The organism is Demequina pilifera (genome assembly GCF_048814985.1).
Taxonomy (GTDB): Bacteria; Actinomycetota; Actinomycetes; order Actinomycetales; family Demequinaceae; genus Demequina.
The window spans coordinates 57,202-114,872 of record NZ_JBMDTW010000006.1 but is presented as its reverse complement, the minus strand read 5'-3'; the positions used below and the strand labels follow the sequence as shown (position 1 = coordinate 114,872).

Genomic DNA, 57,671 nt, shown 5'->3' with positions numbered 1-57,671 from the left:
TGTCAATCGAGCCGGTCTCGAGGTACTTCTGCGACTGCGAGGGAATCGACGTCCCCATGACGCACACCTCGTCCTCGAGTCCTGCCTCTTCGATGGCCCGCGCGATTCCGGGAACGTCGTTTCCGGCTGAGCCCTGGAAGCCCTTGATGTTCGGGTACTTGGCAAGGATCTCGCGTGCTCGGTCGTAGGCAACCGCCTCGTTGTCCGTGCTCTCGATCGGCTCCTCAACGCGAGTCATGCCCGCGAAGGACTCCGTCTGGAGGTCGTGAGCGGCGCCCACCCACTCCATGTGGGTCTTGGCAGTGAGCCCACCGACGAACTGGACGTACTCGCCTTCCTCAGCCATGCACTGAGCGAGGTTGGTCATGATGTCCTCGCCATACGACGCATTGTCGAAGGCTTCGATGTTGATGTCGACGTTCTCGATGCCGCTGGCCTCGTGGGAGACGACGATGATGCCCTGGTCCTGAGCCTGCTTGAGGACGGACGACAGCGATGCCGGGTCATTGGGAACCACCGTGATGGCGGTGGGCTGCTGTGCGATCAGGTCCTGGACGATGGCGATCTGCTTCTCAGCGCTGTTGTCGTCTCCACCTTCCTGGCGGGCGTCCACGCCCGTGCGCTCCGCAAAGCTGTCGACACCCTGCGACATCCGGTCGAACCACCCGATGCCCTGCACCTTCACGACGGTCACCATGGTCATGTCCTCAGCAGCGAGTCCGCCCGCAGCGCCGCTCGTGGTCGGCTCCGAAGCCTCGGCCGCGCCGTCCTCTGAGTCTCCGACCGTGCTGCAACCGGCGAGCACCAGCGAGAGCCCCGCTGCCGCAAACGCGGCTTGTACCTTGCGATTCATGGGTTCTACTCCTTCGTAGTTTGCCGACCATCACCCTGAGAGGGTCTCGCCCTGGACGTTCTTCGTCTCGAGCACGGCCGACCCTACGCACGCTTACGCGACCATGTCAAGCGCTATCGCGCACAGTCTGCGCGATATCGCGCACTCGGCTATGATCTGGAGGTACTGAGTGCGCGGAATCGTGCATGCTAATCTTCGTTTCGGAAACCGACCAAGGAGGGCCCGTGACACGTCATTTGGACGTCGCTGAATCTGTCCGGACCCACGGATTCCAGTCGGTGAACACTCTCGCCGCCATGTTTGGCGTGGACATATCCACGATTAGGCGCGATTTGGAGCGCCTGGAGACCATGGGGCTGATCGAGCGAACCCATGGCGGTGCCATTCCCGTCACTCACCCGGAAACCCCCACTCAAGTGCGCGCATCGCTCCATCGCGAGGAGAAGATCGCCATTGGCAAGGCGATGGCTGAGCGGGTTCTAGACGGCCAGACCATCATTCTGGCTGCGGGAACCACCACCCTTGAGGTGGCCAGGCACCTCAACCAGGAGGGCGTGACCGTCGTCACCAATGACCTGCGAATTGGCATGGAAGTGGCCGACCGCCAGAAGATGCACCTCGTCTTCATTGGCGGGGATCTCCTGCCCAATGACTACCGAATGTGGGGCCCGACGGCAGTTCAGCAACTGTCCAACCTGAGGGTCGATGTCGCGATCTTCGGGGCCGACACCGTTTCGGAGGAGGGCATCTTCAGCGTCTCCAGCTACGGCATCGAACTCAACCGCGTCATGATGTCGATTGCGCGCGAGGCATTCTTCGTGGCGGACAGCAGCAAGTTCGGCAGGGAGGCCCTGTTCAAGGTGTTCGGGTTCGAGGAGTTCACAGCGGGGATCACGGACAGCCTGCTCGATCCCCTCCGGGCGTCGAGGTTCCCGGTGCCCGTCATCCAGGTGTCACCGGAACCGACTCGTCGATAGCGACGCGCCAGCCCCGCTCTCGCCCCCGCCGCCCGGATCATCGCCGGGAGCCGTAGAAGCGACCGCGCGTCAGAATCCCATGCGGCCCAGCTGCTTGGGGTCGCGCTGCCATTCCTTCGCGACCTTCACGTGCAGGTCGAGGTACACGCGCCGGCCGAGGAGTCGCTCGATGCCCGCGCGGGCCGTCGCCCCCACGTCGCGCAGGCGTTCGCCGCGGTGGCCGATGATGATGCCCTTCTGGGAGTCGCGCTCCACGAACAGCTGGGCGCGGATCTCGAGCACGTCTCGCGAGGCCTCCGGAGAATCGGGCTCGAGCATCTCCTCGATCATCACGGCGATCGAGTGCGGCAGCTCGTCATGGACGCCCTCGAGGGCGGCCTCGCGGATCAGCTCCGCGACACGCACGTCCTCGGGCTCGTCGGTGATCTCACCGTCGATATAGAGCGGAGGGCCCTTGGGCAGGTACTTGATGAGCAGGTTCGCGAGCACGTCCACCTGGATGTCCTCGACCGAGCTCACCGGGATCACCTCGGCCCAGTCGGCGAGTTCGGACACCGCCATGAGGTGCTCGGCCACCCGGTGCTTGGGCACGGCGTCGACCTTGGTGACGATCGCGATCACGGGAGCGCGGGCCTCGCCCAGCTCGCGAGCGATCCACTTGTCGCCGGGGCCGATCTTCTCGTCGGCCGGAAGGCAGAATCCGATCACGTCGACCTCGTTGAAGGTCTCACGGACCACGTCGTTGAGTCGCTCGCCCAGCAGCGTGCGGGGGCGGTGCAGCCCGGGAGTGTCCACCAGGATCAGTTGAGCATCCTCGCGCGTCAGCACCCCGCGGATCGCACGCCGGGTGGTCTGCGGGCGCGAGGACATGATCGCGACCTTCTCCCCCACGAGGGCGTTCGTGAGGGTCGACTTGCCCACGTTCGGTCGCCCCACGAAGCAGGCGAAGCCGCTGCGATGCTCGGGAGGGACGGCGCCGCCGCCGGCCGCGTCAGCCACGGGCGGCCAGGAACGTCAGCAGGAGGCGACGCTGAAGGGCGAACATCTCCTTCTCCTCGTCGGGTTCGGCATGGTCGTAGCCCAGCAGGTGCAGAATGCCGTGGGTGGTCAACAGGAGCATCTCCTCTTCGGGGGTGTGGCCGGCCGTGGCGGCCTGGCGCGCGGCCACTGCGGGGCACACGACGATGTCGCCGAGCAGTCCCGGGGGCGTAGGGGCGTCGGCCGTGCCTGGACGCAACTCGTCCATGGGGAAGCTGAGCACGTCCGTGGGGCCAGGCTCGTCCATCCACTGCACGTGAAGCTGTTCCATCGCCGGCTCGTCGACGAACAGGATCGCGAGCTCCGCGCCGTCAGCGACGTGCATCTCGGCCAGCACGTACCCGGCGAGCTCCGCGAACTCGACCTCATCGACGTTCACGTCGGTCTCGTTGTTGACCTCGATCACGCGGAGTCTCCCTGGTGGCCGAAGCGGCGATGCTGGCCGCCGCCACGCGGGGCGGTGCGCTCGTCCAGCTTGGCGTAGGCCGTGATGATGTCGCTCACCAGGCGGTGGCGCACCACGTCGTCGGCGTCGAGCTCGCAGAACGCGATGTCGTCGATCCCCGCGAGGATCTCCCGCGACGCGCGCAGGCCCGACTGGGTGCCGCCCGGCAGGTCCACCTGCGTGACGTCTCCCGTCACCACCATGGTCGAGCCGAAACCGAGCCGCGTGAGGAACATCTTCATCTGCTCGCGGGTGGTGTTCTGCGCCTCGTCGAGGATCACGAACGCGTCGTTGAGCGTGCGCCCGCGCATGTACGCCAGCGGGGCCACCTCGATCGACCCCGCCTCCATGAGACGCGGGATCGACTCGGGGTCCACCATGTCGTGCAGTGCGTCGTACAACGGACGCAGGTAGGGGTCGATCTTCTCGTTGAGACCGCCCGGCAGGAAGCCCAGCCGCTCCCCTGCCTCGACGGCGGGGCGGGTGAGGACGATCCGGTTGACCTTCTTCGACTGCAGCGCCGCGACCGCCTGCGCCATCGCGAGGTACGTCTTGCCGGTGCCAGCGGGGCCGATCCCGAACGTCACGGTGTGGGTCTCGATCGCGCGCACGTACTCGGCCTGACCGTGGGTCTTGGGCCGGATGGTGCGGCCCCTGCTCGACAGGATCGACCGCGACAGCACCTCGACGGGACGGCTCACGACGGCCGCGCCGGCGTCGCCGGCCCCGGCCGCGGCGGCAGCCACTCCGCGGGCCGCGCTCAGCATGCGCACGGATTCGCGGGCGACCTCGGGCGTCAGCGGCACCCCAGCGGCCCTCACGGAGCGCAGCTCCTCGATGGCCGTGGCGGCCGCAGCGATCTGAGCGTCGTCTCCCGTGAGGGTGATCTCATTGCCTCGCACGTGAACATCAACGGTGTCGAATCCGCGCTCGATCTCCTTCATCACTGCGTCGCCGCTGCCCATGAGCGCGGTCATCTCAGCGGAGTCGTCAATGATCATCACGCGACTCGGGCTCACGCGGGATTCCACTCGAGCTCGCCGCCGCCGATGACGTGGCCGTGCACGTGGAACACGCTCTGACCTGCCCGCGAGCCCGTGTTGAAGATCCATCGGTACTGGCCGCCGCACTCCGCGTCCGCGACCTGCTGCGCGACCTGCGCCATCTCCGCGAGGTCCTCGGGTATCTCGCGCGCCGCTGCGGCGACATCCTTGACATGGGCGCGTGGCACCACGAGCACGTGCACCGGGGCCTTGGGAGCGATATCGCGGAAGGCCACCACGCGCTCGGTCTCCAGCACCATGTCGCCGGGGATGTCACCGACGATGATCTTGCAGAACAGGCAGTCGTCACTCATATGGCTAGCGTATGCCCCCGTCGGCAGGGTCGTCAGCCGCGCCGGTGGTGGACCAGTGCCCGCGCGCCACCGCGAGCGCCGCCATCGCCGCCGGACCGGCGGTGGATGCGCGCAGCACGTGCGGTCCGAGCACCACCACTTCGGCGCCCGAGTCGGCGAGCGCCGCGAGCTCGTCGTCCGAGATGCCGCCCTCGGGGCCCACGACGAGCCACACCGCACCCGGCGACTCGTCCCACGTCAGCGTCGCAAGGCCCCTGGTCGCGGACTCGTGCAGCACCAGCACCCGGTCCCCGTCCGCCACCGCCTCTCGCACGCGGCGCACGAGCTCCGCCGTCGTCACCAAGGGATCGACGGCGGGGAGCAGGGCGCGGCGGGACTGCTTGGTCGCAGCGGCTGCGAGAGACTGCCACTTGGCGCGCGCCTTGTCCGCCTTCGGCCCTCGCCACTGGACGATGCTGCGGGAGGCCGCCCACGGCACGATCCGGGTCGCGCCCAGCTCGACCGAGGATTCGACGGCCTGCTCGTCCCGGCCGCCCTTGGCGAGCGCCTGGACCAGCACCACGGCGGGATCGTCGTCGCGCGACACCCGCTCCACCCGCACCAGCATCCTGTCGGGGCCGGCCTCCACGATCTCACCGGTCGCGCGCTGGCCGGCGCCGTCGACCACCTCGATGGCCTCGCCGACCGCACGGCGCTGCACCGTCACCGCATGCCGAGCCTCGTCGCCGGTGACGGCGATGACGCCGCCCGGGCGCGCATCGGCCGCACCGTCGCTCAGGAAGACCGGTGCGCTCACGGGCGCGTCAGCGCACCTTGAACGCGTCACGCAGCCTCGAGAACACCCCGCCGCCGATGGGCGCGAGCGTCGCCTCCGGCAGCTCCTCGCCGCGCATCACGGCGAGTTGGCGCATCAGTTCGCGCTGCTCGTCGTCCAGTTCGGACGGAGTCTGGATGTCGAGGTGAACGAACAGGTCTCCCCTGCTGCCACGCTGGAGGCGTCCCACGCCGAGTCCCCGCAACCGCACCGTGGAGCCCGCATGGGTGCCGGGGCGCACGTCGATCTGCTGCTCCCCGTCGAAGGTGTCCACACCCATGGTCGCGCCCAGGGCGGCCGCGGTCATCGGCACCTCGACCGTGCAGTGCAGGTCGTCGCCGCGCCGCTCGAACGTTGGGTGCTGCTGCTCACGGATCTCGATGTACAGATCGCCCTTGCTGCCGCCGCCCACGCCCGCGTCTCCGCGGTTGGGCAGGCGGATGCGAGTGCCCGTCTCCACGCCGGCAGGGATGTCGACAGAGATCGTGTGGCGCGAGTGGGTGCGGCCCTGGCCCGAGCAGTCGGCGCACGGCTGGCGGATGATCGTGCCGTAGCCACCGCAGCCGGGGCACGGCGAGGTGGTCATCACGGGCCCCAGCAGGGACCGCGCGGTGCGCTGGATCATGCCCGCGCCGTTGCACTGCCGGCAGGTCTCGGGCGACGTCCCCGGTGCGCAGCAGGTGCCTCGGCACGTCTCGCAGGTGTCCGCGAGATCCACCTGGATCTCGCGCTTCGCGCCGAACACCGCCTCCTCGAGCGATATGGACGTCTGCACCAGGGTGTCGCCGCCGCGCTGGGTCCGCGACGCGGGCCCGCGCTGCTGCGCGCCGCCGAACGGGCTGCCGGAGCCGCCGAAGAACTGCTCGAAGATGTCCTCGAAGCCGTAGCCCTGGGCACCCCCCTGGCCGCCAGAGGCTGCGCGTGGGTCGACGCCGCGGTCGTACTGGGCGCGCTTGTCGGCGTTGCCGAGCACCTCGTACGCCGCGGCCACGTTCTTGAAGTGGTCGCCCCCGTCGGGTCCCGCGACGTCCGGGTGATGCTCGCGCGCGAGCTTGCGGTAAGCCTTCTTGATGTCTGCCTCGGAGGCGTCTCGTGAGACGCCCAGGGTGGCGTAGTAGTCCTTCACTCGTTCTCCACGACTCTCGATAGGTAGCGGGCGACGGCGCGAACAGCGACCATCGTCCCCGGATAATCCATGCGGGTGGGGCCCAGCGCGCCCAGCAGGGACGTCGCGTCCCCGCCCGGTCCGTACCCCGCCGCGACGATCGACGTCCGCGCCAGCGCCTCGTTCTTGGTCTCGGCGCCGATGCGCACGGCGATGTCCCGACCGTCTGCAGCCATCTCGTGCAACAGCCGGAGCAGCACTACTTGTTCCTCAAGGGCATCGAGAACCGAGCCGATGGCGTCGGATTCGAAGTCGGCGCCCGCGCGGGCCAGGTTCGCCGCGCCCGCGAAGACCACTCGCTCGACGGTGCCGCCGCGCGCCGCCGTCACCACCGCATCGGCCACGTCGCGCGCCCATCCGACCTGATCAGGCCGGTCGACCCAGGCGTCGAGCGAGCGCTGCAGCGCCGCCGGGGTGTGCCCCACGGACGCCTCGTTGAGCTCGCGCGCGACGCGCTCGAACTCCTCGTCGGATCTCTCGCCTCCCAGCGACACTGCGGACTGCTCGACCCGCGCATCGGCCGACACCACGACGACGAGGGCGCGCTCGGTGCCGATCCGCACGAGCTCCACCCGACGGACCGCGGATTCGCGCAGGCTCGGGTACTGCACCACGGCGACCTGGCGTGTGAGCTGGCTGAGCAGCCGAACCGAACGCTCGACCACGTCGTTGAGGTCGACGGCATCGGAAAGAAAGGTCTGGATCGCGCGCTTGTGGGGATCCTGCAGCGCCGATGCGGCGAGGTGGTCGACGAACGAGCGGTAGCCGGCATCGGTGGGGATGCGCCCTGCGCTCGTGTGGGGCTGCGCGATGAGCCCCTCCTCCTCGAGGGCCGCCATGTCGTTGCGGATCGTCGCGGGCGACACGCCCAGCACATGCGACTCTGCCAGCGCCTTCGACCCCACGGGCACCGAGGTCGAGACATAGTCCTCCACGATGGCGTGAAGGATCGCTCGCCTGCGTTCCTCGCTCACGCGACACCTCCCGTGTGGACTCGACGTACTGGCACTCGACCCGGACGAGTGCTAATTCTAACGCGGACCGCCGAGCGGTAGCGTGGCCCCCATGAACCGGGGACCTGACAGCGACGCCCCGCCGGGCCGCGACGCGGCACTGGCGAGCGTGGCGCACCTGGGAGCGATGGCGGGGCCACTGGTCCCAGGCATCGTCTATCTGATGCGGCGCAGGCGCGAGCCCTGGGCGGCGCGCGAGGCCGCAACCGCGACAAACTTCGGATTCCTGGTACTGGCAGGGTTCTTGGTCGCGACGCTCGTACGAGAACTCGTGCCTTTACTGGCGTTTCTCGGTACATTGTCTCAGTTGGTGGTCCTCATCGTCGCGGTCGCGCTCAGCTTTCAGGCCTTCCGCTCCGTGCGACGAGGACTGCCAGCGACGTACCCCTACGAGATTAAAGTGGTGAGACAAGCATGACTGACAGCACGACTCCCCCACCCCCCGAGCAGCCCCACAACAGCGGACAGCCGCAGGGCGGTCAGCCCACCGGCGGTCAGCCGGTGTCACAGTCGGACGAGAAGACGATGGGCCTGCTGACGCACCTGTCGGCGATCGTCCTGGGCTTCATCGGCCCCCTGATCTTCTGGCTGATCTACCGCGAGCGCAGCGCGTTTCTGAACGACCAGGGCAAGGAGGCGCTGAACTTCAACATCACCGTCGCGATCGCGTACGTGGTCTCGTACATCCTGATGGCCGTGACGTTCGGCATCCTGTTCTTCCTGCCGTTCCTCGTGTGGATCGGCGCGCTGATCTTCCAGATCCTCGGCGGCGTCGCCGCGAACAAGCTCGAGAACTACCGCTACCCGTTCGCCATTCGCTTGGTGAAGTAAGGGCTGTGAACTAGCAGCACACGGGTAGAGGCACCACGGAGCAGCCCTCAGGGTCTTACCCCGAGGATGTTCAGGGCCCGTCATCGGTCACGAGGCCGATGACGGGCCCTTGCCGTCTCTGGGACCCTGGGGTCATGAGCGAGAACACCTACCCCAACGACCCACCGCAGGCCCCACACACGCCCTCCCCTGCGCCGCCCATGCTCGAGTCGGAGGCGCGCACGTGGGCCATGCTGGTCCACATCATCGCCGCAGTGGCCGCGCTGTTGAGCGCCGGCTTCCTGAGCTTCATCGCCCCGTTGATCGTGTGGCTGCTGTACCGCGAGCGCAGCGCCCTGGTCGACTTCCACGGGAAGCAGAACCTCAACCTGCAGCTCACCCTGCTGGTGACGGGGATCGCCGCCTTCGTGCTCGGGCTCGTGACGCTGGGCTTCGGCTTCCTGCTCACCCTTCCGGCGTGGCTCGCGTACGGCCTGTACGCGTTCGTGATCTCGATCATCGCGGGAGTCAAGGCCAACAACGGCGAGTACTACCGGATCGGCCTGACCATCCGGTTCATCCGCTAGCGCTCGACGTCCTGGTGCGCGCGCTCAGGTGAGCGCGCGCACCGCGGCGTCCGCCAGCAACCGTCCCCGCAGCGTGAGACGCAGCGCTCCCCCGATGGCCGCCCGGCCGTCGAGGACCCCGTCGGCGACGAGCGCAGCGACCGCCTGAGGGCGGGGGTCTGGGAGATCCTCGATGGGCATCCCCTGCGCCAATCGCAGCCTCAGCATCACGGCCTCGAGAGAGAGGTCAGCAGGGGTGAGCGGCTCACGCTCCGCCTCGGGGCTCTCCCCTGCATCGAGGCGCTGCGCGTAGACGCGGGGGAGCTTGACGTTCCACCAGCGCTCGGCGTCCACCGCCGCGCCGTCCGGGCCGATGCGCGGGCCGAGGTAGCTGTGCGCGCCCGGGCCGATCCCCCACCAGTCCTGGCTCGTCCAGTACGCGATGTTGTGCCGGCACGCGTCGCCCGGGGTGCGCGCCCAGTTGGAGACCTCGTACCAGGCGTAGCCCGCCTGGGCGAGACGCGCATCGGCCGTCTCGTACATGTCCGCCTGCGTGTCCAGGTCGACCGCCTCGATCTCGCCCCGGCGCAGCTGCAGGCCCATGCGCGTGCCGGGCTCGATCACCAGTGCGTAGGCGCTGACGTGGTCGGGTTCGAGCGCGATCGCGGCGTCGAGGCTCGCCTCCCAATCCGCGAGCGACTCTCCCGGGGTGCCGTAGATGAGGTCGAGGCTGGTCGCGAGCCCGGCCTCCTTCGCCCAGGTCACGGCGCGCTCCACGTTCTCGGGCCGATGGGTGCGATCGAGCGTCGCGAGCACGTGCGGCACGGCGGACTGCATTCCGAACGACACGCGCGTGAAGCCGGCCGATGCGAGGGCTGACAAGGACTCGCGCGTCACCGAGTCCGGGTTGGCCTCCGTGGTCACTTCGGCATCAGCGGCCAGGCCCCACGCGTCACGAACCCCGTCGAGCAGGGCGGACAGCGCCCCCGGATCGAGCATGGTCGGGGTGCCACCGCCGACGAACACCGTGCGGGCTGGGCGGTCGTCACCCTCCATCGCTCGGCGCGCCACGGCCATCTCAGCCAGGGCCGCGCCCACGTAATCGGCGCGCGAGGAGAACTCGCTCTCGCCGGGAGCGTAGGTGTTGAAGTCGCAGTACCCGCACCTGACCGCGCAGAACGGCACATGGATGTAGACGCCGAAGTCGCGCATCGGCCTGTCGAGCACCGCACAGCCGCGGGTCACGCCTACTTTTTCTTCCCCTTGGAGGAGCCGTCGTCGGACGTGGACAGCGCCGCGATGAAGGCCTCGGGCGGGACCTCGACGGATCCGATGTTCTTCATGCGCTTCTTGCCCGCCTTCTGCTTCTCGAGCAGCTTGCGCTTGCGGGAGATGTCGCCGCCGTAGCACTTGGCCAGCACGTCCTTGCGGATGGCGCGAATGGTCTCGCGCGCGATGATCCGCGCGCCGACGGCGGCCTGAATGGGGATCTCGAACTGCTGGCGATCGATGAGGTTCCTGAGTTTGCCCACCATGGACACGCCGTACGCGTACGCCGCGTCCTTGTGCACAATCGCGCTGAACGCGTCCACCTGCTCGCCCTGAAGCAGGATGTCGACCTTGACCAGGTCGGAGGCCTCGTCACCGGCGGGCTCGTAGTCGAGGCTCGCGTAGCCCTTGGTGCGGGACTTCAACTGGTCGAAGAAGTCGAACACGATCTCCGCGAGCGGCAGCGTGTAGTGCATCTCGACGCGGGTCTCGCTGATGTAGTTCATGGTGCCGATCTGACCGCGGCGCTCCTGGCACAGCTCCATGACCGAGCCGATGAACTCGCTCGGGACGAGGATGGTGGCCTTCACGATGGGCTCGCGGACCTCGGCGATCTTGCCGCCGGGGAACTCGGACGGGTTGGTCACCGTCACCTCCGAGCCATCCTCCATCTTCACGGTGTAGACCACGTTGGGCGCGGTGGAGATGAGGTCGATGCCGAACTCGCGCTCCAGGCGGTCGCGCACGATCTCGAGGTGGAGCAGCCCCAGGTAGCCACAGCGGAAGCCGAATCCCAGCGCCACGGAGCTCTCTGGTTCGTAGACGAGCGACGCGTCATTGAGCTGGAGCTTGTCCAGAGCGTCGCGCAGCACCGGGAAGTCGGAGCCGTCGAGCGGGAACAGGCCCGAGTACACCATCGGCCTGGGGTCGCGGTAGCCGCCCAGCGACTGCTCGGCACGGCCCTTCGCGCGCGTCACGGTGTCTCCCACCTTGGACAGGCGCACGTCCTTCACCCCGGTGATGAGGTACCCCACCTCGCCGACGCCGAGTCCCTGCGTGGCAGTGGGCTCCGGAGAGATCACCCCGATCTCCAGCAGGTCGTGCGTGGCGAGCGTGGACATCATCGCGATCTTCTCGCGCGGCTTGAGGTCCCCGTCGACCACGCGCACGTAGGTGACGACGCCGCGATACGAGTCGTAGACCGAGTCGAAGATCATCGCGCGGGTGGGGGCGTCCGGGTCGCCCACGGGCGGCGGGATGTCCCGCACCACGCGGTCGAGCAGTTCGGAGACGCCCTCGCCCGTCTTGCCGCTGACACGCAGCACGTCATCGACCTCGCAGCCGATGAGCTGAGCGAGCTCGGCCGCATAGCGGTCCGGGTCCGCAGAAGGCAGGTCGATCTTGTTGAGCACCGGGATGATGGTGAGATCGTTCTCCATCGCGAGATACAGGTTCGCGAGAGTCTGTGCCTCGATGCCCTGGGCGGCGTCGACCAGCAGCACCGCGCCCTCGCACGCGGCGAGTGACCGCGACACCTCGTACGTGAAGTCCACGTGACCGGGGGTGTCGATCATGTTGAGCGCGAACGGCTCGCCCTCCACGTGCCACGGCATCCGCACGGCCTGCGACTTGATGGTGATGCCGCGCTCGCGCTCGATGTCCATGCGATCGAGGTACTGCGCCTTCTGCAGACGCTCCTCGAGCACGCCCGTGATGCCGAGCATGCGGTCGGCGAGAGTCGACTTGCCGTGGTCGATGTGCGCGATGATGCAGAAGTTCCGAAGAAGCTCCGGCGCGGTCGCTGCAGGCACGATGCGGGAATCGTCGGTGGTCACGGTGGTGGCAGTTCCTCAGGTCGACTGATGCGGAGCCCCCATCCTCCCATGCCCGGGCGCGGACTCATGCGTTCCGCGTTCGTGCCGATAAAGCCTGATGACGGCGGGAGTTGTCCGCCGTCATGACCGTGACACAAGGGGGCACGGGATGGCGCACCACGAAGCGATGTTCGACCACACGTTCGACCACTCACCGATCGGCATGCTCGTCGCCGATGCCGAGGGCAAGGTGGTGTCGGTCAATCGCGCGTTCACCCGTCTCTTTGGCCACGCAGACTCCGCGCTGCTCGGCAAGCGCGCCGAGATGCTCACCCACCCCGAGGACCAGGCGCGGGAGCGCGAGCTCTCCGCTCAGCTCGTCGCGGGGGTCAATCCGTCATACCAGCTGAGCAAGCGGATTCTGCATCGCTCGGGCGACGTGATCTGGACGCGTTCAACAGTGTCGCGGGTCGTGGACACGCACGGGACCGCGCGATACATCGCACAGGTCGAGGATGTCACCGAGGCGCGTCGAGCCAAGGAGCTCCTGTCCAGGCGCACACTCCACGATTCGCTGACCGGGCTGCCCAACCGCGCGCTGGTGCTCGATCGTCTCGCGAGCTCTCTGGACGCTCACCGCGAGCGCGACACCACGGTGGCCTGCCTGTTCCTCGACGTCGACCACTTCAAGCTCATCAACGACTCGTTGGGGCACGAGGCCGGCGACACCCTGCTCGTGGAGATCGCGCGCCGCATCCAGCGCGCCGTGCGACCGGGAGACACCGTGGCCCGCCTGGGAGGAGACGAGTTCGTGGTGCTCCTCGAGGACGTCCCGACCCAGGAATCGGCGGAGATCGTGCTCGCTGCCGTCTCTGCGGCCGTGCAGGCGCCGTTCGTCGTGGAGGGCCACGAGGTGGTGCCGACCATGAGCGCCGGGCTTGCGCTCGCCGAGCCTCGCGTCACCGCCGACTCGCTGCTGCGCAACGCGGACACCGCCATGTCTCACGCGAAGCTGAGCGGTCGCAACCGGATCGAGGTGTTCAGCGCGAACCTGCGGGAGAACGCACTGGTGCGACTGTCGATCGAGGCCGAGCTGAGGACGGCGATCCGCAAGGAAGAGCTGGTCGTGCACTATCAGCCGATCGTGGATCTCGAGACCCGCGAGACCGTGGCGCTCGAGGCCCTGGTGCGGTGGGACCACCCCACTCGAGGACTGCTGCTGCCCCAGTACTTCATCGAGATCAGCGAAGACACGAACCTCGTGGTGCCGCTCGGAGCGTATGTGATCCATGAGGCGTGCCGCTTCATCGCGGCGACGCCGGAGTACCGCGGTCGGGTGCTCGTGAACGTGTCGACTCGGCAGATCGGCGGCGCAGACCTCACCCGCGTGGTGCGATCGGCGCTCGACGCCACGGGCGTGGATCCGTCGCGGCTGGCGCTCGAGATCACCGAGTCCGGGATGCTGCTCGCGACACAGGATGCGCACGCGGACATGTCGGCGTTGACCGAGATGGGCATCGACCTCATCATCGATGACTTCGGCACGGGCTACTCCGCGCTGTCCTCCGTGCTCCAGAACCCCGTCGCCGGGCTCAAGCTCGCGCGGGAGTTCACGCTGCGCCTGGGGGACCGATCCACGGGCGATCGCATCTCGACGGCGGTCGCGACGCTGGTCGACAGTCTTCATATGTACGGCGTGATCGAGGGCATCGAGACCGAGGCGCAGTACCGCCAGGCACTCGCTCACGGTTGGAAGCTTGGACAGGGGTTCCTGTTCGGGTACCCCGCGCCTGCGGGAGAGGTTGCGCGGGAGGTGTGCGCAGCCGCGCCGCTGCCCGCCCCCGTTGGCTGAGACGCGACCGTGCAGCCCATCATCATCCTCGCCACGCTGGCGATCATCGCCGCGCTGTGGCTGGTGCAGCGCCACCAGCGGAGCGACGACTCCGCGGCGCGCCGCAGCACGAGCACGCGCACGCGCACCAAGCGCGACACCCGCTCCCCGTACCCCGGCGATTTCACCGGACGTGTGGACGTGCGATACGCCCCCGCTCACGACGGCCGGCCCGACCCTGGTGAGGTCGTATGGACGTGGGTCCCGTTCGAAGAGGACCACGCGCGCGGCAAGGACCGACCCGTGCTGCTGATCGGGCGCGACGACCCGTGGCTGCTGGGCCTCCAGCTGTCGAGCAACGAGCACTCCGCCGACTCCGCGCAGGAAGCCGCCCGCGGGCGTCACTGGCTCAGGATCGGTGCGGGGGCGTGGGATGCTCAACGGCGACCGTCCTCCGTGCGACTCGATAGGATCGTTCGTGTCGACCCCGGGGACGTGCGGCGCGAAGGCGCGATGCTGGCTCGCCGGACATTCGACGACGTCGCCCGTTCGCTTTCAGCGCTGCATCACTGGTAGCATAGGAAGCCGTGTGTGAGCGCGTCTCGTGCTCCATTCCACTTTTTCCACCCTCATCGTTAAAGGACCGTCGTGGCAAATATCAAGTCGAAGATCAAGCGGATCGGCACGAACGAGAAGTCGCGCCAGCGCAACGTCGCCGTGAAGTCGGAGCTCAAGACCCACGTGCGTCGCGTGCGCGAGGCCGTCGCCGCAGGCGATAAGACCGCCGCCGAGACCGCGCTGAAGAGCGCCTCGGTCAAGCTCGACAAGGCCGCGTCGAAGGGCGTGATCCACCAGAACCAGGCGGCGAACCGCAAGTCGTCCCTGGCCAAGAAGATCGCCGCTCTCTAGCGACGATCTGCGTCAAGAGCCCCGACGCGCCGTAGCGGCGTGCGGGGCTTTTGCCATGCCTGTCGATATCGTCCAGCACGTGACACGCCCCCCGGCCGCGCCGCGACCCTGGCACCTGCCCGCATCGGGCCGCCATACGAGCGCATCCCGCCGCGTGCTGCTGGGCCGCCAGGGCATCTTCACCCCGGACCGCGAGCTGTTCGCGTACGAGCTCCTGTTCCGCGCGCCGGGTCGCGTGGGCCTGCGAGTCGACCTGTGGAATGCGCGCCAACAGGATCGCGCCACCGAGCATGTGGTCGCCGCGGCGTTCCACACGGCCGGCCAGGAGCCCCTCGACCGGTTGGCATTCGTCAACTTCACTCGCAGCTACCTCATTGAGCGGGAGTGGATCGGCTTCGCACCGGACCAGGCAGTGATCGAGGTCGTGGAGTCCGCCTTCGCGGACGACGCCCTGCGCCGCCGCTTGCGCTCGCTGCGCGAGGAGGGATACCGGATCGCGATCGACGACTTCGTGGCCACCACTTCGCAGTTGGCGCTGCTCGAGCACGCCGACTTCGTCAAGATCGATGTCCGAGACCTCGCCGCCCGCGGACCCGAACTGGCAGCGGCCGGCCGGGGCCACGGGTGCACGATGATCGCGGAACGCGTCGAGGACGCGAGCACCATGGCGTGGTGCCTCGAACTGGGCTTCGAGTTCTTCCAGGGACACGGCTTCGAGCCTGCGATCATCATGGATCGCGGTCAAGATCACCTCGTCGAGCCTCAGCCAGCAGCCAGCTGAGCGACGCGCCGGACGGCGCGTTCCATGGCGAAGTGCGGTGCGCGCCCGCCGCCCTTGATGTCGGCATCAGCCTCGGCGACCAACTCGATCGCCTCGCCGAGGGTCTCCGCTGTCCAGTGCCTCAGGTCCCGCCGGGCGCGGTCGACCTGCCACGGAGGGATCCCGAGGTCCTTGGTGGGGTCGAGTCTCCTCCCCCGCGCCGCACCCACCTTCGCAAGGGTGCGCAACTTGGCAGCAAGCGCGGCGGTGAGGGGGACCGGGTCGACTCCCGACGACAGCGCGTGGCGCGTGAGCGCGATGGCCTGGCGCACGTCCCCCACGATCGCGGCGTCGGCCACCGCGAAGGCGGTCGCGTTGACCCGGGTCCCGTAGTAGCGGCCGACAGCCTCTTCGTCGACGGTGCCCTCGACATCGTTCATGAGCTGCTGGCACGCGGCCGCGAGCTCGGCGATGTCTCCCCCGACCGCATCGAGCAGGCGCCGTGCCACCGCTGCCTGCACAGGTCGGCGCGCGCGCTCGAACTCCGCGCGCACGAAGTCCACGAGCTCGGCGTCCTTCTTCACAGCCGGGCACGTGTACTCCGGGACGCTCGCCTTGCGCAAGGTGTCGAGCAGCCGCTTGCCCCGCACGCCGCCGCCGTGCACGATCACGACCACCACGTCGGGATCAGGAGTCTGCACGTACGCCAGCGAGTCCGCAAGGAACTCGTCGTTCATGGCCTCCGCATTGCGCACCACCACGAGACCGGGTTCGTCGAAGAGCGACGGGCTGGCGGCAGCGATCAGTGCGCCGCGCGAGTACGCCCCTGCATCCAGCGCGGTGATCGCGACGCCCGACCCCATCGCGTGATGGATCTGCTCGACGGCGCGATCGGCGAGCAGGGACTCCGGGCCGCTCACCAGTACGAGCGGGGCGGGTTTGGCGCGGTGCCACGTCGGCTCTGCTGCGCGGGTGCGGGGCGGCATGGCACTAGCGTGCCACGTCGCTCGGACACTGGCTCCACATCAGCGCACCGTCCACCGTGGCGACATGGATGTCCCCGCAGACATCGGTGCGAAGCACGGCCCGCGCGTGGGCGCCGTAGAGCGCCAGCGCCTCTGGCGTCGGGTGCCCATGAGGGTTGTCGCGGCCAGCCGAGACGAGCGCGACGGGCGCGTCGATGAGGGCTGCGAGCTCAGGGATCTGATCTGCGCTGCCGTGATGCGCCACCTTCACGACGTCCACCGAGAGGCTGGCGCCGAGCCGCTGCGTCAGCGCGCGCTGGCCCCGACCCTCGAGGTCGCCGAGAGAGAGCACTGTGGTCTCCCCCACCAAGGCGTGCACCACCACGCTCGAATCGTTGCTGTCGACGTGCTCGCGCTCATGGTCGGTCGAGAGCACGGTGAGGAGCACCGCGCCCTCCTGGTCCTGGCGGCCACTCGCGGGCACCTCGACGGCCACCCCGGCTCCCGCGAGCACGCGTGCTGCGGGTCCGTCCGCACCGGCGGCGGCCACCCACGCGGCCTCGACGCTCGCCTGGCTCAGCACCGACACGACGGCGCCGTCGTGATCCTGGTGAGGGTGGGTGAGCACCAGCAGCGGCACACGCACCACTCCGTGGCGGCGGAGGCACGCGGCCGCTCCACCCCCGGGCGGGCCGGTGTCGATGACCACCGCCGCGTCGGGCGCCGAGCGCAGCAGAATCATGTCTCCTTGACCGACGTCACACATCGCTATCTCCCAGCCCTCCATCACGGGCGGCGCCGCCTCGCGGGCGATGCCGAGCCCCACTCCCAGGAGCGCGCATGCGCCGACCACGGCGGCCGCCCGCCGGGCCGTGTGAGCAGCAGTGGTGGCGACGATGAGCAGCAGCGCCACGGCGACCGTCAAGGTCACTCCGAAGGCCCCTGGCGCCCATGGCAGCCACGCACCTGGAGCGGTGGAGGCAGCGCGCGCCACCGCTGCGATCACCTGCGCGCATGCTCCCGCTGCCATCGCCATCACTCCCGCGACGTCCACGCTGACGGCAGCCAGCACGAGGGTTGCGGCGCCGGCCAGCATGGTGGGCAGGACTGCGAGTCCCGCCACGAGGTTCGCGACGACCGCGTACGGGCCGAGCCGCGGCTCGATCACCATCAACAGCGGCGTCACGGCCGCCTGAGCAGAGATGGGGATGGCCGCGACCCTGGCGAGAGTGGGCGTCACGACGCGCGCCAGTACGACCGCCACTCTGGGCGACCACAGGACGATCGCCGCGACGGCGATGACCGACATCGCGAAGCCGAGCGAACGCGACAGCCCGGGCTCGAGGATCAACAACACGATCACCGTCGTCCCGAGGGCCGCGAGTCCGCGCGCGGGCCGGCCCCACCCCGTCGCGAGCGCGACGGCGACGGCCATCCCCAGCGCTCGCAGGACCGAGGACTCGGCTCCCACGAGCGCCGCGAACGTGGCCGCCACCGCGAGGGTTCCCGCAGCGCGCATCACCCGCGGCGCACGCACTGCGGAAAGCACGGCACCCCACGCCATGATCAGGATCGCGAAGTGAGCTCCCGACACAGCGGTCAGATGAGCCAGTCCCGCCACCCGCATGTCCTGCACCTGCGACGGCGGCATGCTCGACGTGTCCCCCACCACCATGCCGCGCACGAGCCCGCGCGACTCGTCGTGGAGCAGCGACGTCGCGCGCCCGAACCGATCCCTCCACGAGACGAGTGCGGTGGGAGCCGCCGTGTCCACGACGCGCGCGTCCCATGCCGCTGCCGTCTCCGGCCCGCGTGCGGAGGCGACCCACGTCGCCTCCACCAGCAGTCGCTCGCCGCGGCTCGGATGAGCCGCCACGGAGACCACGACGGGAACGTCGGCAGCATTCCACGCGGCACAGGAGGGAGGCTCGCGACAGTGCGGCCGCCACGCGGAGACGGACGCCGTCACGCGGTGGCGCCGCTCATCACCCCATCCCGGCATCGGAGCCGCCTGACCATCCACCTCTATCCACGCCTCGGTGTCGCCGGCGTCCACGAGGGCCTCCGCGCCAGCCGCACCCCGGTGGCCCTGCGCAACGGCCACCAGGCCCACCGCCAGGACGACCGCGCAGAACAGTGCGAGCAACGCGGCCGCACGCGACCCGGAGGTCACGGCCACCACCGCCAGGACCGCGCCCCCGACGACCAGCACGCCCGCGGCCCAGGCCGGCGGCGCCGATCCCGAGGTGAACACCAGCGCGGCTGCCCACGCTAGGACCGCCGCGGGAACCAGGCGCGCATCATGGACCGTGCTCACGCGACGGCGGCGTCTGCCAGACCGGCGACGAGGGCATCCCCGACCCCACTCACGCGCGCCAGGTCCTCGAGCGACGAGAACTGCCCGTTCTCGTCTCGGTCGGCGACGATCCGCTCGGCCAGCACCGGCCCGATGCCTGGCAGCTCCTCGAGCTGCGCGGCTGTCGCGGAGTTCACGTCGACGGGGCCGGCGGGCGCACCCGCCACCGGGGCCTCCCCCGCGACCGGCACGTGGACCTGCTCACCATCGTGAGGCCGACGCGCAAGGTTCACTGCCGACAGGTCCGCGTCGGGCTCGGCACCGCCCGCGCGGTCGATCGCATCTGCAATGCGCGAGCCGGCGCTGAGGGTCACCAGTCCCGGCTCCTCGACCGCGCCGCTCACGTGCACGATCACGTCGGGTTCGTCAGGCTCGACCGTCGCCCCTGCGCCCGACGACACCGCCGGCGTCGACGGCAACGCGGTCGACGACGTCTGCACGTGGGCCGGCAGGGCAGGCTCGGCGCGGGCCGCCCACCACGCCCCGAGCCCCAACAGCGTCAGGGCCACGGCCGCAGTGACTGCGACCCGCGGCTCCAAGCGCCATCGCACCCGGGTCGCATCGTCGGCGATCTCCCTCCCGTATGCGGCGGCATACGCGCGCGACGCCACGCGGGAGGCGCTGTCCACCCACCGTGCGGTCACGTCACTGCCTGGCGGGCGCGCCAGCGCGTCGCGGTCGTCGTCCGAGTCGGGAGGATACGTGGGCACGCGATCACGCTAGGTCGGCGCCACTGCCGGCGAACGCGAGCGCGGTGCGAGCCGTGGAAGGCTCACGTCAGCGGCGGGATGGGGACGCAGGTCAGCGCACTCGAGCGGGCAGATCCGCGACCACGGCCGCCAGCGTTCCTGGTCCCGTGTGCACGGCGAGCACGGCGCTCACGGAGGTGCGCACCACCATGGCGAGCTCGGGGTGACGCTCCTCGAGCTCAGCTGCCGCCTGGCTGCCATAGTCCCCGGCACCTAACGACATGACCGCCGATGCGGGGCGTTCCATGTTCGCGATCGCGGCCTCGGCGCGCGCCAGCACGGCGGCACGGGCCCGGTGTGTGCTCCGTACGCGCTCGACCACCTCGACCTCGCCGTCCACGACGGCGAGCACCGGTCGCACGCTCAAGACGCGACCCACGGCCGCGACAGCCGGCGATACGCGTCCCCCGCGGCGCAGAAAGTCGAGGGTGTCGACGGTGAAGACGCATGTGGAGCCGCGCGCGACGCGCTCAGCCTCCTCGGCCACCTCCTCCGGGCCCGCACCGTCGCGGGCCAGTGCCGCCGCCGCCACCGCGGCGAAGCCCGTCGCCATCGCGAGGGTGCGCGAGTCCACCACTGTCACCGGCACTGCGGAGGCGGCCGCAGCTGCGCGCGCGCCGTTGACGGTGCCGGACATCTTGGACGAGATCAGCACGGCGACCACATGGGTCGCGCCACCGGCCGCCGCCTGAGCGAAGGCGCTCACGAATGCCGCCACCGAGGGCTGAGACGTGCTGGTCTCGCGGCCGGCGGTCAGCGCCTCGAGGACGTCGTCGGGGCCGATCTGTTCGCCCTCGTTCTGCGGGCGCCCGTCGACGATCACCTGGAGCGGCACCACGCCGATCCCCCATTTTTTGGCCAGCTCCGGCGGCAGGGTCGACGCGGAGTCCGTGACGACGGCGACAGTTTCAGGCATGAGAGCCAGCGTAGCGATGGGCACCCACTGTCGCGCGGACACGGCACGTCGCCCGCGCCGGTCCGCCGGCGCGGATCACATCGGAACGATGTTGACGAGCTTGGGCGCGCGCACGATCACGGTGCGGATCTCGGCGCCGTCGAGCGCACGCTGGACGGCCGGGGACGCGAGCGCGGCGGCCCTGAGGTCGTCCTCGGTGACGTCAGGCGCGACCTCGAGTCGATCACGCACCTTGCCCTTGACCTGGACGACGGCCGTCACAGTCTCCTCGACCAGCAGCGACTCGTCCACCGCCGGCCATCCGGCGTGGGCGACGTTGTCGTGACCGAGCATCGACCACATGTCCTCCGCACAGTACGGGGAGAACAGGCTCAGAAGGATCGCGACCGACTCGGCCGCCTCACGCACCGCGGGGTCTGCGGCTCCGGGTCCCGAGTCGATGGCCTTGCGGGTCGCGTTCACGAGTTCCATCACGCGCGCGACGACCACGTTGAAGCGGAACCCCTCGACGAGCGTCGCGCAGTCGTGGAGGGTGCGATGCGTGATGGCACGCAGCGCCGCATCGCCGGAGGCCGGATCGGCGCCGGGCTCGGACTGCACGTCGCGCGCCAGTCGCCACGCTCGCGCGAGGAACTTCGCGCTGCCGGCGGGCGAGACGTCGGCCCAGTCGATGTCGTCCTCGGGCGGCCCCGCGAACGACATCGTGAGGCGGATGGCGTCGACCCCGAACTCGTCCAGCTGCTCGCTCAGGCGCACCAGGTTGCCTCGGCTCTTCGACATGGCAGAACCGTCCATCTGCACCATGCCTTGATTCAGCAGTGCACTGAAGGGCTCCTCGAAGTCGACGAGACCCATGTCGTGCAGGGCCTTGGTGAAGAAGCGGGCGTAGAGCAGATGGAGGATCGCGTGGGTGACGCCGCCCACGTACTGGTCGACGGGCGCCCAGCGCGAGGCGTCGGCGGGGTCGAACGGGCCGTCAGTCTTGCCAGGCGACAGGAACCGCAGAAAGTACCAGGAGGAGTCGACGAACGTATCCATGGTGTCCGTGTCGCGCATGGCGGGCCCGTCACAGCGCGGGCACGTCGTCGTGACCCAGTCGGTGGCGGCGCCCAGGGGCGACGTGCCCTTGGGCTTGAGGTCCAGCCCCTCGGTGGGCGGCAGCTCGACGGGCAGCTGGTCATCGGGCACCGGGACCTCGCCGCACGCGTCGCAGTGGACGATCGGAATGGGGGTGCCCCAGTAGCGCTGGCGCGAGATGAGCCAGTCGCGCAGTCGATAGTTCTTGGACGCGTGACCCAGGCCCTCGGCCTCCAGTCGCTCCGTGATCGCGGATATGGCGTCTTCCTTCGCCAGCCCATCCAGGTCGCCGGAATTGATCAGCGTTCCGTTACCGGTGGTCGCGAGGCCGGATTCTGCCGGATCGGGCAGAGACTCGCCGCTGTCGTCACGGCAGTCGAGGACGGCGCGGACCGGCAGGGAGAAGGCGCGAGCGAAGTCGAGGTCGCGCTGGTCGTGTGCGGGCACCGCCATGATCGCGCCGTGACCGTAGTCGGCCAGCACGTAGTCCGATGCCCAGATGGGCAGCCGCTCGCCGTTGACGGGATTGATCGCATAGCGCTCAAGGAACACGCCGGACTTGGGCCGTTCGGTGCTGAGCCGGTCGATATCGCTCGAGCCGCGCACGCCCTCGACGTACGCCTCGAATTCCTGCCTGACCCCCGCATTGGCGCCCTCGGCGAGCTCGGCGGCAAGATCGGAGTCTGCGGCCACGACCATGAAGGTCGCGCCGTGGAGAGTGTCGGGACGGGTGGTGTAGATGTCGACGGGCTCGTCGCGCCCCTCGATCCGGAAGGACACATCCGCACCGGCAGACCGGCCGATCCAGTTGCGCTGCATCGCGATCACCTTGGACGGCCACGTGTCCTGCAGGGTGTCGAGGTCGTCCAGCAGGCGGTCCGCATAGTCGGTGATCTTGAAGTACCACTGCGTGAGCTTCTTCTTGGTCACGGGGGTGTCGCAGCGCTCGCACAGGCCCTGGACCACCTGCTCGTTGGCCAGCACCGTCTGGTCCTTGGGGCACCAGTTCACGAGGCTCGGCTTGCGGTAGGCCAGCCCGCGCTCGTACATGCGCGTGAAGATCCACTGGTTCCACTGGTAGTAGTCAGGGCGGTGAGTCGCGAGCACCCGGTCCCAGTCGAACGAGCACGCATAGCGCTCCATCGAGGTGCGCTGCTGGGCGATGTTGTCCTCGGTCCAGCCCCGCGGGTCGAGACCGCGGGTGATGGCGGCGTTCTCGGCGGGCAGGCCGAACGAGTCCCACCCGATGGGATGCATCACGTTGAACCCTCGCTGGAACCAGTACCGCGCGATGACGTCGCCCAGCGCATACGCCTCGGCATGCCCCATGTGAAGGTCGCCGGACGGGTACGGGAACATGTCGAGCACGTACTTGGTGGGGCGGTCATCCTCGGCGCCCGGCGCGCGGAACGGCTGGGTGCGGCGCCACTCGGGCAGCCACCGCTCCTCGATCGCGCGGAAGTCGTAGCGGTGTTCGTCGGTCTCGGGGCTCGCGGAAGTCACCCGGCGATTCTATCGGCGTGAACGAGGCGACCGATCCGGCACGGAGTCAGCCCGACACACAGTGGAAACGCACCGCATCATTCTCGAAACAGAGATTGCTTAACGTGCTCACGACGCCGGCGTCCACGCTTCAGACGCGCCGGTGGCACTCCGCGTCGGGAGCTCACCACTCAACAAGGAGCATGACCTCGATGCATTCACCATCCATGTCGTCGCGCACGCGACGGATGTCAGTACTGAGCGGCCTCATCGCCGTCAGCATGATCGCCGCGGGAGGCGCTGCACACGCCGCGCCCGCCGCGAGCACGCCGACCCTCGGGGCGCCCGCCTCCGTCGACGAAGGGGACACCTTCTCCGTGACCCTCGCTCTGCCCGCGGCGGAGGACGTGTTCGCCTACTCGGCCGCGCTGACCTTCGACCCCGCTGTCGTCGACTACGTCGATGACAGCGCCGCCGGGCCGGAGGGCGGGTTCTCCTCGTCCTCCACCACGGCCGATGCGGTCACGTTCACCCACACCCGGCTTGGCAGCTCCCCGTCGCTCGAGGGCGACCTCGTGCTGTTCACGGCCGACTTCGTGGCGCTCGACGGCGGATCCGCGGAGTTCTCGATCGACTCACTCACCCTCGTGGGAGCCGACACCGAGGAACTGACGGTGGATGCCGATGTCGTAGTCGACACCGAGATCACCCCCGAAGACGACGGGTCGGGACCTGACGGCGGCACCGACGGCGGCACCGATGGCGGGACCGACGGCGGCACCGATGGCGGGACCGACGGCGGCACCGATGGCGGGACCGATGCGGATCCCGTCTCCGACAGCGGGCCAAGCACCGGCGACGACGAGGCCGTGACGGTCGACGGACCGGGAGCCGACAGCCTGTCCGACACCGGAGCCTCGCCCGCGGGCCTGATCATCGCTGCCGCGATCGCCCTCGCACTCGGCATCACGCTCGTCGTGCGCAAGTCGGTGATGACCCGATGACCGCCACAGCGCCCCTCGACCACTCATTCAGCAGGAGAACGTCTATGAAGTCCCGTCGTACCCTCACGGCCGTGGGTGCCGGAGCGCTCGCCGCCACGCTGGCCATGCCGGCCGTCGCATCGGCCGCACCCGGCGAGGCCCCCGCAGCCTTCCTCTCCCCGTACTACACCGAGCTCGACGTGACTGGAGATCGTCAGGTCTCGACCGCGGACCTCGAGATCGTGGCCGCCAACCTCGGAGCCACGAGCGACTCCCCATCGTGGGATTCGGTCTCGGTCGCTAACGTGGACGGCGACGGAGTCCTCACGGTCACGGACCTCGCGGCCGTTTCGCAGCGCATGATCTACGACGACGGCGAGTTCGAGATCGTCGAAGCCAGCGTGCTCGACATGCAGGCCGCGATGAACGCCGGGGTGACCTCGTCGGTGGAGATCACCCAGGAGTACCTGGACCGCATCTCTGCCTACGACACCGTCACCATCGACACGGCTGACGGCGGGCGCCCGCTCCACTCGATCATCTCGACCAGCTCGGTCGCGCTCGACGCCGCGGCCCAGGCTGACGCCACCCGCGAGTCCGACGGAATGACGAGCATGCTGCTCGGCGTGCCCATCGCGCTCAAGGACAACTACAACACGTCCGACATGCCCACCACGGGCGGCTGCTCGTGCTGGGACGACAACTGGACCGAGGACGACGCCTTCATGGTCGAGGGCCTTCGCGACGCCGGCGCCGTGATCCTCGCCAAGGCGAGCCTCGACGAGTTCGCCTACGGGTTCAGCTCGGTGTTCAGCGCCTACCAGGAGCCCGGAGAGTTCACTCCGATCGCGAGCCCATACAACACCTCGTTCACGGCGGGAGGGTCGTCGGGTGGAAGCGCGGCGTCCGTCGCGGCGAACCTCGTGGGCATCGCCCTCGGCACCGACACCGGCGGATCGATCCGCGTGCCCGCGTCGTACAACCAGCTGGTGGGCGTGCGGCCCACAGTGGGACTGTCCAGCCGGGACGGCATCATCCCGCTCGCCCTCACACAGGACACGGGTGGTCCGCTGACTCGCAGCGTGGTCGACGCGGCGGTGTCGATGGACGCCCTGACCGGGATCGACGAGAACGACCCGGTCACCGCGAACCAGGAGGGGCTCGTTCCCGAGTCCTACACCGCGTACCTCGACGAGGGCGCACTGGACGGCGCCCGCATCGGCTATGTTCCGTCGATGCTCCCGTCGTCCAACACGACCGTGATGGCCGGGTGGGACTCGGCAGTCGCGGCCATGGAGGCCGAGGGCGCCACGGTGATCGAGATCACCCCACCAGAGGCCTTCACCGCAGTGCTGGAAGAGGGCAGCGGCAGCACCAACGAGTTCAAGCACGATCTGAACGAGTACATCGAGGCCTACCTGGCACCCGAGGTCGAGATCCGCTCGCTGACCGACATGCTGGCGACGGACAACTACGTGACGTTCCGCGAGCGCGTCTACGAGGGCCGCAACAACGTGACCGACGAGACATACCAGGAGTGGGCCGGACCGGAGGGTTCACACACGCTCCAGTTGGCGGCGGGCAAGGAACTGCTCCACGACATGTTCGACGAGCATGACCTCGACTCGCTCGTGTACCCGTCGACGGTGGTCTACGGGACCTACAGCCGCAACATGCGGCTGAGCCCCAACACGGGCATGCCGTCGGTCACCGTGCCGATGACCGTCGAGGCCGAGGGCGATCGCGCCGGCGGCGGCGCAGGACTTGAGTTCCTGGGCCGCGACTTCGCCGAGGGAACGATCCTGGGCCTCGCATACGCGTTCGAGCAGTCGACCGCGGTGCGCACCACGCCGACGCTGTACGGGCCTCTCGAGGACTGACACCACAGCGCAGCGCCAGGTGGGGCCCCGGGAGCATTCGCTCTCCCGGGGCCTCACCCATGTGCACGCAGCGAGACGTCGTGAGTGGCATACCCCACACGACTGTTTACTCAGCTCCCGCGTTTGCCGATCATCCCGGAGGGACACCGTGCGCAGCTCGCGCGCGGCACGTGCAACTCAAAGGGAGGCCCGCGCATTCACACACGCAGCCATGGCACGCGAATCGTCGCGACGCGCACCGCGACGGTGGTAGCGCTGGGCGCAGCCCTCGCCCTCCTCGTCACGCCCGCTCAGGCACAGGTCGAGTCGCCGGGTTCGACCACGTCGCCCGCGCCCTCCAGCACGCCCACTTCCACGCTGTCCGCGACGGATGAGCCGGCGGCGGCTCCCGCTACCACCACCACCGCGTCTCCGTCGCCCACGACCAGCCCGACTCCGGCGACCAGCCCCGCGCCGTCGCCGGCTCCGAGCTCACCTTCCCCGCTCCCCCAGGAGCTGCCGTCCGGCGAGGCCCCGCCCGCTGACGATCCCGACGCCGCCACTGACGCACCGTCCACCGACTTCGGCATCACGGCCTCAGCGGGACCCCGAATTCAGTTCGTCGACGTCTCGAGCCGTGTCGGCGACGCCAAGTACTCCGAGTTCGCGGCCGAGATCGCGTGGCTGGCCGAGTCCGGCCTCAGCGAGGGCTGGCTGCGCTCCGACGGTTTGCGCGAGTTCCGCCCCTATTCGAACGTGTCGCGGGACGCGATGGCGGCGTTCCTCTACCGATTCGCGGCCTCCCCCGCCCACGTCCCGCCGGCGCGGTCACCCTTCGTGGACATCCTCCCCACCTCGACCGAGTTCTACTCCGAGATCACGTGGGCCGCGGATGCGGGCATCTCGACGGGTTGGAAGGTCTCGGGCGGCAGCGCATACCGTCCCTTCACCCCCATCACCCGCGAGGCGATGGCGGCCTTCCTGTACCGATACGCCGGCTCCCCGAGGGTGAGCCTGCCGGGCAGCTCTCCGTTCATCGACGTCTCCCCCACCTCCCCGTTCTACGAGGCCATGGTGTGGCTCGAGGCCACCGGCGCCGCCAACGGGTGGCAGACCGCGAACGGCCCGGAGTTCCGCCCCCGCGCGACGATCACCCGCGACGCGATGGCAGCCTTCGTCCAGCGGCTCGACAGCATGGGCGTGGCGTTCACGCCGACGGACAAGTCCACACCGCTGCTGCGGCACTCGGTGATGTACGTCTACGGTGCGGACACGCTCAACATCCGATCGGGCCCGTCGACCTCGCACCCGGTCGTCACCAGGCGCACGAGAGACTCCGCGCTGAACACCACAGGAGCGGTGTCCGCCGACGGTTGGATCGAGGTCCTCATCGGCGGCGACCGGGCGTGGGCCTCCGGCTACTACCTGATCGGCACCGGCGGAGCGGCGATCACACAGGCTCGCTCGACGTATTCCAACGGCCGCATCCCGGAGTCGCACCTGTGTGCGCTGTCGTGGGACAGCTCCGAGATCCTCCTGTGCCAGGCCGCGGAAGACCTCGAGCGGCTCAACCTCGCCTTCCGCAACCGCTACGGCATCAACATCCCCGTCAACGACACGTACCGGGACTACGACGCCCAGGTGCGGGCGAAGGAGCTCTACGGCTACCTCGCCGCGACGCCGGGCACCTCGAACCACGGGTGGGCGGCCGCCGTCGACATCGGCGGATCGCGACTGCCCGGCGGCTACCAGGGCTCCGCGTACCTGTGGCTGCGTCAGCAGCTCGCCGGCTACAACTGGGTGCTGCCCACCTGGGCACGGCCGTCGGGCAGCAAGCCCGAACCCTGGCACTTCGAGTACACGGGCTGAGGTCAGCGGCCCCCGAGCCGGCCAGCGAGCTCGTCGAGCTCCCGCAGCCACGCCCGCCGCGCCTCGAGCTCGGCGGGGATGTCCAGCCGATGCGCCTGCGGGTCCGCGAGGAAGTCCGCCAGCGCCGGAAGGCGGAACAGTTGCGCCTTCTGACGGAAGTAGTCGCTGGCCCCCATCAGGTAGGCGGGCTTGCCCATCAGGGCGCCGAACAGGGCCGTGTGGTACGACGAGGACAGCACCACGTCCACGTCCAGCACGCCCTCGAGCTCGGCCGGCAGACCCGTGCCGAACCGGTACTCGAGCGACGCCTTGGCGATGTCGATCACGCGATAGCGCGCGAAGGGAAGATCCTCCGCAAGCGCAGTGACGGTGTCCAGCGTGTCGCGGACCTCGGGGCGCGGGTCGTCGTACGCGTGCAGCAGGACGAGTTCGCAGCCGGGCATCGCGCCGACCACCTCGTCGAGCACCCCCCTCCACATCGCCAGCGCGCTCGCGCCGCCGGCGTAGTCCGAGGTGTTCATGTGCACCGCGACCCGGGCCGGTCCCGGGGAGCGGGTGTGGCCATCCGTCGCTTTCGCCCAGTCTTGGAAGATCTCGGTGAGGTCGTCAAAGGTGAACTCGACGGGCATGTCGAGCGCCCCCTTGGCGAGCTCAAAGGACACGTGATCCCGCAGGCCCACCTGAATGATCCGGTGATGGCGTGCAAGCTCCGTGAAGCCCGGCAGGGCGGGCGCATCGATCTGCAGGCCCGTGAACAGGATCGGCGCGCGCCCGGCATCGTGACCGACCGCGTCGATCACGGGGAAGTGCTCTCCTCCCCATCTCTCGTTGAGGTAGCCCCCGCCGACGACGTGAAGCAGGCGGCCGTCGCTCGGCAGCGCGACCTCGATCAGGCCCGAGGTGCGCAAGTCGTGAGGCCGAGTCGTCGCGAACACCAGCGCATCGGCGGGATACCAGGCCTCGAGCTGAGAGGCGCGGCCCGCGGGCAGCGCCGCATGGCCGGGCATGATGAGGGTGACGGGGTGGCTCTCGCGGGCCCGCCATGAGGCGAGGATGTTCTTGGTCTGCAAAATGTCGCCGAAGTTGGAGTGGCCGTTGGAGCCGGTGTACACCACCACCCCGGCTCCGCGCTCGGACAAGGCGGCGGCGGTCTCGGGCGAGGCGTAGTACCGCATCGCGGTGCTTGCCCACGCGCCGTGCCCCGTGCTGCGCGGCAGGTACGCGGGGAGGCCTTCGAGCAGCGCGTCGAAGGCGGCCCTCGACGCGCGGCGCACCACCCGCTCGTGAGCCGCGGCCGCCCGCGCCTGCGCCTGCGCCGGATCCGCACGCAAGGCGTCGATCGCCGCGAGATACCCGTCGATGCCGGACGCCGGATCCACGGGGTAGGCGACCTCGTCGTCGATCATCTCGGACATGCCACCGACCATCGGCGCGATGACCGGCAGGCCGCTCGCCATCGCCTCGAGCACCACCATGGCGATTCCCTCGTAGTCCGAGGTCAGGAGCAGCGCATCGAACTGCTCGGGATGCGCGTTCAGGAAGCCGCCATCGAACGGCTCCTCGACCACCGCGACGCCGGCGGCTGCCCGCGCCAGGTGCTCGCGCCACTGCTCGTCCGTCTCGATGACCGGCCGGCCCCTGATCACGATCTCGACCGGGGCCTGGCGCTCGTGCAGCTCCTCCGAGATGTCGGCGACGCGGTCGAGCCGCTTCTGCAGGTCGAACCTCCCGGCCCACAGGAGCCGGACCGGTGCGCTCTCCGCGCGCGATGGCTCCGGACGGGCCGCGAGAGCGGGGGCGAGCGCGTCGGTGTCCACCACGGTGAAGACGGTGAACAGTTCGCGCGGCACCCCCTGTACCATCACGACCTGGTCGACGAAGGCCTGGCTGTCGGTGAGGATGCCAGTGACGTGGTCGAAGAAGTCGCGGGACCGGTTGTACAGGAACGACCATTCGGACTCGTCGTCGTACCTGTCGACGCAGAATGTCTGCAGGTAGATGCGGCTGTGCCGCGCGATCTGGCGACCGAAGCGCTCGACCGCCCAGAAGCCCGCCACGGAGTTGTTGACGTGAATCGTCTCGGGCCGCAGCTGCGCGCACACCATCGCGAGCACCTGCTCGGTGAACTGCGGCCACAGGCCGAACCGCCCGAGCTCGACAACGGTGACTCCGCTCGGCACCTCCGCCAGGTGCTCCGACGCGTCGGGCTCGGTGGTGATGAGCGCGACAGTCGCCTCCGGCCGGAGCCGACGCACGGCGTGCAGGTGCTCGAGCGTCATGCGGTCACCACCGCCCGTGCGCACCCACAGCGCCACGGCGAGGAAGTCGACCTCGGCAGGCAGCTGGTCGATCGCGGACCAGTACGCGAAGCGGTCGGGCACCGAGAGGTCGTCGTAGTCGGCGCCCACGGTGCGGTACTTGACCAGGTGACGCGTGACGGGAGTGCGCAGCAGGGGCTGGAGGAGGTGGGCGTTGTGCCAGTCGTTGATCTCGTGCGCGGTAAGCGCTCGCAGCTCGGCCGGCACCTCCAGGGGCTCGGCGGACTCGCCGCCTGCCCGCAGCTCCCGGCCGACCCTTCCCACGACCCGGCGCGCAAGACGCGCCGCTCGGCGCACCGCACGCACGGGCAACGGGCCGGGAGCGGCGGCGGCCTCGGGAGACATCTGCACCCGGGGCGCAAGGCGCGCCACCTCCTCGCGAGCCACCGCCTTGTCTCTCAGCAGGGCGCTCTGGGGAGCAAGCGAGCCGCCGTGCGCATGAGCCAGCGAGCCGTGGTCGCGGGCGTGGTAGTACAGCGTGGTCTCGGGGGCGATCAGGTGAGGGACGCCGGCGGCCACGGTGTCGCAGTTGAAGGCCCAGTCCTCGGGACCGAACCCGGAGTCCGGGCGGCACTCCCGGTAGGGGTGCGCAAGCACCACCTCCCGGTGCATGAGGGCGAACGCATCCCACATGTTGAACCATGCCAGCAGTCCCGGATGGAACCGCCGGTCGGTCGTGCTCATGAGCGGCCACACTGCGAGGTCATCGCCGAACTTCAGGATCCGCTGGGGATGAACGATGCTGGGCTCGCTCGCGGCGTCGAGCACGGCCGCGCCCGCCGCCAGCCAGTTCTCCGACGGCAGGTTGTCGGCATCGAGCACTCCGACCACGGGCGCGGAGGACGCCGCTATCCCGGCGTTGCGCGACAGCCCCAGGTCGCCGTGGTCGACGTCCAGGACGCGCACCGTGACGGCATCGCCGAGCACCCCGTCCGCCACCACCTCGTCGACCTGATCGACGGTCCGCACGTCGGACCGGTCGCGAACCACCACCACCTCGACTGCCAGGCCGGCGTCGCGCGCGTGGGCGAGGGTGCGGGCGAGCCCCCGCATGGTGGGGATCATCAACCGGCCCTCACGATGGGTCGTGACGATGACGGCGATATCGGTGCGGGGAGTCACCGGATCAGGCTACCGGGTGGGCACCTCGCGGGGCCTCAGGCGACCTGCGTCACCGACACGGTGACATCGAGATGCTCGGTGCTGCCTGCGACCACGCCAGTGAGGGGCGGGATGTCGGCGTACTCGCGGGCGCGGCCGACGATCACGTGGTGATCGCCCACCTCGCGGTCATTGGTCGGGTCGAAGCCCGTCCACTCCCCCGTCCACCACTCGATCCACGCGTGCGACTCGCCGTTGACGGTCTCGCCGATCTCGGCGTCGCGCTTGGGGTGGAGGTATCCGGACACGTATCGCGCGGGGATGCCCACGCTGCGCAGCGCGCCCGCCGCGAGCTGGGCAAGGTCCTGGCACACGCCCGAACGCGCCTGCCACGCGTCCGATGCGGCGGTGTGGACATTCGTCGCACCCGGCACGTACCGCATCTCGCTGTACAGGTGGTCGGAGATGGCACGGGCGGTGTCATCCGGCGACAGCCTGCCCGCGGCCTCCGCGGCGAAGTCGGCGAGCTCCTCGGGCGGCTGGGTCATCACGGAGTGATCGAGGTACTCGCACAGCAGATCCTGGAATCTGGGGCCATGGAGGGTGTCCCAGTCCGCCCGCTCGGCCCTCACGGGCTGCGGCACGATCTCCACCAGGGACGAGGACAGGACCGTGAGGGTCCGGTGCGGCTGGAGCACCTCGAACGCCGTGACGTCGCACTCCCAGTAGTCGCGAAACCCGGTGCGCCACGACACTGGTGAGATGTCGACCTTCGAGTCGAGCACACGCTGGCGAGGCAGCCACGCGGGGGTCAGCCGGGCCTCGTTGTACGAGGACTGGACGTCCTTGCCGTAGCGGAAGTGCGTGCGGTGCTCGATCTTGAGCTGGGTCACAATGCCTCCTGGTTCCAGGCGACCGTCGCGGCCGGCAGGAAGTAGCGATCCCGAATCAGGTCCGACGCCGTCGCACACGCTCGCTGGACCTCGTGCATCTGCGGCACGAGGTCGTCGAGGATGTCGCGCACCGGGCTGTACTCGAGATTGGTGCGGGCGCGGCCGAGCGCGAGCCGCGCCCTGCCCGCGAGCACGCGATTGGACTCCGAGCCCTCGATCTCGGTGAGGATCGACTCGGCTCGGTCAAGGTTGTACGCGATCGAACGGGGGAACAGCCGGTCGATCAACAGGAACTCGGCGGCGCGCTCCTCCGTCACAAGGGCGCGCACGGTGCGCAGGTACGCCTCGTGAGCGGAACAGGTCCGCAGCAGCGTGGTCCAGTTGGGTCCCGTGGTGCCCTCGAGGCTGCGGGTCATCAGCAGCCGCGCGATCATGTCGGCGCGCTCGAGCGACCTGCCCAGCTCCATGAAGTGCCACGCGTCGTCACGTGAGGTGGTCGCCGACGACAGTCCCCACACGATGGCAGCCCGCTCCCGCACCCACACGAAGTACTCGTGAGGGCGAGAGGCGCGGGTCCACCGCGGCAGGCCCATGCGGGTGGTGTTCAGCGCCTCCCAGACCTCGGTGCTGATGACCTCTCGCGCGCGACGAGCGTTCTCCCGGGCCGCGGTGAGGGTGCCAGCGATCGAGGCGGAGCTGCCGAGGTCGAACGCGAGCTTGCGCAGGACGTCGTCACGGTTCACCTGGTCGTCGTGCGGAATGTTCATCACCGACAGCAGCGACGCGTTGGCGCTCGGCTCGTCGACCCACGGGTCCTCGAGCAGCACGTTCAGGTGCACGTCGAGCAGGCGCGCGGTGTTGTCGGCGCGCTCCACGTAACGACCGATCCAGAACAGCGACTCCGCGATGCGGCTCAGCATGACTCGCTCCCTTGAACCCGCTGCTGCTGTTGCTGTTGCTGCTGAGCTTGCTGGCCCGCGACGTTGTCGTCGGGATGGGCCGCCTGCGGCACCGAGGCCATGCCGCTCAGTTCGACCCTCGACTCGGCGGGCCCCTGCGAGGAGCCGCGATGACGCACGCCACCGAGCACCCACGTGTCCTTGGAGCCGCCTCCCTGCGAGGAGTTCACGATGAGCTGACCGCGAGCGAGCGCGACCCGGGTGAGCCCACCCGGGAGCACCCACACGTCCTCGCCGTCGTTGATGGCGAACGGCCGCAGGTCCACGTGACGCGGCTCCAGGCCGCCATCGGTCAGCGTCGGCACCGTCGAGAGCTGCACCACGGGCTGCGCGATCCATCCGCGCGGGTCGCGCAGGATCTGAGCACGGACCTGTGCGAGCTCCTCTCGGGAAGCGCGCGGGCCGATCGTCACGCCCTTGCCGCCGGCGCCGTCCACGGGCTTGACCACGAGCTCGTCGAGGCGGTCCAGGACCTCTTCCCTCGCATCGGCCTCCTCGAGACGCCACGTGTCGACGTTCGGGAGGATCGGCTCTTCGTTCAGGTAGTACCGAATGAGGTCGGGCATGTAGGTGTACATCAGCTTGTCGTCGGCGACGCCGTTGCCGATCGCGTTGGCGATGGTCACGTTGCCCAACCGCGCCGCGGTCACCAGGCCCGGCGCGCCGAGCGCGCTGTCGGAGCGGAAGGCGACCGGGTCGAGGAAGTCGTCGTCGACCCGCCGGTAGATGACGTCGACCCGGCGGCGTCCTGCGGTGGTGCGCATGTACACGCGGCCGTTCGTGGTCTCGAGGTCTCGCCCCTCGACCAGCTCGACGCCCATCGTGCGGGCCAGCAGCGAGTGCTCGTAGTACGCGGAGTTGTACACACCGGGGGTCAGCACCACGATCGTCGGGTCGTCGACGCCCTCGGGGGCGGACTTGGCGAGCGACGCCCGCAGCCGGCGCGAGTACTCCAGCACCGGCCGGATGCCCATTGCGCCGAACATCTCGGGGAACATCTGCGACATCGCGCGCCGGTTGGACAGCACGTAGCTGACGCCGGACGGGACCCGGACGTTGTCCTCGAGCACGCGCCAGATGCCGTGCTGGTCCCGCACCAGGTCGATTCCGGACACATGCACTCGGACCCCGTTGGCGGGCTCGACGCCCGCGACCTTGCGGTAGAAGTGCGGCGACGTCGCGATGAGGCGCCTCGGCACGATGCCGTCCGTGACGCAGTGCTGGGAGCCGTAGACGTCGGAGAGGAATGCCTCGAGCGCCTTCACGCGCTGGGAGACCCCCGGCGAGATGATGTCCCACTCGTCGCTGCCGATCACGCGGGGCACGATGTCGAGCGGGAACGGCCGCTCCTCGCCCGCGTGATCGAACGTCACCCCCTGCGCGAGATACGTGTTCGCCAGCGCCTCGGCGCGGGAGACCAGATCGTCGCCGGACATCCGGTCGATCTCCGCGTACACGCGGGCGTACGGCTCGCGGACCCGACCGTCCACGTCCATGGCCTCGTCCCAGGCTGCGGACGGCGCGTACCCGGTCCAGGGGGTGTGAGCAGGAGCATCGGTCATGACCCCACGGTAGCCCGCGTTGGTTGCGTATGGGTTTCCTTGGGTGTTCACCAGTGTGTCGACCGCCCCCTGGCGATCGAGTCCGGCCCGTCCACGTGATCATGGTCGCCACCGGCTCTCCCGCGAGCGAGTCGACGCCCGACAGTCCCTCATCACGGCCGACGGCCGGGCGCCGCGCGCCCGCCGCAACGTGCCGGAAACGCCGTCCTGCCTAGACTGATCTGACGGCGATTCAGAAGGCGGGCCACACCATGACCGATGCGCGTGCTGGGCGAACCTTGACTGGCGCGTCTGCGGCGGTCATCACGGTCTCGGACCGGCGCTCGGCCGGGGAGGCCGAGGACACCGCGGGGCCCGCAGTCGCCGATGCCCTCCACGCTGCCGGCGCCGCAGTCGAGGCATGGGTGGTGCCCGACGGTCGCGACTCGGTCACCACCGCGATCGAGCAGGCGCTGTCCTCGGGCGCGCGGATCGTGCTCACCGCCGGCGGGACGGGGGTGCACCCTCGCGACGTCACGCCCGAGGCGACGCGGCCGTTCCTCGCGCGCGAACTGCCGGGCATACCCGAGCTGCTCCGGGCCACGGGGTCGCGCACCACGGCCACGGCCGCCCTCAGCCGCGGGCTCGCCGGCGTGAGCGCGGGACACGCCCCGGCGGTGATCGTGAACCTGCCGGGATCCGAGCCGGGCGCACGCGAAGGCATCGAGACGCTGCTCCCCGTGCTTGCGCACCTCCTGTCCCAGATCGACGGCGGCGACCACTGATGGCCGTGTCACTGGCGCACGTGGGCCCCGCACCGCTGAGCCTCGACGCCCATGTCGCGGCCGTGTCCGGCCCTCGCCACGGCGCGGTCGCGACGTTCCTGGGCCAGGTGCGCGACCACGACCCGAGCGTCGACGGAATGGTGACCCACCTCGAATACTCGGCCCACCCCGACGCGCAGGAGGTGCTCGCCCGGATCGCCCGCGATTCCTGCCCCGACGGCGCGGAGCTGGCGGTCACGCACCGCATCGGCCTGCTCGCCGTCGGCGACGCGGCGATCGTCGCGGCCGTCGCCAGCCCGCACCGGGCTCAGGCGTTCGAGGCCTGTCGCGACCTCGTCGAGCGCGTGAAGGCGGAGCTCCCGGTGTGGAAGCGAGAGATCCTCGCGGACGGCTCGCACGCATGGGTAGGGATCCGGTGACGGGCGCACGCGAGGGCCGCATGGCCGACCCGGGGCTGACCGACAGGTTCGGTCGCGAGCACCGCGACCTGCGCATCAGCCTCACCGACCGCTGCTCCCTGCGGTGCACGTACTGCATGCCGGCCGAGGGGGTGCCGTGGCTGAAGAGCGACACCATGCTCAGCACCGACGAGCTGGTGCGGGTGGCGCGCGTCGCGGTCGAGATGGGTGTCGAGGAGATTCGCCTCACCGGCGGCGAGCCCCTGCTGCGCGCGGACGTGGTCGACGTGGTCGACCGCCTGGCGAGCCTCGAGGGCCCCGCGGGTCGCCCGGAGCTGTCGCTCACGACCAACGCGCTGCGGCTGCCCGCCCTCGCCGCCCCCCTGCGAGACGCGGGGCTCGCGCGCGTCAACATCTCCCTCGACACGCTGCAGCGTGACCGGTTCCACGAGCTCACCCGGCGCGACAGGCTCACCGACACGCTGGCCGGCATCGCTGCCGCCGATGCCGCCGGCCTGTCCCCCATCAAGATCAACGCCGTCGCGATGCGCGGCACCAACGATGACGAGATCGTGGACCTCACCCGGTTCTGCGTGGATCGCGGCTACCAGATGCGTTTCATCGAGCAGATGCCTCTCGACGCGGGACACACGTGGGACCGCCACGAGATGGTCACCGGCGAGGAGATCCTCGCCGCGCTGGCCTCGCACTGGACGCTCACCGAACGCCCGGGACGGGGAGCCGCGCCTGCGCAGGTGTGGGACGTCGACGGCGGCCCGGCCTCGGTGGGAGTGATCGCCTCCGTCACCCGGCCATTCTGCGGCACCTGCGACCGGGTGCGGCTCACCGCCGATGGGCAGCTCCGCGCCTGCCTGTTCGCTCGCCAGGAGTCGGACATCCGCTCGCTCCTGCGGGACGGCGCGGACGATGCGGCGCTCGCCGGCGCCATCGCCGCCTGCCTGCGCCTGAAGCAGCCGGGTCACGACATCGACGATCCCAGCTTTCTGCAGCCCGACCGGCCCATGAGCGCGATCGGTGGCTGACGGCGTGCCCATCCCCGCCCTCGTGAAGCGGGACGGGGAGATCGGGTGAGACGCGCATCGGCCGCATTCACCGCCGCGCTCGCGGCCGTGGCGGCGTGCGGGCTGCCAGGGTGCGCCCCGGCCGAGGCGTCGCCGCGCACCGTCACGGTGTTCGCGGCCGCCTCCCTGACCGAGGTGTTCGCCGAGCTCGAGGACCGGTTCGAGGCGATGCACCCGGGAACCGACCTCGTCAGGGTCCATGGCGGATCGGCGGAGCTGGCCGCCGCCATCCGCGAGGGTGCGCCGGCGGACGTGTTCGCCTCCGCCAACGAGAGGCAGATGGAGACAATCGCCCCCGACCAGGCAGCGCCCCCACGCGTGTTCGCGACCAACGTGCTGACGATGGTCGTGGAGCCCGGCAACCCGCTGGGGCTCACGCGGCTCGCTGACCTGGAGCGCGACGGCGTGGTGTCGGTGCTGTGCGCGGAGCAGGTGCCCTGTGGGGAGGCCGCGAAGCGCCTGGCCGCCGCGTCCGGCGTCACGCTCTCGCCCGCATCGGAGGAGAAGTCCGTGACGGACGTGCTCGGCAAGGTCGCGACGGGCCAGGCCGATGCGGGTCTCGTCTACGTCACCGACGTCGCGCGGTCGGCGCTCGTCGAGGAGGTGGCGATCGCGGGCTCCGAGGCCGTCCGCCACTCCTACCCGATCGCGGTGACCGGCGCCGGCAGCGCACCGGATCTCGGCACGGACTTCGTGGACCTGGTGCTCGCCGAGGTGGGCCGCGAGGCGCTCGAGTCTCACGGGTTCGGCCTGCCGTGAGCACCCCGATGCCGCGCTGGATGCTGCCCATCGCGTTGACGGCCGCCGCTCTGGTGGTGCTGCCGCTGGCGGCGACCGCTCTGCGCCTCGACTGGGCGCGTCTGCCTGAGCTGCTCACCGCTCCGTCCGCCGTCCAGGCGCTGTCGCTGAGCCTGCGCACGGCCGCCATGTCCACGGTGCTGTGCCTGCTGCTGGGCGTGCCGCTCGGCTACGCGCTCGCATCGTGGCGGTCGCGTCTGCAGCCCGCCGTGCGCGCCCTGGTGCTCGCTCCGCTCGTGCTGCCGCCCGTGGTGGGCGGGCTGGCGCTGCTGTACGCGTTCGGCCGGCGCGGGCTGGTGGGCGGCCCGCTCGAGGCCGCAGGGGTGGACCTGGCCTTCTCGACGGCCGCGGTGGTGCTGGCGCAGACGTTCGTCGCGATGCCCTTCATGGTGCTCGCCGTCGAGTCCTCGGTCAGGGCGCGCCCGGGACACCACGAGTCGCTCGCCGCCACGCTCGGTGCGGGACGTTCGCGGATCCTGTGGCGCGTCACCATTCCCGCCCTGCGGCCCGCGCTCCTCACAGGCGTGGTGCTCACCTTCGCGCGTGCCCTCGGCGAGTTCGGCGCGACGCTCACCTTCGCGGGCAGCCTGCCCGGCGTCACGCGCACCCTGCCGCTCGAGATCTACCTGCAGCGCGAGACGGATGCGGACGCGGCGGTCGCGCTCGCGATGCTGCTCGTGACCGTCGCGGTCACCGTGGTCGCGGTGGCGTACCGCCCGCTGGCCAAGGGCTCCCGATGACGCTCACCGCTCACGTGCGCATGCCGGCCCGCGGAGTCGACGCTCTGGTCACCACGCAGGCGGGCCGCACCCTCGCGCTGCTGGGGCCTAATGGCTCGGGCAAGTCCACCGTGCTCGCCGCGATCGCGGGCACGGTGCGGCCCTCCTCCGGAGCGGTGTCCGTCGACGGACGAGTGCTCCACGACCTGGACCGTGCCCCCACGACGTGGATCCCCTCTCGCGAGCGCCGCGTCGCCCTGGTCACTCAGGGTGACGACCTGTTCCCCACCATGAGCGTGCTGGACAACGTGGCATTCGGACCGCGCTCGCGCGGCGCCGGCCGGGCCGATGCGCGGGCCGAGTCGGCGGGCCTGCTTGAGCGGGTGGGCCTCGGCTCGCTGCGCGACCGGCGTCCCGCGCACCTCTCGGCGGGCCAGCAGCGCCGAGTGGCGATCGCACGCGCGCTCGCCTCGAAGCCGGAGGTGCTGCTGCTCGACGAGCCGTTCGCGGGCATCGACATCGAGGCGGCGACCGGGCTGCGGGCACTGGTGCGTGACGTGTCGGCGAACCTCGCCGTGGTGATGACCACTCACGACGCCATGGATGCCCGTCTGCTCGCCCACGACGTGGCGGTCCTCGCCGCCGGCTCAGTCGCGGAGCACGGTCCGACGGAGCAGGTCATGTCGCGGCCGCGCACCGCGTTCACGGCGCGCATGGCGGGACTGGTGCTGGTGCGTGGCGCCATCGGCGACGACGGCCAGTTGGTGACCAGTGAGGGGTATCGCGTGCGTGCGCTGGCGTCCGGGCTGGCGGCGGGACGGCCCGCGCTGGCGGCGGTGCGGCCTCGGGACGTGCGGATCGCCGCCAGCGGCGGCCTGACCGACGTGGTGCGGGCGATCGAGCCGCGCGGCGACGTCGTGCGGGTGCACGGAGCAACGCTCATGGCGGACCTCGACCCGCTCGACGCCGCGGGGGTCTCGCCCGGCGACGCCATCGCCTTCGAGCTCCCTCGGCTGGACGTCTACCCGTCCTGAGGGCTCGCTAGCCGCCGGCGAAGGGCGGCAGCACGTCGACCGTCGCACCGGGAGCGATCGCCGCGTCGTCGTCGGAGCGAGTGCCGGCGACGACGATCGCGCACTGCCGCAGCACCCGCTCGAGCCCGCCCCCGTGCGCCTGGACCAGGCGGTCGCGCAGCTCGCCCACGGTCGCGGCGGCCACCTCGGTCTGCTCGGTTCGGGCGGCCTCGGCGGCGGCGGCGAACAGCCTCACTGTCACCATCAGCCGGGCATCTCCTGCGCCCAGCGCTGCGCCAGCGCGGTCGCCTTGGCCGACGACTCCTCGGCGCTGAGGCCCCCGCGTCCGGCGGCGTAGCCGACCAGGAACGTGGTCAGCGGCGCGGCCGGCCGAGTGACGGAGTGGGCCGCGTCGCGGGCCACGTCCAGCAGGCGCTCGACGTCCACCTCTGCTGGGTCGATGTCGAGTTCGGACGCGAGCGCGGCAACCCACGCTTCGATCTGACTGGGGCTCATGCCCACTCCTCTCGCAGTGCCAACACATCGTCCCAGGTGTCCGCGTCGCGTGCGGCGTGACCCACGGGTACGTCCATCATCGTGAGTCCCGATGCCAGCGCGCGCATCGACGCTCCCTGAGGCTCCCCCAGCTCCTCGAGGGCTCTCCTCAACGACTCGCGCCGGTACAGGGCGAGCAGCGGCTGCCGTCGGCCGGCGGGGTCGACACCCCATGCGCCGTCGTCGTGACGCTGCGTTGCTACCGCCGCCATCAGCGCGGGCACGGCTTCGCGGGCGTGCGGCATGTCGCATGCCAGCACGAGCACATGGCTCGGGACATCATCGTGGAAGCCGGAGAGGTCGAGCGCGTGCAGCCCAGCCGCGATCCCCGCGACCGGGCCGCCCCCGGCCGGTTCCTCGCGCGCGAACGTCACGCCGGGTGGGGCGTCGGCGGTCGGTCCGACCACGACCACGGGTGCGCACGATGCGGCGGCTGAGAGGGCATGGCTCAACAGCGTCGAGCCACCCACCTCGACGGACGCCTTGTCGGTCCCGCCGAGCCTGCGGGCGCCGCCGCCGGTGAGGACGATCGCGCCCGTCCTCACGACGGACGAGTCCAGCCGCCGGACTTGCCGCCCTCCTTGGACAGCAGCCGGACGTCACGGATCGAGGTCGCCTTGTCGAGCCCCTTGACCATGTCGACCACGTTGAGGGCCGCGACGGCGGCAGACGTGAGCGCCTCCATCTCGACCCCGGTGCGGTCGGCGGTCGAGGCCGTGGCGACGATGCGCACGCCGTCGTCCTCGACGGTCGCGTCCACCGCGACCCCGTGGACCCCGATGACGTGGGCGAGCGGAAGCAGCTCGGGGGTGCGTTTCGCCGCGGCGATGCCGGCGATCCTCGCGACCGCGAGCACGTCCCCCTTGGGCACCGAGCCATCTCGTAGCGCGGCCACGACGGGGGGCGCGCACGCGACGAAGGCCTCCGCGCTCGCGCGGCGCACGGTCGGCTGCTTGTGCGTCACGTCGACCATGCGGGCATGGCCGCTGTCGTTCAAATGCGTGAATTCGCTCATCGGCTCCACCTCACGAGGGTCACGGTATCGCCCGCGGTCACGTCGTCGACGTCGGCCGGCACGTCCGCGAGCGCCTGCGCGGCTGCCAGGCTCGCGATGAGGTGCGAACCGGATCCCCCTGCGGTGGCCGGCTCCACAGTCCTGGGTCCCGTGAAGCGCACGGGCATGAACTGCCGCCTTCCCAGCGCGGCGCGCCAGCCGCGCGCGACGGTCGCCGTCTCCGGGTCCCCGCCACCGGGAGTCGGTTCGCCGCGCAGCCGCTCGAGCATCGGCGCCACGATGACGGCGAAGCTCACGAGCACGCTCACGGGATTGCCTGGGAGGCACGCGATGGGCGTGCCGTGCACCGCACCGAGGCCCTGGGGCTTGCCGGGCTGCATCGCGACGCGCACGAACTCCACCCCCGCGCCGGCCAGCGCGGCCTTCACCACGTCGTACGCGCCCACGCTCACGCCACCGGTCGTCACGATCAGGTCGGCGTCGGCCGCCGCGAGGCGCTCGAGCAGCTGCTCGGGAGCATCGCTGGCGCGTTCCATCACCACGGGTTCGGCTCCCGCCTCGCGCACGAGCCCGGCGAGCAGCACGGAGTTCGAATCGTGGATCTGCCCCGGACCGAGCGCCTGGCCTGCGTCCACCAGCTCGTCGCCGGTGGCGATCACCGCGACGCGTGCCGGCCTCACCACGACGACCTCGGACACCCCGACGGCCGCGAGCGCGGCCAGGCGGGCCGCGGTGAGGGTCTCGCCCGCGCGCACGATCACGTCCCCGGGGCGGGCGTCCTCACCCGCGCGGCGCACGTGCCGGCCCGCGTCGACCCCTCGTGCGATCTCGACCCACGCCGTGCCGCCATCAGTGGACTCGGCCGGCACCACCGCATCGGCCCCCGCCGGCATGGGCGCGCCCGTCATGATCCTCCACGCGGCGCCGGCGCGGAGCTCGGCGGGCGGCGCGCCCGCCGCCGTCTCCCCCGCCACCGGCAACCGCACGGGGGATGCCGTCGTCGCTGCGCGGACCTCGTCCGAGCGGACCGCGTAGCCATCCATGGCCGAGTTGTCGAACGGCGGGCTGGCGTCGCGCGCGGCGACATCGCGAACGGAGGTCAGGCCGAGGGCGCGCGACAGCGGTCGCGACTGCGCCTCCAGCGGGGCGACGAGCGCGAGCGCGCGCGCCACGTGCGACTCAAGATCCCGCACTCGCGGCCTCACGATCCGTGCGATCGGCGCGAGGCGACGTGCGGGCGCGCGGACCGGACGGCGCGAGCGGAATCTCCCGCCACCGCCCTGTGCGCGCATCCACCATCGCGAGAATCCCCGCCAACGAGGTGCCCGCTCCGCTCGCGATCTTGAGGGCCTCGGTCGCCATCGCGGCGCCCACCTGGCCGCACAGCGTTCCCAGCACCGCGCCTCCCGCGCACGCGTCCATGGACCCCTGCGGCTCCTCGGGGAACAGGTCGCGCATGCGCGCGGCACCGGAGAACACGGTCACCTGTCCGTGCCAGCCCTGCACCGCTCCCCACGCGACCGGGATCCCCAGTTCCTCGGCGGCGTCGGCCACCGCATGGCGAGAGGAGAAGCTGTCGGTGCTGTCCACGATCGCGTCGTGCCCCGCGAGGAGCTCTGCGGCGTTGGAGGCGTCCAGCCTGCGCACCACCGGCCGCAGGTCCATCCCCGGCGCCAGCGCGCGCAGCGTGTGCACCGCTGCGTGGACCTTGGGGCGGCCCACGTCGTCGGGCCCGAACAGGATCTGTCGGTGCAGGTTCGTGAGCGACACGTGGTCGGAATCGATCAGGGTGAGGCGGCCCACGCCGGCGGCGGCGAGGTACTGGGCGACCGGACACCCCAGGCCTCCGACCCCGACGATCGCGACGGACGCGCCGCCGAGCGCGCGCTGCCCGGCCTTTCCGAAGCCGGACAGGCCTCGCTGCCGTGCGTACGGGTCAGGAGCGGAGCGCGTCATGGAAACGGTCCGCGATGATCTCGAGCAGGATGTGGTGCGGAGCGAGCGGCTCCGTCACGAAGTCCGCTCCGGCCTCGTGCAGGCGGCGCTGGAAGAGCCCCGGTGCCAGCAGATAGGAAGCGACGGCCACGTCGCCATCCTCGCCGTTCTCACGCGCGGACGCCACCGCATCGGCGACGGACGGCTTGGTCCCCGCCGCATAGCCGATGCGCACGGGGCCGTCCCAGTGCTCGCGCAGCATCTCCGCGGCCCGCTCGGTGTCCGCCTGCGAGCGAGGATCGGACGAGCCGGCCGCGGCCAGCACCACGGTCGCGTCATGCGGCACACCCTGGTCGTCGAGCCGCTCGCGGACGATCTCCAGCAGGCGCGGGTCGGGCCCGAGCGCACCGGTGGATCGAATGTCGGTGCGCCCCTCGACGGCCTCGGCGATGTCGACGTACACGTGGTAGCCGCCCGCCAGCAGGATCGGCACGACGACCGCGGAGACGCCATCGCCGGGCTCGACGCCCTCGATGACCACGTCGATCTTGGGGTCCTGGACGTCGACGTAGGCGCCCCGCACCTCGATGTCCATCGCCTCGCGGACGGCGTCGAGCAGTTCGCGCACCGTGCGCTGACCCTCGTCCGCCCGGGTGCCGTGTGCACAGCCGATCAGAATTGCGCTCATGCGGCGCTCACCCCCAGTGCGTAGCCGCGCTTGACGACCGTGCGGACAAGTGCGCGACTTCCAGCGTTCTCGCGCAGTCGGTTGATCGCGGCCTCGACCGCGTGTGGTCCTGCCTGCGCCCCTGGGAGCAGCTCCCCCAGCTGGTCACGCGTGAGCACGTTGCCCCCGGCCCGAGCGAGCGCCCGGAGGATCTCCAGCCCGGTGGGAGTGAGCGGCAGCACCCTGCCGTCCAGCACCGCCGCCGTAGCCCGCATCACGAGCGGACCGTCGGGGGTGTGGATCGCCTCGACCGACTCCCCGTAGTGCTTGACGAGCTCGCGCACGAGCGCGCCCAGCCGCCAGCGGTCCGGGTAGCAGGTGGCGAGCCCGGCGCCCTCGAGCGGGGCCGCGGTGACGGGACCGACGGCCGCGAGCAGCAGCATGCCGGACGCGACCAGCGCGCGAATCGGCTCGAGCAGGCCCGCGCGGCGCACGTCGGTGAGCCACGCGTGAGAGCCCGGCGCGGACGTGAACAGCACGGCATCCGCCTGCCCGGCGGCGGCGGCGTCGATCCAGCGATGGTGAGCATCCGGGTCGAGCGGCGGTCCCCAGCCGTACACCAGCAGCGATTGGACGTCCGCCCCGGCCGATTCGAAGGCCTCGTCGAGACCGTCCGCGCCATTGCCGTGATGCTGCACCGCGATGCGCTGGCCGCTGACCCCCTCGGCGAGCAGGTACTCCTGCAGCTCGGCGGCGGTCTCCGACTCCGCGACCCAGTCCGCCTCGAGCCCTGCGGCCTGGATCGCGCCGCGGGCCTTGGGGCCCCTCGCGATCAGCCTGGCCCCGCGCATGCTGTCCAGCAGATCCTCGGCTATTCCGGCAGCGTCCGCGGCCTCGATCCAGCCCCGGAACCCGATGCCGGTGGTCGCCACGACGATGTCGGGGGGCGACGCGATCAGGGCGCGCGAATCGACGACGAGCTGCTCGTCGTCGAGATGCGGGATGGTGCTGAGCGCGGGCGCGTGATGCACGGTCGCGCCGCGGCGCTCGAGAGCGGAGGCGAACTCGCGTTTGCGCCTGTCCGCGGTGATGATCATCGCGCAACCGGCGAGCGGCTCTCCCACGTGACTCACCTCTCCCCCGTCTGCGGCTGCGGCGTCGCCGCCACCGAACCCGCCAGCAGGCCGGGCTGCGCCACCTTGCCGACGACGATAATGGCTGGAGGTTTCACGTCCGTTTCGTCCGCAACACGAACGATGTCCGCGAGCGCGCCGCGGGTGACGCGCTCATGCACGGTGGTGCCGTTCTCGACGATCGCGACGGGGGTTCGAGGATCGCAGCCTCCCGCGACGGCGGCGTCGACGATCTCGGGCAGCGCCGTCACCCCCATGAGGATCACCACCGTCGCGCCGGCCGCCATGGCCGCGACCGAGGCGGGGTCGGCGCCCGCGTGGCCCGTGGTCACGAGGACCGAGGTCGACACCCCGCGCTGGGTCACGGGGATGCCCGCGCGCGCGGGCACGGCGAAAGCCGAGGTGATGCCGGGAACGACCTCGACGTCGACGCCCGCCTCGAGGCACGCGTGGACCTCCTCGCCGCCACGGCCGAACAGGTACGGGTCGCCGCCCTTGAGCCGCACCACCGTCTTGCCGTCGAGCGCGCGGTCCACCAGCAGCGCATTGATCTCGTGCTGCGGCACCGGGTGGCGGTCGGGAGACTTGCCCACGTTCACCACCTCGACGTCGTACGGCACCGTGACCAGCAGCTCGGTGGTGCCCAGACGGTCGGTCACCACGACGTCCGCTTCGGACAGCGCCTGGCGGCCGCGCACCGTGATGAGCCCAGGGTCGCCCGGGCCTGAGCCCACGAGGATGACCCGGCCCGCGCCGGGGCGACGGCGGCGCAGGTCCACCTCGCCCTCGTCCAGGTGCGCCGCGACCGCGTCGCGCACGGCGCGGATCCGGCCCGGGTCCGGCGCGTCGAGTGACACCACCCCCACGCCGAGGTCGCCGTGCTTGGACATGGCGGCCTGGCGCGCGGTGCCCTTGGACGCGTCCGAGGCGTCGATGCACCACGTCTGGCGTTCACGAGCCCACTCGGCGACCGCGTCATTGAGCACGGCATCGCTGGTCGCCGCCAGCACGAACCAGGCGCCGTCGAGGTCGCGGGCCTCCACGCCCCGGCGAATCAGGGCGATGTCGCCGTGTGACGCGTGCCGCTCGATGTCGTCCGTGACCTGCGGCGCCACCACCGTCACACGGGCGCCCTCGGCCGCGAAACGCCGCACGCGCCGGGACGCGACGGTGCCGCCGCCGACGATCAGGACGGGCTTGTCTCTGAGGTCGAGTCCGAAGAGTGCCGTCACTCGTCACCTGCCAGGTCGATATACACCTGGCCATTGTCGACGGTGACGGGGTGCACGACCAAGTCCGGGGCGTGTCCGGGGCGGGGCTGCTTGTCCATCGTGGCCAGGCAGGTGCCGTCGAGGAGGGAGAACACCTGCTTGTAGATGGGCGAGGCCACCGTCGGCACACCGCCGCGGTCACCAGTGATGCCGCGCGACATCACCGCCGCACCTGAGAACGGGCACAGGTTCTGGACGGCGTGGACGCTGCCGTCGGCGAGACGGAAGATCGCGACCTGCCGTCCGCTCACGAGGGCCGCCACGCCCAGTTCGGGCGTGAGTTGGTCGTAGCCGCAGACGGCCACGGCTTCGGAGCCGGGTTGCCCGGCCGATGCGGGGGCCGGGTTGGTCGGGGTTGTGCAGGAAGGCGCAGAGGCGGAGGTCATGACCGCACCTCGAGGGTCGAGGGTGCGATCAGGACGGCGCCGCCGTCACGATCGGCCTGCGTGGCAGGGCGGCGCTGGCCTCGCTCCTCCACGTACGCGAGCGACGGGTCGGGCTCGTCGGGGGCGTTGACGAACGAGCTGAACTGGCGCAGTCGCTCGGGATCCCTCAGCACCGCGGCCCACTCGTCCTCGTAACTGTCGATGTGACGAGCCATGTGCGCGTCGAGGTCGTCGCCGATGCCCAACGAGTCGTTCACCACGACGTCGCGGATCGCTTCGAGACCTCCCTCGTACTCCTCCTGCCACGGAGCAGTGCGCTGCAGGCGGTCCGCGGTGCGCACATAGAGCATGAGGTAGCGATCGATGATGCGGAACACCGCGTCGTCGTCGACGTCCTCCACCAGCAGCTGCGCGTGGCGCGGCGTGAAGCCGCCGTTGCCTCCCACGTAGATGTTCCAGCCGTTGTCGGTGGCGATGACTCCCACGTCCTTGCCGCGAGCCTCGGCACACTCGCGAGCGCAGCCGGAGACGCCGAGCTTGATCTTGTGGGGACTGCGCAGGCCCCGGTAGCGCAGTTCGAGCGCGATCGCCATGCCGACCGAGTCCTGCACCCCGTAGCGGCACCACGTCGACCCCACGCAGGACTTCACCGTGCGCAGCGACTTTCCGTACGCATGCCCGGACTCCATGCCGGCCTCGACCAGCCGCGTCCAGATGCTCGGCAGCTGCTCCAGGCGGGCGCCGAACAGGTCGATCCGCTGGCCGCCCGTGATCTTGGTGTACAGCCCGTAGTCCTGGGCGATCTCGCCGATCAGGATCAGGTGCTCGGGAAGGATCTCCCCGCCAGGAACGCGCGGCACCACCGAATACGTGCCGTCCTTCTGCATGTTCGCCATGACGCGGTCGTTGGTGTCCTGGAGCGCTGCGCGGTCGGCCGCGAGCACGTGCTCGTTGTAGAGGGTGGCGAGGATGGAGCCGATGACCGGCTTGCACAGGTCGCAGCCGCGACCGGTGCCGAACCGCTCGATGATCTCGGAGAAGGTGCGCAGCTCGCTCACCTGGACGGCGCTGAACAGCTGTGCCCGAGACATATCGATGTGCTCGCACAGCGCATTCGAGATCTCGATGCCCGACTTCTCGAGTTCCGCGCCCACCAGCTTCTTGACGAGCGGCAGGCACGAGCCGCACGAGGTCCCCGCCTTGGTGCACGCCTTCACTCCCGCCACATCCGTGCACCCCTCCTCGGTGACGGCGCAGCGAATCGCCCCGGCGGTGACGTTGTTGCACGAGCACACGGACGCCTCGTCCGGCAGCTCGACGTTGGGGCGCTCGATGGACCCTTCGGGCAGCAGCCAGCCGCCCGGGTCGCCCCCGAGCTCCGAGCCCACCATGGGCCTGAGCGACGCGTACGCGGAGGCGTCCCCCACCAGGATTCCGCCCAGCAGCGTGCGGGCGTCGTCGGTGAGCACGAGCTTCTTGTAGACGCCCGCGACGGGGTCCGCATAGACCAGCTCGAGAGCGCCGGGAGTGGTCGCGAAGGCGTCGCCGAACGAGGCCACGTCGACGCCCAGCAGCTTCAGCTTGGCCGCCGTGTCGGCGCCAGGGAACGTCGAGTCGCCGCCGAGCAGCCGATCCACGGTGATCTCCGCCATCGCGTTGCCGGGGGCGATCAGGCCGATGCATGCGCCCTGGATGCACGCCACCTCGCCGATCGCGCTCACATGGGGGTCGTCGGTGAGGCACGTGTCGTCCACGACCGCGCCGCCCCGCTCGCCCATCGCGAGGCCGGCCGACCGCGCCAGCTCGTCCCGCGGCCGCACGCCGGTGGCGAAGATGACCACGTCGGCCAACTGCTCTCCGCCGCCCTCGAAGACCAGGCGGCCCGCTCGGCCGGCCCGGTCGGGCTTGATCGCCTTCGTCTTGGTGTCGCACCGGACAGTCACGCCCAGGCTCTCGATGAGGCGCTGCAGCGCGTGGCCGCCGCCCTCGTCCACCTGCAGGTTCATGAGCCGATCCGCGGCCTGCACCACGGTGCTGGTGGCCCCGAGCTCCTGCAGCGCTCCCGCGGCCTCCAGGCCGAGCAGCCCGCCGCCGATGACCGCGCCGCGCACCGGCCGGCCGAGGTCCTTGGCCCGGTGCTCGACGTAGGTGCGCAGGGCCGCGACGTCGTCGATGGTGCGGTAGACGAACACGCCCGGCAGGTGGGCTCCCTCCGTGGGCGGCGTCCACGCATACGATCCGGTGGCCAGCACCAGGTGGTCGTAGGGGTAGTCGCGGCCGTGGCGGTCGGTGACCACCTTGGCGGCGCGGTCCACGGACTCGACCAGAGCGTCCCGTTCGAGGCGCACCAGCGGGTCGTCCCACAGCGCGCGATCGCCCAGCTCGAGGTCCTCGGGGTGACGGCCCGTGAAATAGGTGGTGAGCGCGACCCTGTCGTACGGGGCGCGCGGCTCCTCGGCGAGCACGGTCACGGAGTACCGCCCCTCGACGTCCCGTGCGCGCAGCGCCTCGGTGAACCGGTGCGCGACCATCCCGCCGCCCACGACGACGATTCTCTGAGTGTCGGTCATGATCTCTCCTTATTCGGCGCCCGCGAGAGCGGGCACCGTCGTCTCTTCGTCGCGGGCGCGCGAACCCTGGTCGCACGCGCCTATCAGTTCGGACACGAGCGACCGGCAGTCGCCGCAGCCGGTGCCGGCGCGCGTGGCAAGCGCGACGTCGTCGACGCTCTCGCAGCCGTCCTGCACGGCCGCCACGATGCGCCCCTTGGGCACCGAGTTGCACTGGCACACGGTGTGGTCGTCGCCCATGTCCTGAGGCGAGGTGGCCGAGGGCCGCACCGCTCCGGCGAGGGGCCGGATGATCAGGTGCGCGGGGTCGGCGGGGACGGGCAGCATGCGCGTGTACATGGCGCTGAGCTCGGAGGCCGCCTGCGTGTCCCCCACGACCGTCGCGCCTACGAGCAGCCCGTGCGAGACCACCACCTCGACGAATCGGCCGATCGCCGGGTCGCTCATGCGGACGGCGCGCAGGTCCCGCTCGCCGTGCTCGAACTTGCCTGACAGCCCCATGGTCACGACGTCCAGCCCGGATGCCTTGACGCGCACCACGTTCGTCGGGTCGAGCCCGTCGTCCTCCGCGCCTGCGGGCGCCGCGTCCGCGCCCGGTGCGCCGGCCCACGACTCGACCAGCCGCGTCGCCTGCTCCCACCCTTGTGCCACGAGGCCCGTGCCACCCTCGGGCGGCTGGGCGCAGTCGCCGATCGCGAACACCGCCGCATCGGCCGGCGACGCCAGGCCGGGTCCGACCAGAATTCCGCGGTCGCACGGCAGCCCCGCGCCGCGTGCCAGCGCCGCGTCGGGGATCGTGCCCGCGCACATCACCAGCATGTCGGTGAGCATCTCGGTGCCGTCGGTGAGCCGCACCGCGCTGAGCGCGCCGCGGCGATCGAGGGCGCGGGCGACGGAGGCCTCGGTGATGACGTTCACGCCGAGCTTGCGCAGCGAACCGGCCGTCACCTGGGCCGCCGCGTCGCCGAGCTGCCGCTCCATGAGCCGGCCGTGATGATGCACCAGCGTCACGGCGAGGCCCTGCGCCGCGAGCCCGGTCGCGACCTCGAGACCCAGCACGCCGGCGCCGAGCACCACCGCGCGACGCGCCTTGGGGATCGCCGTCACGATGCGCCGTGCGTCGTCGAGATCCTTGAGCACGCTGACACCGGGCATCGGGCCCCGGTCGTTCGCGACGCCGTGAATTCCCGGAACGCGCGCCTGGGAGCCGGTCGCGATGACCAGGCGGTCGTACCGGTGGCGGTCTCCGGCGGAGTCCACGACCTCGCGGGCGGAGCGGTCGATCGACACGGCCGCCACGCCCGTCAGGACCCGCACACGGTCCGCTTCGGCGGCGGGCAGCGCGAGGGACTCGGCGTCCGTCCGTCCGCTCACCACGCTCGACAGCAGCACCCGGTTGTAGGGCTCGTGATCCTCCTTGCCGAGCACCGTGACCTCCGCCGCAGGGTCGCGGCGCACGAGCTCGTCGACGAACCGCGAGCCCACCATCCCGTGACCGATGACGACGACCTTCATGGCGCGATCACCCCCGCTGGCACGCGCGCCGGACCGATCGCCACTGCGGTCACCTTGAACTCGGGCATGCCGCTGATGGGGTCCGTGGCGTCGTTGGTGAGCCGGTTGGCGCTGCCTGGCCCCGACCAGTGGAAGGGCATGAAGACCGTGTCCGGGCGAATCGACTCGGTGACGCGCACCGCGGCGGTGGCGCTGCCGCGTGCGGTGGTGAGGACCGCGTCCTCGCCCTCGCTGAGGCCGATGCGGTCGGCCAGCAGCGGGTGCACCTCGACGAAGGGTTCGGGCTGGGCGGCCGCGAGCTCGGCGACCCGGCGGGTCTGCGCTCCGGACTGGTAGTGCTGCAGCACGCGCCCGGTCACCAGGTACGTCTGCGCATCGGCGCGCACGTCGTCGTGAGGAGCGTGGTGATCGACGGGCACCATGCGCGCCCGCCCTTCGGGCGTGGGGAACCCGTCCAGGAACACCCGCGGCGTGCCGGGGTGGGACGGGGACGGGCAGGGCCAGTACAGCGCCTCGCCCGAGTCCAGCCGGTCATAGTCGACCCCCGCATAGTCGGCCACGCCGCCGGCCGATGCACGCGCCAGCTCCGCGAACACCTCGCCCGGGTCGTCGGGGAAGCCCGCTGGCACGCCGAACCTGCGCGCGAGTTCGCCGAGGATCCACAGCTCGGACCGCGCCTGTCCCGGGGCCTCGGCCGCCTGGCGGCGGCGCAGCACCCGGCCCTCGAGGCTCGTCATCGTGCCGTCCTCCTCGGCCCACTGGGTGACGGGCAGGATCACGTCCGCGAGCAGCGCGGTCTCGGAGGGCACCATGTCGCACACCACCAGCAGGTCGAGCCGGGATAGCGACTCGCGCACCGCATCGGCGTTCGGGGCCGAGACGACCACGTTGCTGCCGTGCACGAGCAGCGCGCGGGGTCCGCCGTCGGTCCCCAGGGAGGACAGCAGCTGCACCGCAGGAACGCCCGGCCCGGGGAGCGACTCGGGGTCCACTCCCCACACCCCGGCCACGTGAGCCCGCGCGGCGGGGTCGGAGATGGGCCGGTATCCGGGCAGCTGGTCGGACTTCTGGCCGTGCTCGCGCCCGCCCTGGCCGTTGCCCTGGCCGGTGATGGGGCCGAAGCCCGACCCCTCGCGCCCCACCAGGCCCAGCACGAGCGACAGGTTGATCGCGGCGGTCACGCACGCGGTGCCCTGCGTCATCTGCTCGACCCCGCGCCCGGTGAGGACGTAGGCCCCGCGCCCGCCGCGGGACGGCGACGCCGCGGCGAGCAGCCGTGCGGTCCGTCGCAGCTCGTCCGCGGGGATGCCGCAGACGGTCTCGGCGCGCTCGGGCCACCACGGCGCGACCGACCGGCGCACGGCGTCGAGTCCGTCGGCGCGGGTCTCGAGGTAGGACAGGTCAGCGAGCCCCTCGGCCAGCACCACGTGGGTGAGCGCGAGCAGCACCACCATGTCGGTGCCAGGCACGGGAGCGAGGTGGGTGCCCTTCCCGTCGCTGGCGAGCCGCGCCGTCACGGTCTCGCGTGGGTCCACGACCACGAGCCCGCCCCGGTCCCGGCAGCCCGCGAGGTGCTGGACGAATGGGGGCATCGTGACCGCCACGTTCGACCCCAGGATGAGCACCGCATCGGCGCCTGCCAGGTCGGAGAGCGGGAAGCCCAGTCCCCGATCCATGCCGAACGCGCGATTGGACGCCGCCGCGGCGGAGGACATGCAGAACCGGCCGTTGTAGTCGATGTACGGGGTCCGCAGCACCGTGCGCGCGAACTTGCCGAGAGCGTAGGCCTTCTCGTTCGTGAGGCCGCCGCCGCCGAACACCGCGACGGTGTCGCGGCCGTGCTCGTGCTGGAGAGCGCGCAGTCGGTCGGCCACCAGGTCGAGCGCCTCCGCCCACTCGGCCTCGCGGAACCCCCCGTCGGCGGTGCGGATCAGGGGCGTGGTGACGCGGTCCGTGGCGCGCAGCACCTCGGCGGACGTCCACCCCTTCTGGCACAGTCCTCCGCGGTTGGTCGGGAAGTCCCGGCCGTCGACCTCGACCGGCAGGCGGTCGTCGGGGGTGCTCGTGAGGGACTGCGCGCATTGGAGCGCGCAGTACGGGCAGTGGGTGGCGACGGCGTCGGTGGGGGCGGTCACGATCAGACGTTCGCCATCGGAGCGCCCTTGCGCAGGTAGAACACCCACGTGAGCACGGCCATCAGCAGGAACACGCCCACGTAGATCTGGAGCGCGGGCACGATGGAACCGTCGAAGGCCTCTCGCGACCACATGTACACGAACGGGATCGCGAAGCCGCCGAACGCGCCGATCGACGAGATGATCCCGACGGCGCCGGCGCTCTGCCGCTTGTAGTCGAGCACCGACTCGTCCGAGCCGTCACCCTTGGTGTCCCGCAGACGGTTGAAGATCGACGGGATCATCCGGTAGGTCGAGCCGTTGCCGATGCCGGTGAGCGCGAACAGTGCGATGAAGCTCGCGAAGAACATCCCCAGGCTCTCCTGCTGCACGCCGACCACGGCCGCATAGCCCGCGGCCGCCATGGCGACGAAGGCGATGATCGTCACGATCGAGCCGCCGAACCGGTCCGCGAGCCTGCCGCCGTACGGCCTCGCGAGGGATCCGACGAGCGCCCCGAGGAATCCCCACGTGAGCGCGATGTCGGTGCGCTCGAAGACCACGGACAGCAGCGTCGGGAACGCCGCCGAGTAGCCGATGAACGATCCGAAGGTGCCGATGTACATGAACGCCATGAGCCACGTGTGGCCGTGACGGAGCGCCCGGGCAGTCGGCTTGGGGTCGGCCTTCGCCTCCCGCAGGTTGTCCATGAACAGGAACGCGAGCACGGCGGCCGCGAGCGCGAGCGGCACGTAGACCAGGCCCGCGGCAGCGAGTCCGATGCCGCCGAGCCCGATCACGAACGGCACCAGCTTCTGCGCGACCGCGACGCCGATGTTCCCGCCCGCGGCGTTCAGGCCCAGCGCCCAGCCCTTCTGCCTGTCCGGGTAGAAGAACGTGATGTTGGCCATCGAGGAGGCGAAGTTTCCACCGCCGAAGCCCGCGGTCGCGGCGATTGCGACGAGCACGGGGAACGGCGTGTCGGGGCGACCGACCACCCACGCGAGGCCCAGCGTCGGGATGAGCAGCAGCAGGGCGGACGCGACCGTCCAGTTGCGCCCGCCGAAGATCGGCACCGCGAACGTGTACGGGATGCGCAGGAAGGCCCCGACGCCGGAGGCGACGGCCAGCAGCGTGAGCCCCTCGCTGGCGGTCAGCGCCCAGCCGTTGGATCCGGCGGCCACCAGCGCGCCCGACTCGTCGAAGGTGCCGTACATCTTGACGACCACGATCGACCACAGCAGCCACACCGAGAAGCCGATGTGCTCCGCCACGATCGAGAACATGAGATTGCGGAACGCGATCGCCTTGCCCTTGGCCTCCCAGAACGTCTCGTCCTCGGGAGTCCAATGCTCGATCCACCGGCCCTTGCCGACCACACCCGGCTCGACCTCCGCCGTGCCGGTTCTGTCTTGAACGGTCATGAACCCTCCCCAGGGTGCAATGGTGCGATTGACGTCCGCGCCTTCATCGGCGGGGCGCTCACATGGCGCTCCATCGGACGTCTCTCACGCTAGGGAGGGGATGTTTCTACGGGCCGCGTCCCATGTGAAAGGGGCGAGAACTCTTGCTCACCTCACGGTGGGGACGGCTGTGAGGTGAGGCTCTCGCCGCTCATGCGCGCTGGCAGGCGCTCAGTGCTCGGAATCGCCGAGAACGGGCACTCAGGCCCTGATGGGGCGCGGGGTCAGGCCTCCGAGGCCGCCCACGCGCGCACGGCGTCGACGACCTGCGCCACCTCCGCGTCGCCGTGAGCGTGCGACACGAACCACGTCTCGAAGGCGCTCGGCGGCAGCTGCACGCCCGCGCCATTGAGCGCGTGGAACATGCGGGCGAACGCGGCGGTGTCCTGCGCGGCTGCGTGCTCGAACGTGACGGGAGGCTCGGACAGTCCCAGGAAGACGGAGAACAGCGTGCCCGCCCGCCCCACCGCGTGCCGGATGCCGGCGTCGCCCAGGGCCTCGCTGACGCCCCCGGCCAGCGCATCGGCCGTCCGGGACAGGCGCGCGTATACGTCGTCGGTGAGCAGGCGCATCGTGGCCAGGCCGGCGGCGACGGCCACGGGGTTCCCCGAGAGGGTTCCGGCCTGGTAGACGGGCCCGAGCGGGGCGAGCTGCTCCATGAGGTCGGCGCGGCCACCCAGCGCCGCGACCGGCATGCCGCCGCCGATGACCTTGCCGAAGGTCACGAGGTCGGGCTGCCACGGGTCGACGCCCGCGGCGATGTCCGCGTCGCGCTCGACGCCCCAGTAGCCGGCCGGGCCAGCGCGGAACCCGGTCAGCACCTCGTCGACGATGAACACCGCGCCCTCGTTGCGGCACAGGGTCCCGATCAGGCGGTTGAATCCCAGGGGCGGCGTGATGGTGCCCATGTTGGCCGGGGCTGCCTCGGTGATCACCGCGGCGATCGACGGGCCGTGCTCCGCGAAGGCGTCTGTCAGGGCCTCCTCGTCGCCATAGGGCACCACGATGGTGTCGGCGGCGGCCCCGCGAGTGACGCCCGCGCTGTCCGGGACGCCGGAGGTGGCGAGACCCGATCCGGCGGCGACCAGCAGCGAGTCCGAGTGCCCGTGATACAGCCCTGCGAACTTGACGATCTTGGAGCGTCCGGTGGCCCCACGGGCGAGCCGGATCGCCGTCATGGTCGCCTCGGTGCCCGTCGACACGAGCCGCACCCGCTCGGCCGGGGCGTAGCGGCCCCGGATCTCCTCGGCGAGCTCCACCTCGCGCACCGTCGTCGCACCGAAGGACAGCCCGCGCGCCGCGGCCTCCTGGACGGCCTGCACCACGGTCGGGTGAGCGTGGCCCAGGATGGCCGGCCCCCACGAGCCGATGAGGTCCACGTATTCGCGGCCGTCGGCGTCGGTCACGTGAGCGCCCTTTGCCGACGCGATCGGCACGGGCTCTCCCCCGACGCCGTTCCACGCCCGCACTGGAGAGTTGACGCCGCCGGGCAGGATCGCGGCGGCCCGCTGAGCAAAGGTGGTCACGTGTGCCTCCTCGGAGGACGTTCGGGGGTCAGGGTCGGTCAGTGTTCGCGGAGCCATCCGGCCAGCTCGACCGCGGCGTAGGTGAGGATGATGTCGCCACCCGCGCGCGCGATCGACGTGACCGCCTCGACGTGTGCGGCGCGCCGGTCGATCCAGCCGCGCTGTGCGGCGGCCTCGATCTGCGAGTACTCGCCCGACACGTGGTACGCGGCGACGGGGACGGCCGATGCGGCAGCCACCTCCGCGAGCACGTCCAGATAGGGCAGGGCCGGCTTGACCATCAGCATGTCCGCGCCCTCGGCCTCGTCGAGAGCGGCCTCGAGAGAGCCTTCGCGACCGTTGGCCGGGTCGAGCTGATAGCTGCGGCGATCGCCGTGGAGCTCGCTCTCGACGGCGTCCCGGAACGGGCCGTAGGCCGCGGAGGCGTACTTCGCGGCGTACGCGAGGATGCTCGTGGAGTCGTGACCGGCGCCGTCGAGTGCGTGACGCACCGCGGCGACCTGGCCGTCCATCATGCCGCTCAGTCCCAGCACGTGTGCCCCGGCCTCGGCCTGGGCGAGCGCCATCTGAGCGTAGATCTCGAGGGTCGCGTCGTTGTCCACCGAGCCGTCGCTGGAGAGCACTCCGCAGTGGCCGTGGTCCGTGAACTCGTCGAGGCACAGGTCCGCCATCACCACGAGCTCGTCGCCCGCCGCCTCGGCGGACGCGGCGATCGCTCGGTTGAGGATGCCGTCCGCAGCGCACGCCTGAGTGCCCGTCGCGTCCCGCGTCTCGGGGATGGCGAACAGCATCACACCGCCGATCCCGGCATCGATGGCCCTGCGCACCTCGGCGCCGACCGTCGCGAGCGGGTGCTGGACGACCCCGGGCATGGAGTCGATGGGCCGGGCCTCGTCGGCGCCCTCGCGCACGAACAGCGGCAGCACCAGCTGAGCGGGGTCGACGCGCGTCTCGCGCACCAGCCGCCGCATGGCGGGAGTGGTGCGCAGGCGGCGCGGCCTGCGCGCGGGGAGGGGCACGCTCATCGGTTCTCGTCGCCCTCGGTGGCGGTCTCGTCGGTCGTGGACTCGCCGGCGTCGCCCTGGTCCGTGGGGCTCTCGTCGGCGCCGCCGTCGTCCGCAGCCTCCGTGTCCGTCTCCGTGTCCGCATCGGTGTCGTCGGAATCGGCGTCCGCGTCCTCAGTGTCCGCGTCCTCAGTGTCCGCGTCCTCAGTGTCATAGACCTCGACCACATCGGGGTCGAGCGCCTCGAGCAGACCCGCGACGATCCCGTCAGAGGAGGGCGCGGTCGCGACCGCGCTCACGGTGAGTCCCGCAGCGCGAGCCGAGGCCGCGGTCATGTCGCCGATCGCGACCACCATGGTGTGCTCCGGCAGCGTGGGCACGCTCGCCGCGAACCGCTCCGCGACCGAGCCGGAGGTCAACAGCACCGCGTCGAACTCCCCCGCCTCGAGCTCCTCGCGGGTCGCACGGCCCACGCCCGAGCCGTCGATGGTGCGGTACGCCTCGACCGCGTGCACCTGCCAGCCCTTGCGCTCCAGCCCGCGCGGCAGCACGGGGGCGGCCAGGTTGCCCAGGGGCGCGAGCACCCTGCCCGGCCCGTCCGGAAAGTCCTCGACGATCCCGCGGGCGTTCTGGCGCCCCTCGGGCACCAGTGCGACGTCGAGGCCGAGCCTCTCGCACACCGCCCGGGTCGCCTCTCCCACGGTGGCGACCTGCGCCTCGGGCAGCGGCGCCGACAGCGACATTCCGCGCGCGGTGGCGATGCGATCCATCGCGCTCAGGGCGTTGCGGCTCGTCACCGCGAGCCAGTCGTAGTCCCCCGCGCACCATGCCAGCGTGGCCTCTTCGAGAGCGTCCTGGTCCTCCGCGGGGGCGATCGCGATGAACTCCGCCTCCTCCACGATGGCGCCCGCCTCGGCGAGCCGTTGCGCCAGGTGACGCCGCTGCGCCGTGACCGGCACCAGCAGCCGGCGTCCCTTGAGTGCGGTCATATCCATGTCAGTTCCTCCCCATGAGACGAGCGGCTCCGCGCCCC

The 57,671-nt window shown here is 70.7% G+C and carries 54 protein-coding genes (2 of these 54 only partly in view); 17 read left to right on the top strand and 37 right to left on the bottom strand.

The window, feature by feature from the left end; all coding sequences use genetic code 11:
• Positions 1-853, bottom strand: the 5' portion of a protein-coding gene (locus tag ACNI14_RS11705; protein WP_420520223.1) for a substrate-binding domain-containing protein. 209 nt of this gene lie to the left of the window's left edge; only the first 853 of its 1,062 coding nucleotides appear in the window; it begins with the start codon at positions 851-853; its stop codon lies beyond the left edge, outside the window.
• Between the two features lie 185 nt (positions 854-1,038).
• Here ACNI14_RS11705 and ACNI14_RS11700 point away from each other — a divergent pair, with 185 nt between their 5' ends.
• Positions 1,039-1,830 (top strand): DeoR/GlpR family DNA-binding transcription regulator, encoded by a 792-nt coding sequence (locus tag ACNI14_RS11700; RefSeq protein ID WP_420520222.1) that lies wholly within the window; start codon positions 1,039-1,041, stop codon positions 1,828-1,830.
• Between the two features lie 69 nt (positions 1,831-1,899).
• On the opposite strand, the gene era is transcribed toward ACNI14_RS11700, so the two are convergent.
• Genes era through hrcA form a run of 7 tightly spaced genes read right to left on the bottom strand, consistent with a single transcriptional unit; the run spans position 1,900 to position 7,623 of the window.
• Positions 1,900-2,829, bottom strand: coding sequence for a GTPase Era (gene era / locus ACNI14_RS11695; RefSeq protein WP_420520221.1), 930 nt, complete (start codon positions 2,827-2,829; stop codon positions 1,900-1,902).
• Positions 2,822-3,274, bottom strand: a complete 453-nt coding sequence (ybeY, locus tag ACNI14_RS11690) for an rRNA maturation RNase YbeY (RefSeq protein WP_420520220.1) — start codon at positions 3,272-3,274, stop codon at positions 2,822-2,824. The genes era and ybeY overlap by 8 nt, the downstream gene beginning before the upstream one ends.
• The gene (locus ACNI14_RS11685; RefSeq protein WP_420520219.1) at positions 3,271-4,314 is read right to left on the bottom strand and encodes a PhoH family protein; all 1,044 of its coding nucleotides are present in this window, start codon (positions 4,312-4,314) and stop codon (positions 3,271-3,273) included. Before ACNI14_RS11685 ends, ybeY begins: the two co-directional genes overlap by 4 nt.
• Before the next feature lie 14 nt (positions 4,315-4,328).
• Positions 4,329-4,670: an HIT domain-containing protein gene (locus tag ACNI14_RS11680; protein WP_420520218.1), complete on the bottom strand. Its 342-nt coding sequence runs from the start codon at positions 4,668-4,670 to the stop codon at positions 4,329-4,331.
• A gap of 4 nt (positions 4,671-4,674) precedes the next feature.
• Positions 4,675-5,466 carry a 16S rRNA (uracil(1498)-N(3))-methyltransferase gene (locus ACNI14_RS11675; protein ID WP_420520217.1) on the bottom strand — a complete coding sequence of 264 codons (792 nt, stop codon included), beginning with the start codon at positions 5,464-5,466 and terminating at the stop codon, positions 4,675-4,677.
• 7 nt (positions 5,467-5,473) lie between these two features.
• Complete coding sequence (gene dnaJ / locus ACNI14_RS11670) at positions 5,474-6,610, bottom strand: molecular chaperone DnaJ (RefSeq protein ID WP_420520216.1); 1,137 nt, start codon at positions 6,608-6,610, stop codon at positions 5,474-5,476.
• Positions 6,607-7,623, bottom strand: coding sequence for a heat-inducible transcriptional repressor HrcA (hrcA, locus tag ACNI14_RS11665; protein WP_420520215.1), 1,017 nt, complete (start codon positions 7,621-7,623; stop codon positions 6,607-6,609). The genes dnaJ and hrcA overlap by 4 nt, the downstream gene beginning before the upstream one ends.
• A gap of 91 nt (positions 7,624-7,714) precedes the next feature.
• Between hrcA and ACNI14_RS11660 the strand changes: the two genes are divergently transcribed.
• The 3 genes from ACNI14_RS11660 to ACNI14_RS11650 all read left to right on the top strand — a co-directional run bounded on the left by ACNI14_RS11660 (position 7,715) and on the right by ACNI14_RS11650 (position 9,059).
• Positions 7,715-8,080, top strand: a complete 366-nt coding sequence (locus ACNI14_RS11660) for a DUF4870 domain-containing protein (RefSeq protein WP_420520214.1) — start codon at positions 7,715-7,717, stop codon at positions 8,078-8,080.
• Positions 8,077-8,493 (top strand): DUF4870 domain-containing protein, encoded by a 417-nt coding sequence (locus ACNI14_RS11655; RefSeq protein WP_420520213.1) that lies wholly within the window; start codon positions 8,077-8,079, stop codon positions 8,491-8,493. The genes ACNI14_RS11660 and ACNI14_RS11655 overlap by 4 nt, the downstream gene beginning before the upstream one ends.
• Before the next feature lie 134 nt (positions 8,494-8,627).
• A complete protein-coding gene (locus ACNI14_RS11650; protein WP_420520212.1) occupies positions 8,628-9,059 on the top strand; it encodes a DUF4870 domain-containing protein in 432 nt (143 codons plus the stop codon).
• Between the two features lie 24 nt (positions 9,060-9,083).
• Here the strand turns inward: ACNI14_RS11650 and hemW are convergent, their stop codons facing one another.
• Both hemW and lepA read right to left on the bottom strand, forming a co-directional pair.
• Positions 9,084-10,250 (bottom strand): radical SAM family heme chaperone HemW, encoded by a 1,167-nt coding sequence (hemW, locus tag ACNI14_RS11645; RefSeq protein ID WP_420520339.1) that lies wholly within the window; start codon positions 10,248-10,250, stop codon positions 9,084-9,086.
• Between the two features lie 35 nt (positions 10,251-10,285).
• On the bottom strand, positions 10,286-12,142 hold the full coding sequence (lepA, locus tag ACNI14_RS11640) for a translation elongation factor 4 (RefSeq protein WP_420520211.1): 1,857 nt from the start codon (positions 12,140-12,142) through the stop codon (positions 10,286-10,288).
• A gap of 148 nt (positions 12,143-12,290) precedes the next feature.
• On the opposite strand from lepA, the gene ACNI14_RS11635 reads away from it, so the two are divergent.
• From ACNI14_RS11635 to ACNI14_RS11620, 4 genes are all read left to right on the top strand, one after another.
• Complete coding sequence (locus ACNI14_RS11635; RefSeq protein WP_420520210.1) at positions 12,291-13,973, top strand: putative bifunctional diguanylate cyclase/phosphodiesterase; 1,683 nt, start codon at positions 12,291-12,293, stop codon at positions 13,971-13,973.
• A gap of 9 nt (positions 13,974-13,982) precedes the next feature.
• Positions 13,983-14,528 (top strand): type II toxin-antitoxin system PemK/MazF family toxin, encoded by a 546-nt coding sequence (locus ACNI14_RS11630; protein ID WP_420520209.1) that lies wholly within the window; start codon positions 13,983-13,985, stop codon positions 14,526-14,528.
• A 72-nt stretch (positions 14,529-14,600) separates the two neighbouring features.
• Positions 14,601-14,861 (top strand): 30S ribosomal protein S20, encoded by a 261-nt coding sequence (rpsT, locus tag ACNI14_RS11625; RefSeq protein WP_420520208.1) that lies wholly within the window; start codon positions 14,601-14,603, stop codon positions 14,859-14,861.
• 79 nt (positions 14,862-14,940) lie between these two features.
• Positions 14,941-15,642, top strand: a complete 702-nt coding sequence (locus ACNI14_RS11620; RefSeq protein ID WP_420520207.1) for an EAL domain-containing protein — start codon at positions 14,941-14,943, stop codon at positions 15,640-15,642.
• On the opposite strand, the gene holA is transcribed toward ACNI14_RS11620, so the two are convergent.
• From holA to leuS, 5 genes are all read right to left on the bottom strand, one after another.
• Positions 15,624-16,607: a DNA polymerase III subunit delta gene (holA, locus tag ACNI14_RS11615; protein WP_420520206.1), complete on the bottom strand. Its 984-nt coding sequence runs from the start codon at positions 16,605-16,607 to the stop codon at positions 15,624-15,626. The two genes, ACNI14_RS11620 and holA, sit on opposite strands and share 19 nt — an antisense overlap.
• A 4-nt stretch (positions 16,608-16,611) precedes the next feature.
• Complete coding sequence (locus ACNI14_RS11610; RefSeq protein ID WP_420520205.1) at positions 16,612-18,903, bottom strand: ComEC/Rec2 family competence protein; 2,292 nt, start codon at positions 18,901-18,903, stop codon at positions 16,612-16,614.
• Positions 18,900-19,652 (bottom strand): helix-hairpin-helix domain-containing protein, encoded by a 753-nt coding sequence (locus ACNI14_RS11605; protein WP_420520204.1) that lies wholly within the window; start codon positions 19,650-19,652, stop codon positions 18,900-18,902. The genes ACNI14_RS11610 and ACNI14_RS11605 overlap by 4 nt, the downstream gene beginning before the upstream one ends.
• Positions 19,653-19,743: 91 nt before the next feature.
• Entirely contained in the window at positions 19,744-20,607 is an 864-nt protein-coding gene (locus tag ACNI14_RS11600; protein WP_420520203.1) for a DegV family protein, read from the bottom strand.
• 75 nt (positions 20,608-20,682) lie between these two features.
• Positions 20,683-23,187: a leucine--tRNA ligase gene (gene leuS, locus ACNI14_RS11595; protein WP_420520202.1), complete on the bottom strand. Its 2,505-nt coding sequence runs from the start codon at positions 23,185-23,187 to the stop codon at positions 20,683-20,685.
• A 191-nt stretch (positions 23,188-23,378) separates the two neighbouring features.
• Here leuS and ACNI14_RS11590 point away from each other — a divergent pair, with 191 nt between their 5' ends.
• From ACNI14_RS11590 to ACNI14_RS11580, 3 genes are all read left to right on the top strand, one after another.
• Entirely contained in the window at positions 23,379-24,170 is a 792-nt protein-coding gene (locus ACNI14_RS11590) for a cohesin domain-containing protein (RefSeq protein ID WP_420520201.1), read from the top strand.
• A gap of 44 nt (positions 24,171-24,214) precedes the next feature.
• Positions 24,215-26,029 carry an amidase family protein gene (locus tag ACNI14_RS11585; RefSeq protein ID WP_420520200.1) on the top strand — a complete coding sequence of 605 codons (1,815 nt, stop codon included), beginning with the start codon at positions 24,215-24,217 and terminating at the stop codon, positions 26,027-26,029.
• Positions 26,030-26,152: 123 nt separating this feature from the next.
• Positions 26,153-27,877 (top strand): D-alanyl-D-alanine carboxypeptidase family protein, encoded by a 1,725-nt coding sequence (locus ACNI14_RS11580; protein ID WP_420520199.1) that lies wholly within the window; start codon positions 26,153-26,155, stop codon positions 27,875-27,877.
• A 2-nt stretch (positions 27,878-27,879) separates the two neighbouring features.
• Here the strand turns inward: ACNI14_RS11580 and ACNI14_RS11575 are convergent, their stop codons facing one another.
• The 4 genes from ACNI14_RS11575 to ACNI14_RS11560 are packed head-to-tail and all read right to left on the bottom strand — an operon-like array spanning position 27,880 to position 34,710.
• Positions 27,880-31,317 (bottom strand): glycosyltransferase, encoded by a 3,438-nt coding sequence (locus ACNI14_RS11575; RefSeq protein WP_420520198.1) that lies wholly within the window; start codon positions 31,315-31,317, stop codon positions 27,880-27,882.
• Between the two features lie 35 nt (positions 31,318-31,352).
• The gene (locus ACNI14_RS11570; protein WP_420520197.1) at positions 31,353-32,189 is read right to left on the bottom strand and encodes a transglutaminase family protein; all 837 of its coding nucleotides are present in this window, start codon (positions 32,187-32,189) and stop codon (positions 31,353-31,355) included.
• On the bottom strand, positions 32,186-33,109 hold the full coding sequence (locus tag ACNI14_RS11565; RefSeq protein WP_420520196.1) for an alpha-E domain-containing protein: 924 nt from the start codon (positions 33,107-33,109) through the stop codon (positions 32,186-32,188). The genes ACNI14_RS11570 and ACNI14_RS11565 overlap by 4 nt, the downstream gene beginning before the upstream one ends.
• Positions 33,103-34,710: a circularly permuted type 2 ATP-grasp protein gene (locus tag ACNI14_RS11560; protein ID WP_420520195.1), complete on the bottom strand. Its 1,608-nt coding sequence runs from the start codon at positions 34,708-34,710 to the stop codon at positions 33,103-33,105. Before ACNI14_RS11560 ends, ACNI14_RS11565 begins: the two co-directional genes overlap by 7 nt.
• Positions 34,711-34,988: 278 nt before the next feature.
• Between ACNI14_RS11560 and ACNI14_RS11555 the strand changes: the two genes are divergently transcribed.
• Genes ACNI14_RS11555 through ACNI14_RS11530 form a run of 6 tightly spaced genes read left to right on the top strand, consistent with a single transcriptional unit; the run spans position 34,989 to position 39,505 of the window.
• Positions 34,989-35,474, top strand: coding sequence for a MogA/MoaB family molybdenum cofactor biosynthesis protein (locus ACNI14_RS11555; RefSeq protein WP_420520194.1), 486 nt, complete (start codon positions 34,989-34,991; stop codon positions 35,472-35,474).
• Positions 35,474-35,893 (top strand): molybdenum cofactor biosynthesis protein MoaE, encoded by a 420-nt coding sequence (locus tag ACNI14_RS11550; RefSeq protein WP_420520193.1) that lies wholly within the window; start codon positions 35,474-35,476, stop codon positions 35,891-35,893. The genes ACNI14_RS11555 and ACNI14_RS11550 overlap by 1 nt, the downstream gene beginning before the upstream one ends.
• Positions 35,875-36,915 carry a GTP 3',8-cyclase MoaA gene (gene moaA / locus ACNI14_RS11545; protein WP_420520192.1) on the top strand — a complete coding sequence of 347 codons (1,041 nt, stop codon included), beginning with the start codon at positions 35,875-35,877 and terminating at the stop codon, positions 36,913-36,915. Before ACNI14_RS11550 ends, moaA begins: the two co-directional genes overlap by 19 nt.
• A 45-nt stretch (positions 36,916-36,960) precedes the next feature.
• Complete coding sequence (gene modA, locus ACNI14_RS11540) at positions 36,961-37,713, top strand: molybdate ABC transporter substrate-binding protein (protein ID WP_420520191.1); 753 nt, start codon at positions 36,961-36,963, stop codon at positions 37,711-37,713.
• An 8-nt stretch (positions 37,714-37,721) separates the two neighbouring features.
• Positions 37,722-38,492, top strand: coding sequence for an ABC transporter permease (locus ACNI14_RS11535; RefSeq protein ID WP_420520338.1), 771 nt, complete (start codon positions 37,722-37,724; stop codon positions 38,490-38,492).
• Positions 38,489-39,505: an ABC transporter ATP-binding protein gene (locus ACNI14_RS11530; protein WP_420520190.1), complete on the top strand. Its 1,017-nt coding sequence runs from the start codon at positions 38,489-38,491 to the stop codon at positions 39,503-39,505. Before ACNI14_RS11535 ends, ACNI14_RS11530 begins: the two co-directional genes overlap by 4 nt.
• A gap of 7 nt (positions 39,506-39,512) precedes the next feature.
• Here ACNI14_RS11530 and ACNI14_RS11525 read toward each other — a convergent pair whose 3' ends face one another.
• The 18 genes from ACNI14_RS11525 to hemC all read right to left on the bottom strand — a co-directional run.
• A complete protein-coding gene (locus ACNI14_RS11525) occupies positions 39,513-39,749 on the bottom strand; it encodes a MoaD/ThiS family protein (RefSeq protein ID WP_420520189.1) in 237 nt (78 codons plus the stop codon).
• Positions 39,749-40,000 carry a DUF6457 domain-containing protein gene (locus ACNI14_RS11520; protein WP_420520188.1) on the bottom strand — a complete coding sequence of 84 codons (252 nt, stop codon included), beginning with the start codon at positions 39,998-40,000 and terminating at the stop codon, positions 39,749-39,751. The genes ACNI14_RS11525 and ACNI14_RS11520 overlap by 1 nt, the downstream gene beginning before the upstream one ends.
• On the bottom strand, positions 39,997-40,584 hold the full coding sequence (mobA, locus tag ACNI14_RS11515) for a molybdenum cofactor guanylyltransferase (RefSeq protein WP_420520187.1): 588 nt from the start codon (positions 40,582-40,584) through the stop codon (positions 39,997-39,999). Before mobA ends, ACNI14_RS11520 begins: the two co-directional genes overlap by 4 nt.
• Positions 40,581-41,054: a cyclic pyranopterin monophosphate synthase MoaC gene (gene moaC, locus ACNI14_RS11510; protein ID WP_420520186.1), complete on the bottom strand. Its 474-nt coding sequence runs from the start codon at positions 41,052-41,054 to the stop codon at positions 40,581-40,583. Before moaC ends, mobA begins: the two co-directional genes overlap by 4 nt.
• The gene (locus tag ACNI14_RS11505) at positions 41,051-42,247 is read right to left on the bottom strand and encodes a molybdopterin molybdotransferase MoeA (protein ID WP_420520185.1); all 1,197 of its coding nucleotides are present in this window, start codon (positions 42,245-42,247) and stop codon (positions 41,051-41,053) included. Before ACNI14_RS11505 ends, moaC begins: the two co-directional genes overlap by 4 nt.
• Positions 42,234-43,010, bottom strand: coding sequence for a HesA/MoeB/ThiF family protein (locus ACNI14_RS11500; protein ID WP_420520184.1), 777 nt, complete (start codon positions 43,008-43,010; stop codon positions 42,234-42,236). Before ACNI14_RS11500 ends, ACNI14_RS11505 begins: the two co-directional genes overlap by 14 nt.
• Positions 42,991-43,677: a sirohydrochlorin chelatase gene (locus ACNI14_RS11495; RefSeq protein ID WP_420520183.1), complete on the bottom strand. Its 687-nt coding sequence runs from the start codon at positions 43,675-43,677 to the stop codon at positions 42,991-42,993. Before ACNI14_RS11495 ends, ACNI14_RS11500 begins: the two co-directional genes overlap by 20 nt.
• Complete coding sequence (locus ACNI14_RS11490) at positions 43,674-44,780, bottom strand: uroporphyrinogen-III synthase (RefSeq protein WP_420520182.1); 1,107 nt, start codon at positions 44,778-44,780, stop codon at positions 43,674-43,676. The genes ACNI14_RS11495 and ACNI14_RS11490 overlap by 4 nt, the downstream gene beginning before the upstream one ends.
• 5 nt (positions 44,781-44,785) lie before the next feature.
• Positions 44,786-46,021, bottom strand: coding sequence for a uroporphyrinogen-III C-methyltransferase (cobA, locus tag ACNI14_RS11485; RefSeq protein ID WP_420520181.1), 1,236 nt, complete (start codon positions 46,019-46,021; stop codon positions 44,786-44,788).
• Complete coding sequence (gene nirD / locus ACNI14_RS11480; RefSeq protein WP_420520180.1) at positions 46,018-46,446, bottom strand: nitrite reductase small subunit NirD; 429 nt, start codon at positions 46,444-46,446, stop codon at positions 46,018-46,020. Before nirD ends, cobA begins: the two co-directional genes overlap by 4 nt.
• The gene (gene nirB, locus ACNI14_RS11475) at positions 46,443-49,016 is read right to left on the bottom strand and encodes a nitrite reductase large subunit NirB (protein ID WP_420520179.1); all 2,574 of its coding nucleotides are present in this window, start codon (positions 49,014-49,016) and stop codon (positions 46,443-46,445) included. Before nirB ends, nirD begins: the two co-directional genes overlap by 4 nt.
• A gap of 9 nt (positions 49,017-49,025) precedes the next feature.
• Positions 49,026-50,531, bottom strand: coding sequence for an FAD-dependent oxidoreductase (locus ACNI14_RS11470; protein ID WP_420520178.1), 1,506 nt, complete (start codon positions 50,529-50,531; stop codon positions 49,026-49,028).
• Entirely contained in the window at positions 50,528-52,666 is a 2,139-nt protein-coding gene (locus tag ACNI14_RS11465) for a molybdopterin oxidoreductase family protein (RefSeq protein ID WP_420520177.1), read from the bottom strand. Before ACNI14_RS11465 ends, ACNI14_RS11470 begins: the two co-directional genes overlap by 4 nt.
• Before the next feature lie 2 nt (positions 52,667-52,668).
• On the bottom strand, positions 52,669-54,069 hold the full coding sequence (locus ACNI14_RS11460; protein WP_420520176.1) for an MFS transporter: 1,401 nt from the start codon (positions 54,067-54,069) through the stop codon (positions 52,669-52,671).
• Positions 54,070-54,332: 263 nt separating this feature from the next.
• The gene (hemL, locus tag ACNI14_RS11455) at positions 54,333-55,634 is read right to left on the bottom strand and encodes a glutamate-1-semialdehyde 2,1-aminomutase (protein WP_420520175.1); all 1,302 of its coding nucleotides are present in this window, start codon (positions 55,632-55,634) and stop codon (positions 54,333-54,335) included.
• A gap of 38 nt (positions 55,635-55,672) precedes the next feature.
• Positions 55,673-56,659, bottom strand: coding sequence for a porphobilinogen synthase (gene hemB, locus ACNI14_RS11450; RefSeq protein WP_420520174.1), 987 nt, complete (start codon positions 56,657-56,659; stop codon positions 55,673-55,675).
• Positions 56,656-57,633, bottom strand: coding sequence for a uroporphyrinogen-III synthase (locus ACNI14_RS11445; RefSeq protein ID WP_420520173.1), 978 nt, complete (start codon positions 57,631-57,633; stop codon positions 56,656-56,658). Before ACNI14_RS11445 ends, hemB begins: the two co-directional genes overlap by 4 nt.
• A 1-nt stretch (position 57,634) precedes the next feature.
• On the bottom strand, positions 57,635-57,671 hold the end of the coding sequence (gene hemC, locus ACNI14_RS11440; RefSeq protein WP_420520172.1) for a hydroxymethylbilane synthase. Its footprint extends 881 nt past the window's final position; only the last 37 of its 918 coding nucleotides appear in the window; the start codon falls outside the window, past its right edge; its stop codon occupies positions 57,635-57,637.

Coding starts and splice junctions, on each gene's coding strand:
- ACNI14_RS11470 (WP_420520178.1), bottom strand. CDS start 50,531: ATGAAGGTCGTCGTCATCGGTCACGGGATGGTGGGCTCGCGGTTCGTC.
- ACNI14_RS11560 (WP_420520195.1), bottom strand. CDS start 34,710: ATGACCGATGCTCCTGCTCACACCCCCTGGACCGGGTACGCGCCGTCC.
- ACNI14_RS11585 (WP_420520200.1), top strand. CDS start 24,215: ATGAAGTCCCGTCGTACCCTCACGGCCGTGGGTGCCGGAGCGCTCGCC.
- ACNI14_RS11550 (WP_420520193.1), top strand. CDS start 35,474: ATGGCCGTGTCACTGGCGCACGTGGGCCCCGCACCGCTGAGCCTCGAC.
- ACNI14_RS11700 (WP_420520222.1), top strand. CDS start 1,039: ATGCTAATCTTCGTTTCGGAAACCGACCAAGGAGGGCCCGTGACACGT.
- ACNI14_RS11525 (WP_420520189.1), bottom strand. CDS start 39,749: ATGGTGACAGTGAGGCTGTTCGCCGCCGCCGCCGAGGCCGCCCGAACC.
- nirB (WP_420520179.1), bottom strand. CDS start 49,016: ATGACCGACACTCAGAGAATCGTCGTCGTGGGCGGCGGGATGGTCGCG.
- ACNI14_RS11565 (WP_420520196.1), bottom strand. CDS start 33,109: ATGCTGAGCCGCATCGCGGAGTCGCTGTTCTGGATCGGTCGTTACGTG.
- hemB (WP_420520174.1), bottom strand. CDS start 56,659: ATGAGCGTGCCCCTCCCCGCGCGCAGGCCGCGCCGCCTGCGCACCACT.
- ACNI14_RS11590 (WP_420520201.1), top strand. CDS start 23,379: ATGCATTCACCATCCATGTCGTCGCGCACGCGACGGATGTCAGTACTG.
- ACNI14_RS11685 (WP_420520219.1), bottom strand. CDS start 4,314: ATGATCATTGACGACTCCGCTGAGATGACCGCGCTCATGGGCAGCGGC.
- ACNI14_RS11460 (WP_420520176.1), bottom strand. CDS start 54,069: ATGACCGTTCAAGACAGAACCGGCACGGCGGAGGTCGAGCCGGGTGTG.
- nirD (WP_420520180.1), bottom strand. CDS start 46,446: ATGACCTCCGCCTCTGCGCCTTCCTGCACAACCCCGACCAACCCGGCC.
- moaA (WP_420520192.1), top strand. CDS start 35,875: ATGGGTAGGGATCCGGTGACGGGCGCACGCGAGGGCCGCATGGCCGAC.
- ACNI14_RS11635 (WP_420520210.1), top strand. CDS start 12,291: ATGGCGCACCACGAAGCGATGTTCGACCACACGTTCGACCACTCACCG.
- ACNI14_RS11650 (WP_420520212.1), top strand. CDS start 8,628: ATGAGCGAGAACACCTACCCCAACGACCCACCGCAGGCCCCACACACG.
- hemW (WP_420520339.1), bottom strand. CDS start 10,250: ATGCGCGACTTCGGCGTCTACATCCATGTGCCGTTCTGCGCGGTCAGG.
- moaC (WP_420520186.1), bottom strand. CDS start 41,054: ATGAGCGAATTCACGCATTTGAACGACAGCGGCCATGCCCGCATGGTC.
- ACNI14_RS11535 (WP_420520338.1), top strand. CDS start 37,722: ATGCCGCGCTGGATGCTGCCCATCGCGTTGACGGCCGCCGCTCTGGTG.
- ACNI14_RS11660 (WP_420520214.1), top strand. CDS start 7,715: ATGAACCGGGGACCTGACAGCGACGCCCCGCCGGGCCGCGACGCGGCA.
- ACNI14_RS11495 (WP_420520183.1), bottom strand. CDS start 43,677: ATGAGCGCAATTCTGATCGGCTGTGCACACGGCACCCGGGCGGACGAG.
- ACNI14_RS11655 (WP_420520213.1), top strand. CDS start 8,077: ATGACTGACAGCACGACTCCCCCACCCCCCGAGCAGCCCCACAACAGC.
- ACNI14_RS11530 (WP_420520190.1), top strand. CDS start 38,489: ATGACGCTCACCGCTCACGTGCGCATGCCGGCCCGCGGAGTCGACGCT.
- ACNI14_RS11520 (WP_420520188.1), bottom strand. CDS start 40,000: ATGAGCCCCAGTCAGATCGAAGCGTGGGTTGCCGCGCTCGCGTCCGAA.
- holA (WP_420520206.1), bottom strand. CDS start 16,607: ATGCCGCCCCGCACCCGCGCAGCAGAGCCGACGTGGCACCGCGCCAAA.
- ACNI14_RS11680 (WP_420520218.1), bottom strand. CDS start 4,670: ATGAGTGACGACTGCCTGTTCTGCAAGATCATCGTCGGTGACATCCCC.
- ACNI14_RS11600 (WP_420520203.1), bottom strand. CDS start 20,607: ATGCCTGAAACTGTCGCCGTCGTCACGGACTCCGCGTCGACCCTGCCG.
- ACNI14_RS11445 (WP_420520173.1), bottom strand. CDS start 57,633: ATGGATATGACCGCACTCAAGGGACGCCGGCTGCTGGTGCCGGTCACG.
- ACNI14_RS11500 (WP_420520184.1), bottom strand. CDS start 43,010: ATGACGCGCTCCGCTCCTGACCCGTACGCACGGCAGCGAGGCCTGTCC.